Raw genomic sequence first — 57,671 nt, forward strand, 5'->3', positions numbered from 1 at the left:
TTTTGATTTTGATTGAGAAAAATATTTTGTAGGTAAATCAAAAAGTTCAAAGTAAATGATGTATCAGCCTTCATTAATAATGAATTATCCAATTTTCTCTCTCCTTTTGATACTGTCACTTTTTTAATTATAGAGATAATCAATTAATCCTTCTTCAACTAAACTGCCCCGTTAGTTCAATAAGAAAAAAGAGCTGCTTATGCAACTCAATGTTCTTCGAGTAAAGCACCCGTTACTTTAAGTGCATCATTTACAATCTTATCGTTATATTAAATAACCAATTTAATAATATAATTTCTTTTTTATTTTAAATTGAGGACTGGTGATTAGTTTTGCTTTTGCAATTCCTTTTTTAAATCTTACATTGTTTAACCAGTCAATAATTGCATTAGCATCGTAATTTGGAATTCTTTCTCCATAATCTAATGCCCAATATTTTGTATTCTTTTTCTCGTCAAAAATCCAATTTAGAAAGTCCTCCTGAATGCTGTTCATCTTCCTACCGACTTTTGTTGAACAAGAAATGTATTGAATAAAATCATTACCAAAGTCAATCTTTAAAATCATAAGAGTTTAACACCTTAAAATAGTTTTGAAATTAGGGCTATTATAGCATTTTTTATTGAACTAAACTGCCCCTTTAGTTGAATAGCAACAATCTTTTAGATAGGCTGTTTTCGTTTGCTGGATGCTTGGTTGATAATTTCCCATCAACTAGAGTGTTAGAAAAGCTAAAGAGAAATAAAATTTAGTAGTAGATCATATGTTAAAACAACAATTAGAAAAGTGAATTTTTATACAAATAATCAAACCCGTACCAATAAGAGAATTAAGAGGTGTTGAAATGCTGTTAAAAAGCAAATATTTTAGGCAGTTTATCTTTTCATTTATAGCAATTATAGTAATTGCTATATACAATCCTTCATATCTTAATAGAGTGTTGCAGGTTATTTTAGTAGCTTTTCTATTTTCCATAATTTCTGATCTTTCTTTTCAAAATAAAAAATTTCGAGACTTTTCATTACTACAGAAAATTTCCCTTTTTACAATGGCTGTGGGCATATTTATATTAGTTTTCAGTTCCGTTAATTACAGCCATTAGATCTTTCTTCGGTCAAGAAAGCAACAATCTTTAAGAAAGGCTGTTTTCGTAAAGATTGTTGTTCTTCAACTAGCGGGGCAGGTTAGTTGAAGAGTGTGTTTAACCTGTATTCAACAATCGGGCCATTTTCTTGTGTAACACATTTGAAGAAAATCTTTATGGGGCGAAGAAATTGTGAAGATTTTCATTTAAACTAAAGACGCAAGCTAGTTATACAATATTTATTGATTTAAATAAAATCACTTGCACGAAGCAACTTGTGAGCCTATCGAAGCAGTGATAATGGAGGTATAGGATGAAGAAAAAACAAATTCGAGCAATAGCTATTTGTGTATTTAGGAAAGGCGATTCGATACTTGTCGCTGAAGGCATTGATGAAGTAAAGTGTGATCATTTCTATCGACCAATTGGCGGAGGGATTGAATACGGGGAGACAAGTTCTGAAGCATTAAAGAGAGAAGTACTTGAAGAAATCGAGGCAAATATAAATAACTTAAACTATTTAGGTACAATTGAAAACATATTTACATTTAACGGTGACCTTGGACACGAAGTAGTTTTTGTATATGATGCTGAATTTGTTGAAAAGTCCTTTTATGAAAAGACTTCTTTTCTTGGGCAAGAAGATAATGGTGCAACCTTCAAATTGCTTTGGAAGCCAATTAGCGATTTTACAAATAATAAATTAAGATTAGTTCCAGAAGGATTATTCGATTTGCTTTAGATCGCTTTAAGAACTTTCTTACTTGTATAAATTGAGCAGCATTCTCTTAAAACTAAAATTGTGAAGCAATACACTAAAGCTATCGAGTGCTTTAGTTAAAGAAGATAGTTAAACGAGAAGCAACAATCTTTGAGAAAACAGCCTTAAGAAAAGAGCCTTTAGAAAACAACCTATATCTTTTATTACTTAGAAGTTTAAGAAATAGGCTTTAATGTACAATTAATAATTAATATAAGCACCTTTTAAATTACTGCAACATTAGATTAATTTAATTGTTGTAGTAAATAGAGTTATCTGTGGTAAAAAAAGAGGATAGATAGAGCGAATTTAATTAAGCTCTTCTATCCTTTTAATTTCTATACATATAATGTGTGACATTAAATAAGAATTCACTATTTAAAATAGTTTCAGCTTATAACTTGACTTTTAATAAAACTATGGCTGATTGGCACTTTTTTCAAAGCGTAAAAGATAGATTAAGGTGTTGAGAAAAACATAAAAGAATGATAGACTTTTGAAAGAAAATTATAGTAAATACTTACCACACAAAGAAAGTTGATTGATAAAAATACAACAACAAACTTCGGGAAAAAGCTATGTAGCAATGATTTTACTATGTTTCTTTTTAGGTGGTCTAGGAATACATCGCAAATTTATACAATATATACATACATATTTTTACTAACGGATACGCTAGTGAAAGAAAAAATACTTTTTGTTATATATTTAAAAGGGGTACAATTATGAAATTCAAAAGCAAATTTTTAATGTTAAGTGGCTTAGGAGCTGCATTACTTGTAGGATGTTCAGATACCGAAACAAAAGATGGGAAAGAGTTAACCGATACACAATCCGAACTTTCTCAGGAAACAGTTACAAATCAAGAAGTTGTGGAATTAAATAATATAAGAAACGGTTTGCTTGAATTTGTTTGGGATTACAATGGATACGGGAGTTACAATTTTGAAGACACAACAGTCGTTGTAAATGCTAAATTATCAACAGAAGAAGATCGTACACAAAAAATGAAACGAATTTATCAACACTTAAGCAATCTAAGAGTGATTGATGAAGAAAAACTGCAAAATTATCAGGCTTCTTTAAAGGACGCTGCGATTCAATTAAACGAGAAGAAATTAGAACTAATTGATTTAGAACCTAAAGTTTTTAAAGATGGCGGATACGGTCTTATGCTTAAAGCAGAACCTTCAGAAAAAGATTTAACTCGTTACAAAGAATTGTTAAATGAACTCATCAAAATAATTGATGCTGAAAAAGAAAATATTTTACGATTGGAAATTGCTATCGTGAATACTTTTGATATTTCCGAAGAAGATGTGAAGGATTTCATAGAATATAAAAAAATGATTCCGAAACAATTAAAAGACAAATACTCTCTTCATTCAGAAGATTTATGGAGTATAACTCATAAACCAATGTTACCGCCTGAGAAATATACCGATTTATTGGCATATACAAGTGATGTTAAAGCAATTTTAGAAGATAAATTAGAAAATAAATATGCTAAAAGAGATTATGAATTCATCAGTCAATTGAAAACTATTGAAGAATATGAAAATATACTTTCAGAGTATAAAAACAATTTAAACGAAGAGACTTTTAAAGATTATTATCAAGCTTCTTTATCGATTCATAATTATTTAGTCGCAAAAGATTCTTTCCTTTTAACTGATTTAGACTTAACAACGTACTATGAATTTACTAATTATGAAGGACAATTCTACAGTTTGAGATTATTCTAAGAAAATTAGCACTTCAGTAAACAATAATTACCCCCGCTGTTCTTCTTCAACTCCCATGAAAGAACGAAATAATCTTTCATTCTCTGTGGTGTATCACTGGTTTTAGCGCTACATGGATGGCTAACGGGTGCTTTCGTATTATAAGGTCAACCAGTTACCCGTCACTCCTTTCTTTTTTTGATTATTTACAATATACAATATAAACATATGTTCTATAAAGAAAAAAGCACTTCATTCCTCCCACCTCTGAAGAAGTGGGTTTCCTGAAGCTCAATTCTGTGATTTATAATGGTCCTTACAATTGGACCTATGGGAAATTTATTGTCTCTTTAAAGTCCCGGAAAAATTCGTCCCTTCATCATGCTCCTTACGACAATCTACCTCGGTAATTTTAAGCGCATTATTAAGACGTTCAAATTCTAATACACAACGATTGCCGTTTGAGGATTTATTCATTACAGCCTTTGTGTTAGAGGTAATCGTCGCTGTCCCATCGACACTGCCTGCTGATGTCCCATCATTGGCAGTAATGAAAATAGTAAAGCTTTTGCTTGTTGCGTTTGAAATATAGGCATCACGGCGATTAAAATCAGTAGAGCCTTTACCCCATTTATAGTAATACGAATAGGTGCCATTCCAAGCACTATTAGAAGGTGTTGTCAGCTGCATTGTTTTATCTAGCTGATTTTGGCCATTTTTTGCTCGTGTATTTAATGAAGCATTGCTCGTATTTTCGTGGATTTTTTGTGCGTCCTCTGAAATCTCATAAAAATTTCTTTCATCCATACGGTAAAGCATTGTAACGACTTGAGCTCGCGTCATATTGTTTGTCACGCCAAAAAACTTCTGTAAGTTACGGTTTTCATACTGTAAGTTTTGACCAGTGGAAATGTAATAATCGAGTAAAAACTGTATGGATTGATCTAATCCACTTTTACCATTAGCTAAATGTGTAATAGCCTGTGCCACAACCCCGCGCTTCACATTAGCTGCTCGAATAGTGTTATCGAAATATCCGTTTAATGGAACACCATAGCTAGCAAGACGATTGTAAAATTCATCAGACCAGTTTGCTGGAGGGGTTTGTTTTTTTAGCTCATCATAAGGTGATTCGAGCTCATAAAAATTAGCAAGTAGTTTTGCGAATTGTTGCTCCGTAATTGTTGCATTGGGCTTAAATGTACCATCTGCATAGCCATTAACGATATCATATTCCTCTGCCCACAAGATGGCTTCATACGCATAGTGATCTTCTGGTACATCTTTAAAACCAGCAGCTTGCGCAGTGTATCCACTTGCCATAACAAGAATGGGAAGCAATAAAGCGTACACTAATTTTTTCATTTGTCTCTGTCATCCTTTCTTTCTAGTACTATTAATAGTTTGAAGGATATGGATAAAAACTGCAAATATTTCTAGTTTAACTTCTTTCAGCAAATGTCTTTTGTAGCTGCCGCTTCGCTTTCGCTACAGAAAATAATTGAAAGGAGTTAAAGTCTCCGGCGGATGTCACGGAATCGGTAAGGAGTTAATAAAGGATGTTAGCCTAAAATCATCGCATCCATGCGATAACGGCTAACTGATCTGCATCATGTTGTTGCTGCCGCTACGCTTTCGCACAGACAAAACACGTTGTTGCTGCCGCTACGCTTTCGCACAGACAAAACACGTTGTTGCTGCCGCTACGCTTTCGCACAGACAAAACACGTTGTTGCTGCCGCTACGCTTTCGCACAGACAAAACACGTTGTTGCTGCCGCTACGTTAGCACTGCACTTTCGCACAAAAAACTCTGCTGTTGCCGCTACAAAAAACATCTGCAGGCCTAAACACAAAGCCGATTCCGGACGCAATTATGCCGAGGCATAATTGATTTTACTATAAATAGGATGGAGAAAACTGTTCTTTTAAGAAAGAAGGAAAAAAAGAGATGTTGAATAGTTTAAATAAATACCTCCAAAAATGGATGCCTATTTTAACGCCGCTTAGCTTAGTTGTTGGTGTATTGTTTGAGAACGTGGGGCATCAGCTATTATTTTTAGTGCCGTGGCTGTTTGCTTTTATGACATTTGCAGGTAGTTTAAGCATGAATTTTGAAGGAATAAAAAGTCTTAAAAAATACTCAACAGTTATATTAGTTGTTATCGCATTTTTACACCTACTCATGCCAATTTGGGCTTATTTTGTATCAAACTTCATCTTTAACGATCATCTACTAACAATTGGATTTGTTTTAGCAGTCGCTGTGCCAACAGGAGTAACGAGCTTTATTTGGGTCAGTATTTGTAGGGGGCATCTCGCATTATGTCTTGCAATTATTTTAATCGATACACTCATTTCACCCATTGTTATTCCTGCATTACTTCATATTGTTGTAGGGCAAACGATCGAAATTGATACTGTTGGTCTCATTCTAGATTTACTTTGGATGATTGTTGTGCCTTCTCTTATAGGTGTAGCATTAAATGAGTTTACTAAAGGTAAAATTGAGCTGACACTAGGAAAGAAATTAGCCCCTTTTTCAAAACTTAGCTTATTTAGTATTGTAATGATAAATAGTAGTGCAATTGCCCCGTATATTAAAAATATTAACGTGGAGCTTGTTAGTGTTATTTTAGTCGTATTTATACTAGCTGTATCAGGGTATGCTTTTTGTTTAGTATTAGGGCATATCCTTTGGAAGGATATAAGTATTATTACAATGTTCGTTTTTACAGGAGGGATGCGCAATATTGCTGTAGGGGTTGTTATAGCGACTACATACTTTCCTGCAAAAACAGTTATGCCTGTAGTGTTTGGCATGCTATTTCAGCAAGTTCTAGCGTCGTTCTTTAACCGAGTAATGGAAAAGTATCAGCTGAAATATGCGGAAGGTTAAATATGTTCGCGATTTTTTGATGGAAGTGAATTTTTTTTAAAAGACTTATTGTGCTGCTGCTATCGATTGTTATTAAAACGCTACATCAATTGTGGTGGTGAAGCTGTTACTAAAAGAAGGAGAGGCACTAAAAATTTTGATGCAATATCATCAAGTGAAAACAGCACAATATGAGGTTTCCATTAGACTACCTTCAGAATATGATGAAGATAAGCAATATAATGTAGGAAGGGAGGAGATTTTGCATATTAAAAATTATACAAAAATATAAATTTGAGAGTAAACACCAGCACTTTTTATACTAGAAATGCTGGTGTTTTGTGCTATTGGAAATATTTTGAGTAATAATTTTTCTGGAAAAAGAGCACTTTTTCTAATTAAAGTTTACAAAAGAGTTGAAATTTTTCAAGTTTGAGCTTATAGTTTCCTTGAGGAAAGAAAATGTCATTCAAGAAAGAAGGTCGAACGAATGAAAGAGTTAGATGATTTGAAGCTGACGATTCTTCCTTTAATTATTTTGCTGATCCTTATACTTTTGTGGAAACTGACTGAGTCAGTTGGGGCAGGGATGATGGTAATTATTTTCTGGATAGGCTGGCGCCGCCTTGTAAGAAAATTAATATAAATTAAGGCTGTGTTGTTATTAAATAAATTTTGACAAGAGCCATTTGAGCGGGCATAACAAACAGAAGATTCCTAATAAGAGGTTACGAGGAACCGGTCGTTATGGCCCGCGCAAAAAATGCCCTTTTGTCGAGTACTGATATTAAAATCAACAAAAAACCATGCCTTAAATATAAAGAAAGAAGAGGTATTTAAACATGAAACATTTTATTGGTGTACTTGTTTTATCATTATCACTCTTGTTAATCGGTTGTTCTGCCGAAACAGGGGGAGAAAAGGAAGGAGTAGTTGTCGCAACAACTGGGCAAATTGCGGATGCCATTAAAGAAATTAGTGGCGATCATTTAAAGGTAACAGCCTTAATGGGGCCGGGAGTAGACCCCCATTTATACAAAGCTACACAAAGTGATCTAACGAAATTGGATAAAGCAGAGGTTATTTTTTATAACGGTTTACATTTAGAGGGACAAATGCTTGATATTTTTGAGCAGATGTCCAAAAACAAAGCAGTGCTCGCCGTTGGAGAAAAGTTAGATAAAAAAGATCTACTTGCTAGTGATGATGAAGCTATGCTACATGATCCGCATATTTGGTTTGATATTGAGCTTTGGAAAGGGGTTGTTCAAGCAATCGGAGACAAGCTTCAGGAAGAATACCCGCAATTTAAAGAGGATTTTGTAGCAAACGAAGAAGCTTACTTGAAAAAGCTAGATGAGTTACAAACATATGCGAAGGCCAGAGTAAATGAAATCCCAGAAAAACAGCGTATTTTAGTAACTGCTCATGATGCATTCAATTATTTTGGTAGAAGCCAAGGTTTTGAAGTGCGTGGCTTACAGGGGCTAAGTACAGATTCCGAATATGGTGTGAAAGATGTACAGGAAATGGTGAATTTTTTAGCGGCAAATAATATTAAAGCTATTTTTATAGAATCGAGCGTCTCTGATAAAGCAATGAAAGCTGTGATTGAAGGAGCGAAAGAAAAAGGTCATGACATAGTGATTGGCGGAGAGCTATTCTCAGATACTATGGGTGCAGAGGGTACAAAAGAAGGTACATATATCGGTATGTATCAACATAACATCGACACAATCGTCGATGCATGGAAGTAGGTGAGAATTATGAATGCATTAACAGTTGAAAATTTATCTGTTGCATATGATAAGAAAATAGTATTAGAAAACGCATGTGTAACGGTTCCTACGGGCCATCTCTCAGCAATTATAGGTCCAAATGGCGCTGGAAAATCTACTTTTTTAAAGGCCATTTTAAATCAATTACCGAATAAAATAGGGGAAGTTGAAATTCTTGGAAAAGCCTTTGAACCAAAAAGCTTAGTAGTTGGGTATGTTCCTCAGCGCAATGCTGTTGATTGGGATTTTCCTACAAATGCCTTTGACATTGTTTTGATGGGGCGCTACGGACATACTGGATTATTTAAAAGACCGTCTAAAAAGGATAAAGTTATAGCACAACAAGCTCTTGCAAGTGTAGGCATGCAAGACTTTGCAGAACGTTCTATTGGTCAATTATCAGGAGGGCAGCAGCAACGGGTATTCTTAGCAAGAGCCCTAGCCCAAAATGCGGATATTTATTTCTTAGATGAACCTTTTGCAGGGGTGGATGCTGCTACAGAAAAAACAATAATCAATATTTTAAAAGACTTGAAAGCGAAAGGAAAAAGTATTTTTGTCGTCCATCATGACTTACAAACAGTAAAAGAATATTTTGATTATACAATTCTTTTAAATAAAACAATTTTAGCATCAGGCCCAACAGAAGATGTTTTTACACCAGAGCAATTACAAAAAACATACGGTGGTAAACTATTCATGATGCAAAACGCCTAAGGAGGGTGAATATGTTAAGTGGTAACTTACTGTGGGTATTAGTCGGTACGATGTTACTCGGGATCGCGGCTGGCATAACTGGCACCTTCTCCTTCTTACAAAAGCAAAGTTTAGTAGGCGACGCAGCGGCACATGCTGCATTACCAGGGATCGCTCTTGCCTTTCTATTAACGGGACAAAAGGAATTACCTATATTAATGCTTGGGGCAGGTATCACATCGGCTTTGTCCGTTTATTGCATACAATGGATTGTCTCTTTTTCGAAATTGAAAGCAGATGCAGCAATTGGATTGGTCTTGACTGTGTTTTTCGGGATAGGTGTTGTATTTTTAACAGTTGTCAACCGTAGCCCATTCGGTAATCAAAGCGGTCTTAACCATTTTATTTTTGGGAAAGCAGCGACGATGACGAAAGCTGATTTAATGTGGTTGTTTATAAGTGCGACGATTATTATTTTAGTAAGTCTGCTTCTTTATAAAGAATGGAAGCTCCTAATCTTTGACCCTGTTTATGCTAAAGGAATTGGCATACCAATTGAAGCTTTAAAAGCTACACTAACGGTTTTAATTGTTATGACTATTGTAACAGGCATTCAGGCAGTGGGTGTTATTTTAATGTCTGCATTACTAATCATCCCAGCTGCAAGTGCTAAATTATGGACAAGTAAATTGAGCTCAATGCTCGTGCTTAGTGCAGCAATCGGTGGTATTTCTGGTCTTATTGGAACCTTTATTAGTTCAATTCGAACTGGATTATCGACAGGTCCAATTATTGTCTTAGTAGCAGCTGCAATATTCTTTATTTCCTATTTTATTAGTCCGGATGGACAAATTAATAAATATCGTAGGAAAATGCAGTTTCGAAAGCAAGGTGAGCTAGGATGATTGAGTTTTGGGTTGTTTTTACAGGCATTTTAGTAGGGGTTACATGCGGAATTGCTGGGGTTTTTCTAATTTTACGTAGAATGTCGATGATTGCAGATGCGATCAGTCATACAGTATTATTTGGTATCGTCATGGCTTATATTATTACTCAAACATTAAATGGCTTTTGGATGTTAATTGGGGCAGCATTCGCAGGAATTCTAACGGCCTACCTTGTGCAATTACTACATTCCTCTGGCATTCAGGAGGACGCTGCCATTGGTGTTGTCTTCACGTCCTTGTTTGCTGCAGGTGTTCTACTCATCACATTATTTGCTGGTAATGTACATTTAGATGTTGAGCATGTATTGATGGGTGAAATTGCATTTGTACCTTGGGATAGATGGACATTACTGTCAATCACAATGCCAAAGGCCGTATGGATGCTATTATTTGTACTGATAGTTAACATTGGGTTCCTTCTATTATTCTTTAAGGAAATGAAGTTAACAACCTTTGACCCAGTTTATGCTGCTTCCATCGGTTTACCAGTAATTTTTCTACATTATGGCTTTATGACAACGATTTCCTTTACTACCGTTGCTTCATTTGATAGTGTCGGTGCGATTTTAGTTGTCGCTATGTTAATAGGACCAGCTGCCACCTCCTATTTAATAAGCAAAACGATTAAACAAATGTTTATGTATAGTATGCTATTTGGGGCTGCAGCATCGGTAATAGGCTATTATTTAGCGAAGCTTTGGGATACGTCCATTGCAGGGATGATGGCCACAACAGTAGGTTTAATATTTATTATTGTATTAGTAGGTCAAAAAGTCGTCGAGCGCCGAAGAAAATCGCTCGTTAGTCAATTAGAAGTTATGTAAGGATGAAACATCGTTTGATCATGTATCAAATGATGTCAGCTTGTCGACAAAAGAATAAATATAAATTAGTGTGTATCAATAAATAGTTGATTTTCACTCCGAGTGACGCTTTCCACGGGCTTGGCTTCAATCTCCACATCAACAGTAAGAGTCGACAAGCTGAAACCAAAATAATATGATGGCTATGCTTTACACTATATAAAACTAGTCTTACCACATAAACTTCTGGAGGAAAATGTGACAGTATCGACGCTCCTCACAAAATGCTAAATGGTAGGTTTGCTGATTAAAATTATCATAAAGTTTTATACAAAAAAAGTAACGTTTATCTACAGTCTGACATCGTTTGATAATAGAATCAAACGATGTTTTTTGTCATTTGCCTGTTGATTATTTCAAACTTTTGCCTGATTTTTACTTTCTACAAAAATAGTATACTGTTTAAAGCAATTCGAAAAGGCAAGAAAACATAATGAAAGGTCTAAACGGAATACATATTTATAGAGTAGAAAATATTTTTTAACATTCATAAAGATACAATTATTGTAAAACGTCTCTGTACGAATATTTGTAATTTTGTGACTATGTAATGATTACTAAATGAAACAACAAGGAGATACGGCATGTGGCATAATCGGAATGTATGGATTATTTTATTGGGGGAATTTGTCGTAGGACTTGGCTTATGGGCTGGGATTATAGGCAATCTAGCTTTTATGCAAGAGGTCGTTCCTTCTGACTTTCACAAATCATTAATTATTTCTTGCGGTATATTGGCGGGTTTAATAGTTGGTCCGTTAGCAGGACGTATTATTGACAACTCGCAGAAAAAAACAGTTATACAGTGGGCTAGTGTAGGGCGAATTATAAGTGTTTTATTTATGTTTATGGCACTTTATACAAATTCGGTTATTTGGATGATTCTTTTTTTAATTACGTTGCAAATAGCAGCCGCTTTTTATATGCCTGCTCTACAATCTATTATTCCAATGATTGTTAAGGATAAGGATTTAATTACATTAAATGCTTGGCAAATGAATGCTCGAACGATTTCAAGAATTATTGGTACTGCTGCAGCGGGATTTATGCTAAGTTTCTTTGAGATAAAATGGTTGTACATCATTTCATTTATTGTCTATATGATGATGTTTGTTATTACGAACTTCCTACAATTAAATGAAATGGCAAATCAATCGTCAGCAACTAATGAAAAGGGCGACTTTAAAGACGTGTTACCGATGGTGAAGGAACATCCTGTTGTTTTAATGACACTTGTCTTAATGCTAATTCCAACATTATTTTTAGGTTCCTTTAATTTAGTTATTATGAAAATTTCTGAGATTCATCATTCAACGACAATATCAGGATTATTGTATACAGTTGAGGGCATTGGTTTCATGCTTGGTGCAGCTGGTTTGAAATTGATTACGGAACGGGTGAAAATTGGGACACTCCTCTTTACTTTAGCGTTTATTATCGGTTCGATGGAGCTCATGCTACTCTTATCGGATATTAAATTTTTTGCATTAGTAGCTTTTGGCGTTTTTGGTTTTTCAGTAGGCTGTTTTTTCCCAACGACAATGGTGATTTTCCAAAAGCAAGTGCCAAAAGATTTTCACGGCCGATTTTTCTCATTCCGTAATATGATTGATTCTGTCATCTTTCAGGTCGTCTTATTGTCAACAGGCATGATGCTAGATTTAGTTGGTTTAAGTGGATTGGGACTTGTTTTTGGTATAATCAGCTTAAGTTTAACCATCACTTTTTTACTATATTCAAAGAAAAAGAATGTTGTAATGCATGCGCATTAAATAAAAAGGAACTGTCAAATCTGTATGCTATTAGCAAAGGATAATTTTGCTGGAACTACTGTTTATTTATACTCAATAAAATGGGCTATTGGGTCCGGGTATCAAAGTATGAATTGGATAACTACTATCCTTATTCCAATTATCAAGAGTATAGTAAATGGAAAAATGAACCATTTCGTGGTATAATAAGTACTTAAATAAAGAGAGATTTAGGTTATACGTCAATTTATAAATAGAAGAGGTGTATAGTGCATACTAAATTTAAATTAATTCTATCATCTTTATTAGCATTAATTTTGTTAATAGTCGCTCCACTAGGTTTTAAGGCTGATGCTTCATCTTTGCCAGCTAAAGAAACCCCGATTTATTTAAAAATGGATAAATATTTTATTCTCTATACACGACCAAGTGCGCCGTTTCTTGATCAGCAAGGACGCCTGTTAGTACCTCTGCGTTCTATACAGGATTTAATGGGTGGTGAGGTTTCTTATAGCCATCAAACAAAAACGGCTACTGTTAAACTTTTAAAACAGACCTTTGAGTTAACCATTAACGCCAAAACAGCCTATGTTAATCAAAAGGAATTAACGATGGATACGGTTCCTGTGTTAAAAGATGGAGCATTGTTTTTACCACTTCGTTTATTTTTAGATTATACAGATATTGAGTACAAATGGAGAAATGATGTGAATTTGCTCCATATAACAGATAAGCGCGTTGTAGTAGGAGAACCATTCGAAAATTTTGCTGGTAATGACTTTACGGCTGGTTATCTTGATGATGCTTTCCACCTAAGTGCGTTTAAAGTCCAGAATTCTAGTATTAGCATTAAGGCACAAAATATGACAGGCAAAACTGTGCCATACGGTAAAACCGATATTCAGCCATTAGTTCAATTTAATACAGGCGGTTTTTCAGTAGACTCATATACACGACCTGGAAATAAAAAGATACCTGAAATTAAAATAGGACAATCCTTTTGGGTTACTAAAAACATAGGTATTCGTGATCCCGCCTATATTATAGCTGTAGGAAGAAAAGCGAATTAAGCTATAAATCCATCTCACTTTAGTATGTGGGCATGAAAGAGTAGATTTACGCCATAAATATTGGTGTGAATCTACTTTTTATATGATAAATAAAAAGAGATTGTCTAAAGTATAGGCAATCTCTTAAAATGAATTTTAAACTCGAGTTTTAACTTCTTTCAGCAGAAGCAATGAAAATCCTAAAATCAAAAGAAATTAACGCATTTCGGATGGAACAGTGCATTAAAGATTGGCTACAATTTGCGAAATAATAAAACTAGAGTTGGAGTTGTCAAATGGGCGGATAACATGGTTAGAATCATTGAGATAAGTAGAAAGAAGCTGTTGAAAGATGGTTGGAAATGCACATGAATCTATAGTGACTTATATAGATTCTCCTGAAAAGCTAAAGAGTTTATATAAGCGAGTGCTAATCGTTGTTAGTCTTTCTCAAGTTTTTGGTGGGGCAGGACTTGCAGCTGGTATTACGGTAGGGGCTCTTTTGGCTCAACAAATGCTAGGGACGGATGCTTATGCAGGGGTACCTTCCGCTTTATTAACTTTAGGGTCGGCGGGTGCAGCTTTAATTGTAGGGAAACTATCACAACGTTATGGGCGTCGTACAGGTTTATCGACAGGTTTTATTGTTGGAGGACTTGGTGCAATTGGTGTAGTAATTGCTGCCGTGATAAATAGTGTCATTTTATTATTCGCCTCACTACTAATCTATGGCGCAGGAACTGCAACAAATTTACAGGCTCGTTATGCAGGGACAGATTTAGCCAATAATAAACAACGAGCAACGGCTATCAGCACAACAATGGTGATGACAACATTCGGAAGAGTTTCAAAGTAATCAATGGCTTTACAAAGTTTAGTTATAAGTGAAATGATACCATTCCTAAAATCCATTTGATTCATAGGGGTGAGATGATTTCTTATTGGATATTTATATTATATTGACTATGAGGATTGTGAAGAAATGCACTTAAACTAACGGGGCAGGTTAATTAAATAAAAAATTGTAACTTTATTCCACTTTTTTCATCTGATTTATTATGAAGTTTGAATGTACCAATATTAAAAAATTCATAGGGGGATAATAGTATGAAAACTTTTTATCATTGTTTAATAATGTGGATACCCTTTGGATTGCTGTTTTCCTTAGCAGGATTAGGACTAGAAGCATTAGAAGGAAATAAAATCAGGACATCAGAATATATGGGAATTCGTGATTTTGGAATTCTTTATTTGTTCTTTATTGGTTCTTTCGCCTTTATGTTATATCCTATTTCATTTTTGCCACTAACATTTATCCTAAGTAAGTTTATAAAATCTTTACTGTTTAAAGTGATTATCTTTACTTTTTTTGGTGGACTAATAGGGGCGTTTACTTTTGAAATAATATATGTGAGTTATATAAAAGAATATAGTTTAAGTATGATTAGTTCCATTATTATTTTTGGTATTGCAGGTTTACTCTATGCTTTGGCGGAATATTCTTTCAAGAGAAATATAAAATTCGCTTAAACTAACAGAGGCAAGAGTTAAACAAGGTGTTGCAGCGGCAGCATCTTTTTTTCTTTATTGTACTAACGGTTTAGTTGAATAACAAATGCTATAATTTGGATATAAAAAGAAATGAGGGAAAGATATGAAAGTTAGAAACTCAGTAAAGGCAATTATTTTGGATGGGGAAAAAATATTATTAACTAAAAACCAAGATGACGAGGGGTATTTTTTTCTTTGTCCTGGTGGAGGGCAAGAACATGGTGAAACATTCCATACCACTTTAAAAAGAGAGTGTATTGAAGAAATTGGACTTAATATAGATATCAAAGAATTATTACATATCAGGGAGTATATAGGAAAAAATCATGAATACGCCGAATTTGATTTTGATGTTCATCAAATAGAATATTATTTTTTATGTCAGCTAAGTAGAACTGAAACTCCAATAAAACCAACAAATCCTGATAATCATCAGGTAGGTGTTGAGTGGATTCGTATTGAGGATTTATTAAATTACAGGCTATACCCAAAGGAGTTAAGAAAATATATAATTGGATATTTAGATGGTGAAAATTCACCAGTTTATCTTGGAGATATAAATTAACTTGTTATTAACAAGGTCTTTAGTAGAAAATCATTAAGTTGTTCAGAGGGGCGTTTATTGAATAAGAAATATAACAACTTATTATTCATTTTTTAAGGGATATATAATTATTGGATGTAAATTGAAACAACTTTAAAGAGCTTTGCTACTTATAAATTGTAGTAAGGCTCTTACCTTTTGATCAAAAATAAATAACTTTATTAATTCTAATCACAAGAGGGTATGATTTATAAAACAGTAGCGAAAGAATTAGAAATTGATCATTCAATAAGACGTGGGGTTTCAGGCAAGAGACTACTAAGTACTACATCAGAAGAATTATTATTCTTTATAATATGTTTACTAAACAACAACACTTGGAAGAGTTTCGGAGTAACCAATAGCTTTAAGGGGATGCTATGTGAATGTAATCAAGCAGGAGCAATTAAAATATTCACTAAGCCTAGTTTACTTGTGGTGATAATCTTTTCAATACAATGTTGTTTTAGTACTTTATATTTAAAAGATTTTGATATGGACCGTTGGAAGGCATACACAGAAAATGGACTAACTTGTCAGCCAAAGACGGTAACAAAACAAATGACCAGGTGTTTCTATTCAACAATTGGGCCATATTGTATTGTTGAACAACACCAGATATCTAGGTTAAAGTTTAGAAAAGATAATGAAATTTTGTACTTAAAGTAACAAGTAGGTTAGATCATAACCTGGTTTATTTTCACTTTTTTGTGGAAGCCCAACGGTAATATTTAAAATTTAATAAATTATAATTGACATATATTATGTCGGGAAGGCGATTGAGATGAAAATGAATTCACAAGAATCAATAACTGTCTTACAATACTTGGCTCTTATCAATCAAGTCTCGTATGTTAATGTATGTAGGGCTGCAGGGATTACTCCACAACAATTTTCCGATTGGGTCAAAAAGCGTCGTCCTGTCCCCAAGGAGAGGCTACAATTTTTAGCTGAGTATTCTAAGATTGAGGCAAATTTATTAATCGATGAGAAAAATTATTTACAAGAACTAACACAAGAAAAGAAGATTGATATTCAAATTCTTTTCCTTAATCAAAAGTTAGATAAAGGCGAGAACGAAGTTGAAGAGTATCGTGAGAAATTAGCTCTTCTTGAAACCGAAAAAGAGAAGTATATCCTAATTAGTAGGTTTGATACCATAGTTAGTCAAAACCATGAACAAATCCGTAGAATTTGCGAAACTTTTTTAGAACTAATGGAAAACGGTAATTATGTTTTACTTGAAAAATTGTTAAATCCAAAGGAGTAAAATACATGAGTACAGCTTTTCAAATCAATCAAAATGGTGAATTTCTTGTTTGTAAGAATCAAGATGTGATCTACGATGGGGTTTATTTATTTACAAACCAAAGAGGTGTTCGAAAGACCGCTTTAATGATGCCACCTACTCAACCAGCTTCTTGGGTCTCTGCTTATGGAAGTTTGACCGTTTCACAGATTGGAAAGGAAAATCCGAATGGCGGTATTAATGAAAAAGGTCTTGTTGTGGAGCAGACCACTCTTTGGCAAACTGAATATCCTGCTTCTGACGTACGTCCTGCGGTAAACGAGTTACAATGGATTCAATATTTGTTAGACACATGTAGTACGGTTCAAGAAGTCCTGGAAGTAGCCCCGTCCATTCGAATTGACCAGAGTACATCTAAATTACACTATCTGATTGCAGACAGAAGTGGAGAACATACAATAATAGAATTTTTAAATGGAGAAATGACCTTCTACAGGGAAAAATCGATATTTCCAATAATGGTAAATTCTCCTTATGAAGAAGCGTTGAAAGAAATCGAGAGTGGAAAAACAAATTGGTCTGATTGTGATGAATATCACGAGAACTCAATGCAACGGCTATTAACAGTTTCAAAAAGATTGCAAGAAAATCTAAATCTTGTCGATGTAATTGATTTTACTTTCGAAGTATTAACCTCTGCAAAGCGTGAGGATACAGTCTATAGTCTTGTGTATGATATTAACCGAATGGAAGTTCATGCTTATACCAACCAAAATCCCGAGAGAAAAACTATAAAAATGGTTGATTTTGATTTTGCCAATGGATCACTTTCTCGATCTGTCGATCTTCAGCGTCTTAGAGCAAAAAATGTTACTGAACAATTTGAAACTTACAATACAGAATTTAATTATAATGCTGTGAATTCATTTTTTAGAAACCCAACATTGACTGCAATATTTAAATGGAAAATTTCAGATGAGATGGTTCAATTTTTAGCTCGCTACCCTGATTCATTTTCTTAGTTAGCTAACGAATACCCCTGTAAAATTATTTCGAGGTCTTCTGGAACTATCGAGGTACGTTAACAATCAGAAATAGAGGTACAAAAAGTAGCATCGGGTCAAGTTGGTTTGATGTACAGTTAGACTCTAAAAGAAGATTAAAAGGCTTAGGAGTTATTCCTAAGCCTTTTTCCCGTATATTAAATTCCACCAAGAAGGAATTAGCGTGGAAGTTGATATTGAAGGCAATGAAACAAAAACAGAAATCAAACCTTATGAAGGGACTGCTTTCGAATTTGAAAGCTTTTGTTTTAGGTTTTAAAGTTAAAAACTTTATTGTCTTTTTACCATCAAGGACATTAAAAAAGTAACTCGCAAATAAAATTTTATGTGAATTTTGAACAAAAAAAAGAGTGAAAAAGAAAGCGTCAACTGAAAAAAATAAATGTAATTTGTACGTCAAGTGACAATGGAAACAGCAGTGTAAAGATAAACGTGAATAGAGAAATTTTTCATCAAAATAACCAGGTGCTCATAATTTTTATATGAGTACCCTGGTTATTATTTTTATAACCTTTTATGCCCTTAAAAGGGATTCTCTCAAACAGACTACCGCAATAGTCTTGACAACTACAGACTACCGCGGTAGTATTAATGTGTGGTAAACTATTGCAATAGTCCACTTAAGAAAAGGAGCATGCGCGTATGCAAGTTAAATTGTTTGATTCGGAATTACAAGTCATGAATATTTTATGGGAAGAAGGCGATTTGACAGCTAAACAGCTCTCACAAATGTTAAACGAACGAATAGGTTGGAATAAAAATACCACCTATACCGTCATAAAGAAATGTATAAAAAAAGAGGCCATCGAAAGAATTGAACCTAACTTTATCTGTCATCCAATCATCAGAAAAGAACAGATACAAGAACAAGAAACGACGGAATTGATTGATAAAATATTTAATGGTTCTAAATCTTTACTATTCGCATCCTTACTAGACAAGAAAAAAATGTCCGCGAGTGAGATTGATAAATTAAAACAAATTGTTAAAGATCTTGAGTGAGGAATTATGATATGAGTATTCTCAACATGAGTGTAGACGCATCTCTCATCCTCATCATTGTGCTATTGATGAGGATGTTAGTAAGAAATAAGGTGCCAAAGCAAACATTTTTAATTCTTTGGGGAATCGTTGCATTTAAACTACTCATCCCCTACTCTTTTTATTCAAAGTTGAGCATACAGCCTATACTGAAAAACGTATTTGTTACGCTCACTCACTCAAATGATTCGGAAAGTATGCACCATTCAATCGAAATCGCACAAACATCAAACACGTTTTCTCATCAGCTTTTGCTTGTGATGACAAGCGATTTCGTCCAGTACCTTTGGGCATGTGGGGGTATCGGGGTTTTGCTATTCTTTATAGTGGCCTATGTTAGATTTTATAAAGAATTTAAAACAGCCATCCCAGTGAAGAATAATGAGTATCTCGATCGATGGCTAAACGATCATAAGTTAAAAAGAACGATTCAAATTGCAGTATCAGATAGAATTAAAACCCCGTTAACATATGGAATCTTTAAACCAGTCATCTTATTGCCGAAATCAACAAATTGGGAAGACGCTGCAAGCATTCAGTTTATTCTCACACATGAATTAATTCATATTAAACGCTTTGACGTTTTGTGGAAAGTAATTTTAACGATTATGGTAGCTTTGCATTGGTTTAATCCCTTAGTTTGGTGTATGTATTTTTTAGTAAACAGAGACATTGAATTGTCTTGCGACGAAAGGGTTATTAGACAGTTTGGAGATAAGGCAAAGTCAGCATATGCACTATCTCTCATCAATATGGCAGATGAAACCTATACGGTTACGCCGCTTTGTAATCATTTTAGTAAAAATGGGATTGAAGAAAGGATTGTGTCCATTATGACCTTAAAGAAAAAGTCGGTTTTAGGAACAGCATTAGCGTGTACATTAGTCATTGGAGGGATGACCGTCTTTGCGGCAACTGGCCAAGAGCCACCAACGCTGAAAGAAGGCAAAGAACAAAATACAGTTATTGTTACTGATGCATCAAATAGTACGACGGAACCACATGTAATCGCAACAAATAAAGGCAAAGAACAAAATACAGTTATTGTTACTGATGCATCAAATAGTACGACGGAACCACATGTAATCGCAACAAATAAAGGCAAAGAACAAAATACAGTTATTGTTACTGATGCATCAAATAGTACGACGGAACCACATATAATCGCAACAAATAAAGGCAAAGAACAAAATGCAGTTATTGTTACTGATGCATCAAATAGTACGACGGAACCACGTGTAATCGCAACAAATAAAGAATAAATAAGTTATTCCAAAGACTAGTCCTGAAATCCGGGACTAGTTTTTCATTTACTCCATCATTTTTTCATAATAAAACTAAATGCCTTCCACTTTGTTGGTGTGGTTTTAAAATAAAGTTTGATAAGAAATCCTATTATATGATACTAAAAATGGTTACTAAAATAGTTTCAAAGTAACCAATGCAATCTTTTTTAAAAAATGCAGTGAAATCAAAAATTTAGAGTGAATTTAAATAAAACTTTATTAAAAAACAACTTAATTTAAGGTTCTTTTGTTGGCATTCGGTACTCCGAAATGTAAATCAAAAGAACCTTTTCTTCTTGATAAAAACCTATGTAATTAGTTATTTGTTTTATCATCTGCTTCTGTTTGATGACATGCCTTAATTACCTCATTAAAGGCTTCTAAAATTTCCTCGATCGTATCTCGCTTCGAGTCATTCAAAACAATAGGAATAAATTTATTATTACCATCTATGATTTTATTACTAGTTATAAAAGCTTGTGTGGGAATTTACTTTGTAATCTTGATTACCATGAAAATATGTCCATAGCATTACCTCGTTATACATTTTATTAATAAAAAACCCCCAGTATTAAATGGGGGAGACGGATTGTCAGGTTAAATAAATATTATCTTTCCGGATAATCTACATGTAATGGCGTGGAACTAACCAACCTTTACTTTTATTAAGATGTAACAATTTTGCGCCAAGTTGTGCTTTACTAACGTGGAATTGAGCGTACGTTAGAGCAATATCATTTCTACAATTATAGGATGTGGTCAAAAATCCCCATCAACCATTTCTATTAACATAATTCCATGAATTTACACTCCAACCAAGTATTGTTCCAACTGTTGGCTAAGAGAATTTAGTGTTATTGAATTGGCTGTCATAAAAAAATAATCCCTATTAGCAATATCCAAAAAGTGTTTACGTATGCATAAACGAATTTTGTGAATCAATGGATTTGTTGCCTAACAGTTGATTTTATCTATTAAAATAAAATATAACTCCATTGGAATTGACGGTAAAATGCATTTTAATAATAGTATAAGGAGTGACAATGATGAGAGAAATAAGTATTGCAAAAGTTATTACAGCAAAAAGAAAAGAAAAAGGTATCACACAAGATAAACTTGCTGAGTATGTCGGTGTATCGAAGGCTTCCGTATCCAAATGGGAGACGGCTCAAAGCTATCCGGATATCACTCTGCTTCCACAATTGGCAAACTATTTTAATATAAGCATTGATGATCTCATTGGCTACCTCCCGCAAATGACAAAAGAAGATATAAAGAAAACATACCAACAGTTGGCTGAGGATTTTAGCAACAAACCTTTTGATGATGTACTTGATCAATGCCGTGCAATTATAAAGAAATATTTCTCTTGTTTTCCTCTGCTACTGCAAATGGCTAAATTATATGCCAATCATTTTGTCCTTGCTACGGAAAGGGGAAAACAAGAAGCACTGTTACAGGAAGCCATTGATTTATGTATCCGGATTAAGAAGGAAAGTGATGATGTATGGATCGCGAAGCAGGCAAATTCATTGGAAGTGTTATGTCATATAATCTTAAATCAACCAATGGAAGCTTTGGAATTACTTGACGAAACAATGAAGCCGCCGATTAGTGATAACTTTTTACTCTCCAAAGTCTATCAAATGACCGGAGATATGGAGAAGGCAAAGGAAGCTTTACAGGTCAGTCTGTATCAACATCTCCACGGCCTTCTTGCACCGGCACAGTCATACTTGCTGTTAGTTGCCAATCGACCTGAAAAATTTGAGCAGGCCCTTGAACGTTTTATCGAAATATCAAAAGTCTTTAAAGTAGAAAAACTGGACCCTAATTTGGTGTCTTTGCTATATTTGGCCGCAGCACAAGGTTATATGATGCAAAATAAACCGGAAAAAGCATTAGAAATGCTCGGAAAATACACATACATTTGTACGAACGCCCTTTTACCGTACGAATTGAAAGGAGATTCCTTTTTTGACAGTATAGAAAACTGGCTGAAGGATTATGATATTGAAGCTCCTAGAGACGAAAAGATAGTAAAAGAAAGTATAGTGCAAAGTGTTATGGAAAATACTGCATTCTTCCCATTGCACAATGAACCGAAATTCAAAAGTATTGTTGAAAAACTAAAAGCACAAATTTGAAAGTGAACTGATAGTGCCTACTAGATGTATTCACTTATCTTTTAGTTGTCAATTTAAGGAGGTAAATATAATGGTTGAAGAAAAAATTGTTTTAGGTGCTAAAACAAAGTATCCACTGAATGGAATATTAACAATTCCTGATGAAACAAAAGGATTATTTCCTGCAGTTGTATTGGTTCAAGGCTCCGGTCCAAGCAACATGGATGAAAAAATCGGAAACATTCATCCTTTTAAGGATATTGCTGATGGTTTGTCTGGAAAAGGAATTGCAGTACTGCGATATGATAAAAGAACATTCGTGTATGGCAAAGAAATGAGAAATGATACGGCATTAACAGTAAAAGAAGAAACCATTGAAGATGCGATCCTTGCTGCAGAGTTTTTGCGAAGAGATGCACGTATAGATTCAAATAAAATATTTATTATCGGTCATAGTTTAGGTGGGATGTTAGCTCCGCGAATTGATGCAGAAGGCGGTAATTTTGCTGGAATCATTATTATGGGTGGGTCTCCACGCAAATTTGAAGAAATTCTAATGGATCAAAATAACGAAGTTTTGCATTCATTGAATAAGCTTTTGAAAGGGATTGCTAGAAAACAAATAGCAGCTTTATCATCAAAGTTTGACAACATCTATAACCTAAGTGATGAAGAAGCAAAATCCACGAAAGTTTTAGGAAGACATGTTAAAGCCTACTACCTAAAAGAAATGGGCGAACATCCATCTGCCAATTATCTCAATGTATTAAATAAGCCCCTTTTCATTCTGCAAGGAGAAAAAGATTTCCATGTATCAGTGGAAAAGGATTTTAATGGTTACAAAAGAATATTGGGAGATAGATCCAATGTTACGTATAAACTTTATCCAAACCTGAATCATGCTTTCATGCCTTTTGTTTATGGAGAGATACGAAAAGCCAAAAAAGAGTATAAGGTTGCACAACATGTCGATCAACAAGTGATCAATGATATTTCCGATTGGATTCATTCGGTATTGTAATAGTCATCAGGAGGTAAATAACAATAGCTAGTTTTATTTATTAACAATAGGCATGTAATAATTTCTTAGGAGGAAACTGGCTCATGAAAAAGATAATCAACTGGAAGCTATTCTTCCTACTTACTGCCGTAAGCGTCGTGACGGGCGTAATGGTTATGCCGTTTACGTACGCGCTTGCGCAACTGCCAGATAACGCGCCTATGCAGATCATCATACCTGCGCAGATAGCACAAACACTGGTGTTGGGTGCGCTGGCAAGCTTTTTCGGATTGCTTTTGGCGCGACATATTGGATTTGGCGCACCGATTTTGGAGGGAATTACAGGCGGTGAAAAGCGAAAGGGCTATTTGAAATCTATACTCGGTTCATCTGTCCTTTGGGGCATTTTGGGCGGTGTGCTTGTCGTTTTACTGTGCATCCCGTTCTGGAATATGTCTGTTGAACTGATGAAGGCAGAAATGGCGGTGCCGGTTTGGAAATCCGCGCTTGCGATTTTCTATGGCGGTACGGCAGAAGAAATATTATTCCGGCTTTTTTTGATGACGCTTTTGGTTTGGATTGCTTCCAAAATCAAAAAGGCGAAAGATGGAGGCCCAACTAAAATCGGCGTGTGGTTGGCAATAATTATAACAGGGGTGATTTTTGGCCTCGGTCATCTCGGAATCACGGGCGCGATGACCGCGATCACCAGTGACGTAATCTTCCGGGCGGTATTGCTTAACGGCTCTCTCAGCGTTATTTATGGTTGGCTCTACTGGAAAAAGGGGCTGGAGTCGGCTATGATTGCTCACTTTTCTACCGACTTTGTGTTGCATATACTCATTCCGCATGTAATAGGGCCATTATTTATCTAATCGGAAATTATGGACATAAACGAAAAAAATAATCATTGGTAGTGGATCAAAAAATGCTTTGAATGGAATTTTGTAAATAGGGGGGTTTCTATTAAAATAACCTTGTGATTTTAGAATTTTTGATAAATGAGTTATAAAAAGATTCTTTTGTTGGCGTTCGGTACTCCGAAAGTGTGCATCAAAAGAATCTTTTTATTTCACTTTTTCATAATAAATCTCATCCCGTTAGATTTAAGAAACAAGAAGATTTAAAAAAACTACAAGATTTAAGTATCGAAACATTCCATGCTACATTTAAAGATCCGAATTCATCTGAAAATATGAAAGTTTATATAGAAAAGGCATTCAATGATAAACAACTGAAAAAGGAATTATCTAACATTTTTTAGGAATCCTATTTCATCTATGACGGCGAAGAAATTGCTGGCTATTTAAAGGTAAATATAAATGGGGCTCAAACTGAACAAATGGGGGATGAGTCACTCGAAATTGAGAGAATTTACATTAGGGTGGGTTATTTTAATACGTCTCATCTTTATATTTTCAAAAGCATGACTGGCGCCGCATGTAAAGGAGTCGAATTTTAAAGTTTACGACTGTCACTAACGAAGCAATTAGTTGAAATATTATTTACAGAATCGTATCTTATTATTTAGGTTGTTTATTTAGTCTGATCGGAGAGATAATAATGGGTAATACTGATAAGTTTGAAATGATAGCTAATATATATGACACTCCTGAAAGAATCCAAATTGCAAAGGTATCATCAGATGCCATCAGTAATTATTTAATTGACGCTAAAAATAAGAATGCTATTGATTTTGGGTGTGGAACTGGTCTTGTCGGGATGAACTTGTTAAACGAGTTTAATTCTATGCTTTTTCTGGATACATCACAAAACATGGTTAATCAAATAAAGCAAAAAGTAACTAATTTTAATATTCAGAATGTAGATACATTATGCTTTGATATTGAAAAGGAAAGTATAACGGATTTACGTGCCGACTATATTTTTATGGCTCAGGTTCTACTCCATATTCATGATGTTGAATTAGTTTTATCAAGATTATTTGATGTTCTTAATGAAGGAGGACATCTACTGATCGTAGATTTTAATAAAAATGAAAATGTAGTTTCAGATATTGTTCATAACGGATTTAATCCCGAAGAGCTAACCGACATTATGACTAAAATAGGGTATAGGAATATTCAATTCAAAACTTTTTACACAGGAAATAAAATATTCATGGGACAAGATGCGTCGATGTTTATTCTTGATTCAAAAAAGTGACCCTTGTTACTATTTTTATTACAGAAAAGCCGTTTCGCTATAAAGAAACGGCTTTAACATTACCTCTCGTAGCGTATAGAATACTGAAAAATGTAAATACAGTCTGTGAGCAAATACTAACTGTTGAAAAAGCTGAATTTTACTGCAAATATGTGTAAAAGGGGGATTAGTCGGCTAAAATTTGGTTGACTTTGAAAAATTGAAGGCAATTCTTTATAAAAAGGAGACCGTGCATGGAGATCTTAATATCGATATTAATGCTACTTGTATTATTATTAGTGACAAATGTTCTGGCACATTATATTTCCTTCATTCCGATTGCTCTCATTCAAATTGCAGTTGGAATTATAGTTGCTTTAGTAGCAAAGAATTTTACCATTGAGATTGAATCAGAATGGTTTTTGCTATTGTTTATTGCACCGTTACTTTATTATGATGGGGCACATTTTCCTCGTGAACAATTATGGAAAATGCGATTACCGATTTTAGGCAACGCTATTATCTTAGTATTATTAACGACCATTGTTGGTGGCCTTTTTGTGCACTGGATGATTCCATCGATTCCTTTAGCGGCTGCCTTTGCTTTAATGGCTATTTTATCGCCTACTGACCCAGTGGCCGTAAATGGTATCGCCAAACGAGTTCGTATTCCAGATCGTATTATGAATATAGTTCGCGGGGAATCTTTAATCAATGATGCATCCGGGTTAATCGCGTTTAAATATGCAGTAGCGGCGATTGTAACAGGTTATTTTTCGTTGAATTCAGCAACAAATGACTTTATTTATATGTTTTTTATAGGTGCATTTATTGGGGTATTTGGTGCATTAGTATTATTTTGGATACGTCTTCGTATTCGTCGTATAGGAATTGTGGATATAACATTTTACGTCTTGCTACAAGTTCTAACACCCTTTCTTTTATTTTTCATATCAGAAGAATTATTTCATGCATCAGGTGTCATTGCAGTCGTAGCAGGAGGAATTGTTGCAACAATTATTAAAGAAAAGACAGAAAGTATCATTGCACAGGAACAAGTGGTAACGCAAAATGTTTGGTCTATTGTTATTTTTACATTAAATGGGATTATCTTTATTTTACTTGGATTGATGCTACCTTCTGCCACAAATTCTATACTCGCAAGTGAGGAAATGCACAATAGCGTACTTATTTTATATGTACTAGCTATTGGATTGATGGTATTAATGATCCGTTTTATTTGGACGATGTTCTTTAATATACTGGATAAGAAAATATTTAAAAGCGAAGAAATAACAACAATCAAGGATCATATTGTTACAACACTTGTTGGAGTACGTGGAACTATCACAATGGTAGGGATATTATCATTACCGATATTAACAAATAGCGGGGAATTATTTCCTGAACGATCATTGCTCATCTTTTTAGCTGCAGGTGTTATTTTATTCACCTTAGTAATGGCTACTATATTTTTACCTTTATTAAACACTCAAGAAATAGCCCAACAGTCCAATTTAATTGATGAAAAACGAAAAATGATCAGACATGCCATTCATAGTATTCAACTTGAAACGGTTGAAGAGAATGCTCCTGTAGCGCTAAGGTTAATGAATCAATATAACGCGATGTTATTGAATATTGAGCGAGAACAGTCTGAAGAAGCACTTCAAGCATACAAGCAAAAAATACTGGAAGCTCGAAAAATTGGGTTGGAATTAGAAATAATTTATACGAATCAGTATATGGTTGATCATGGATTAAATGGATCAATTCAACATGAAATCGAGTATAGATTTAAAGAAAGAAAAGATTCGTTAAATAACCGAACATTTACTTTGCTAAAACGTCGTTTACGTTATTTTATACGTGAACGGAAGATGAGCAAACTACCTGCCGATGTTGTAGAACAAATTAATACTGTAAAAAAAGATTTAACAAATTATGTATCATCATCAATTATAAAGCATGTTCAAGAAACGGATGAATTTTCTTTAGATATTGCGCAAAAAGTGGAGATGTATTATCGTCACTTACAATATTCATCTTATAAAATGGATACTTCAATACAGGAAGAACAAAAAGAATACTTAGCTTTAATAGCAATTGAAGCACAAAGAAATCTTATAAATGAATGGTATCAAGCTGGTGAAATAAATAATGAATTAGCAAAAGAATTAAGAAGGTTTGTAAATAATTTAGAAAGTGTTATTTTACTTGAAGAGGAAGAATAAATGGTGACGGCCTAGCATAATTTGCTGGGCTTTTTATTTGCTTCGGTGGACTGGTTATTTACAACGATAGGTGATTGCGATGAATCAACTAATTTTACTTAGATGTAGCGCTAAAATTACAAAATAATGATATTGCCTTCTCCAAGGAAAATGCGAATAAATTTACGTTCGTTTGGAAGAAATCCATCGAAAAAATTTCATGGTAGCTTGATAGAGAAATCGAACCAACTATACAACGAGCTGTTTGAAAAAGAGATACTACCAGATACTACCTGAAATTGAACGAGAAAGCGAAGAAGAATTAACTCTAGAAGAGCTAGCTCAAATAGTAGAAAAAGTAGATGAAACGATTCACAAATTATATTGTTCAAAACAGAAATACTCCTACGCTTCGCTTTCGCACAAAAAACATCCGCTGGCCTAAGCACAAAACCGATTCCGGACACAATGCGAGGCATAAAAACTTACAAAATTATAAGGTACGTGTCATCAAAATTAATTGTTAAAACTAAGATTATGTTTTAGAATTACTATTGTTGAAAAACTCAATCAGAGGTCACTCGGCCTAAAGTGCAACACAGGTAATAGTAAACTAAAACAATTATATTTTGCATCTGAAGATTGCCATCCATAAATGAAAACTGAGAAATACTGCTATCGCAACGTCTCTTTTATTTCCGAATTATATGAAAGTAGGAAATATGAATAAACAATTCAATGAGTAATGAGGTATTACAATGGTTTAAATACTCCGTAAATGAAATACGAACATAAGCGGGGGATTTTTATGGAACGCGTTTGCAATAATGGAAAGAAATGTACGTATTGTTTTATAGCTTGACAGAAGTCTAAATGGGGAGTAAGCTACACTAGCTGCGAAAAAAACTATTGTGAAGTAACAATTTTTAAAATGAAATACTTATAAACTAAGTTAATATATATCTAGATTTAAATTTAACTTCTTTCAGCGGGTGTCCAAACGCCCGCTGAAAGAAGTTAAAGCCTCCGGCGGATGTCACGGAATCGGAAAGGAGTGCTTAAAAGGATGTTAGCCTAAAATCATCGCATCCATGCGATAACGGCTAACTGACCTGCATCACGCAGGCCTAAGCACAAAGCCGATTCCGGACGCAATTATGCCGAGGCATAATTGATTAAGTTAAAGAGGTGCAAAATGAAAAATTTAATAAGTAAAAAAGATAACCTATTAAACAACTTTTTAGGGATATATGTATTAGCTGTTTTAATGTTATGGATTAAAACATACATCGCTCAAACAGCACAATTTAAACTAGGAGTAGAAGGATTCCTTCAACATTTCCTTTTACTAATAAATCCACTAGGTTCAGCAATGCTATTTCTAGGAATTGCCTTTTTATTTAGAGGAAAGAGAAAATATACATCACTAGTTGTAGTTTATACTCTGATGTCTATTGTTTTATATGCCAATATTGTTTATTACCGATTTTTTAGTGATTTCATTACATTGCCTACAGTTACACAAACACAGAACTTCGGAGATTTAGGTGGTAGTGTTCTTTCTTTACTAAAGCCTTATGATTTCTTGTTCTTTGTGGATGTATTTGTAATGTTTTACCTACGATTCTCAAGAAAAATACAAAAAGATAGCAATCGTTTTGGATATAAAAAAGCAACGGCAATCATTACTTTTGCATTAGCAATATCAATCCTAAATTTAGGACTAGCTGAATCTGACCGTCCGCAACTATTAAGTCGAGGTTTTGATAGAAACTATATTGTGAAATATTTAGGAATGTATAACTATACAATTTATGATTCAGTAGAAACGATGAAAGCATCTTCACAGAGAGCTTTGGCGGATAGTAGTGATATTACAGAAGTGATGAACTATACAAAATCCAACTACGCCAAACCTAATGCAGAATATTTTGGTAAAGCAAAAGGAATGAACGTTATCTATTTACATTTAGAATCATTCCAAAACTTCCTGATCAACTATAAATTAAACGGTGAAGAAGTTACACCATTTTTAAATTCATTAACAAAAGATAAGAATACAATGTATTTTGATAATTTCTTCCATCAAACAGGTCAAGGTAAAACTTCCGATGCAGAATTTATGCTGGAAAATTCTTTATTTGGGTTACCACAAGGGTCTGCTTATATTACAAAAGCACAAAATACGTATCAAGCAGCTCCTAGTATTTTAAAAGATTATGGTTATACATCTGCTGTATTCCATGGTAATAACGGAAGCTTCTGGAATCGAAATGAGATTTATAAATCATTTGGATTCGATCACTTCTTTGATGCTAGTTATTATGACACGAACTCTTCAGAAAACATGGCTGAATATGGTTTGTTAGATAAACCATTCTTTAACCAATCTGAAAGTATGTTAAGTTCGTTACCACAACCTTTTTATACGAAATTAATTACGGTAGGGAACCACTTTCCATATAAAATGGATCAAAACTTAGTAACAATTAATAAAGCTGATACTGGAGATGCAAGTGTAGATAATTATTTCCAAACAGCACGTTATGCAGATGAAGCAATCGAACAAGCCTTCAATCAATTAAAAGAATTAGGCTTATATGATAATTCGATGATTGTTCTTTATGGTGACCATTACGGTATTTCAGATAATCATAATAATGCGATGGAACAAGTCATAGGAAAAGAAATTACACCATACGAAAGTGCTAATTTACAACGCGTACCATTATTTATACATGTTCCAGGAATGCAAGGTGGAACGGACCATACTTATGGTGGCCAAACAGACCTTCTCCCAACGTTATTACATTTACTAGGAATTGATACGCAAAAATTTGTTCAATTTGGTTCAGACTTATTATCAAAAGAGCATGATGAAGTTGTACCATTTAGAAATGGCGGTTTTGTCAGTCCAACGATTAATTCAATTAATGGGAAATTTTATGATAATAAAACAGGTTTACTACTAGATGATAGTCAATTAGAGTTTGCGAAAACTATCAAAAATGAAGTAGATCGTAAATTGGAATTATCTGATAAAGTCGTGAATGGTGACTTATTGAGATTCTATACGCCAACAGATTATACGCCAGTTGATCGTTCTAAGTATAATTACTCCAAAGATGCGAATGAAGAATCTAATTAATTGCTGCAATTTGCTAGGCAGTTCAAGAATATGTATTTGATATTTGAGTATATTTTCAAAGAAAAATCGGAAAATTTCACATCAGAAAAGCGCGGGAAATCAATGTTTCTAAAATTGATTTCTCGCGCTTTTTAAGGATTTTCCTACTCATCATCTAAAAGATAGAAAAATGTAATTAGTTGTTTTTTTTCAATTATATTAGAGTAGTCCAACAACAGGTATCAATTCATTTTAGAACGCATCAAATTAAATTATGATTTTAATATGCATCAATGCAATGTAGGATTTACAAAATCGATTTCAAAATTAATTTTACCGTTAGATAGCCTTGCTTGAACTGAATATCCTAATTGTTCAGTAAGGCTTTTAACTGTGGCAAGTCCAAGCCCAGTACCTGAAAAGTTCTTGTCACGAGAACTTTCGCCAACATAAAAAGGCTGCCATATTCTAGAAATATCTGTAAGCGTGGTATCATTACTAATTTTAAATACACTGTCTTGACCAAAGCAAATCTGAATTTCATTTCCAGAAGCATATTTGATTGCATTACTAATCATATTTTCAAATATGAAATGTACTTTATCTTGTTCAGCCGTCAGTATAAATTCAGTAACTTCAGTTTTAAAATAAATTTGTTTTTCTCCTTGTATATGTCGATAGTTATTCAGTATGTCATTAATCAACATAATTAAATCAAAGTTTGTTTTATTAGAATTGTTTTCTTCTGTTTTGGCGAAATAAAGCATATCTGTAATTAATTTTTCCATTCTATCAACTTGCTTGTTAATGGTTGTAAGATAAGTTCCATCATCCATACCATCTTCAATTCCACTGGAATATGCTCTAACTAATGCTAAAGGAGTTTTAAGCTCATGGGTTAAACCTATCATAAATTGCTTTAAGTCAATGTTCCGTTTAGATAAATCTTGTTGCGCCTTTTCAAGTGCCTTACTCATTTTATTTATACTTTTTGCAAGGTCCTCGATTTCATCTCCGGTCCGAATTTCAGCCTGTTTAAATTCCAACTCGCCAATTTCTTTTGCAACTTTTTTGAGTTCATTTAACGGTCTTGTTAGATTTCGAGATAGAAAGGCAGTAATAACAATAATCACTAAGATGCTGGCAATCAAAAAGAATATGTTAAAACGATTAATAAAATAAGCTATATCAATAAAATTAGCCATAGAGGCTCCAATCATAATTAGCTGATTATCATCTTTTGAATAATGTGCGATAAAACTGGACTTTTGTTTTCCTTGATTATAAACTTTGCCTACAATTTTATCCTCATTAACTTTTTGTAATACTTCTTCGGAAACCCAAAATTTATTAAGTGCAATATGTTCTCTTGCAAGTTGCTGTTTTAAATTTTCATTCAGGACATTAATATTATCTTTTAGCGATACTGAAAGAATAGTTACATCAAATTGATGCTCCACCAAACTCTTATCTTCAAATTCCTGATATACTGAAAAAGCATTTGTTACTTTTTGGTTCAATTGATGAAGATAATATTTTGGTAGAAAAAAATGACTTATCGCAAGTGAGATGCTAAATGTAATGATAACAACAAGAGTTATATAAATAGTTAATTTTGTTCCAATTTTTCGTTTCATTCCCTTGTGCTATATCCAACACCACGATGCGTTTGGATAATATCCTCTCCAATTTTTTCACGTAGACGCCGAATATGTGTATCTACCGTCCTTGGATCACCCTCGTAGTCCATTCCCCATATTAAATCAAGTAGTTGATCTCTCGTTAATATTTGTCTTCTATTTTGGCTAAATATACGTAAAACCTCGAATTCAGTCTTTGTTAAAATCAATTCTTTTCCAGATCTCCATACACGTTTGCTTGAAATATCAAATGAAACATCGTTTATTCGTTGAATGGATTCCATTTGTAACAATTTTTTCGCCCTCATTAATAAAACTTTTGGATAAAATGGTTTATTTACATAATCATCAGCGCCATCAGATAAGGCAATAAATTCATCTTCTCCAGTATCTCTAGCCGTTAGTATTAATACTTTAATTTTTTGAGTCTTCTTCATTTCGCGGCAAACTGTAATCCCATCTTTTTCTGGCATCATCCAATCCAAAATGGCCAAATCAATTTTTTGATTATAGAAAATATCAAGTGCCTCTGAACCATTTGTAGCCGTAAATACCGTAAATCCTTCCTTTTTGAAATAACTTTGTAAAATCTTTAACATATCTAGTTCATCATCAGCGATAAGAACATTCATTATATTTATCTCCTAATTGTCATATTTCCCTAAATTATACTGTTCTATAATAGCAATTATTTTTTCAGGATACATAGGATCTGTGGAATAGTGATTTTTTTTCAAAGCATGGGCTGCTTCCTGATAATTCGCTGCAGCAAGAACATCATAATATTGATGCTCATTCCAACTCGTTCCTTCTAAAATTAATTTAGTATGGTCAATAAACGCACTTTTCAAATCTGGATAAGCTCTAAATTCAGTTTCAATTGTATAACTTTTATTATTTTTATATTCCATAGTTGGCATTGTTACTGAATTGCCTTTATAGCTACCTTTTATCCCAAATAAATTATTTGCTTTTATAGCCAATTCACTTTTGCCATAATTCGATTCTAATATAGCCTGTGCAATTGTTATACTCGGAAATACTCCTCCTGTTTGTTGCTTTAATTCTACAGCTATAGGAGCAATTTCATCTATAAAATGATTTTCTCTATTTTCTTTTTGAAATAGTCTTATAAAAAAAACAGAAAGTAAAGCTAAACAAACTACTAGTATAATTATTGACACTTTGCATTTTCTATATTTGCAGATTCTTTTCATAATATAACCTCTTTTTAAATGAATTTATTACTTGTATTTTAAAAGAGGAATGTTACAGTCATTTGACAAAAGAATAATATTAGATGAAAAACCTTTAACTTATTTCAGCGGGTGTCCAAACATCTGCAGGCCTAAGCAAAAAGCCGATTCCCGACGCAATTATGCCAATGCATAATTGATTTCGATTAATGAATACTTTGTTCACTTATTTCTATAAAAAAGTAGTACAAACTTTGGTTTGTACTACTGATAAAATAATATTTTCTATATCTATGCGTAAAAGGACAAGGTTATTTGTTCAGTCCTTTTTTCAAGGCAGCCCAAATCGAATTTTCAACTTCTATATCTTTTCTATCCGGTAGTTCGCCATTTTCCTTAGCTTCCCAATATGCCCACTTGACTGGCTGATTTCCTAATTCAAAATCCATACCTTCCCACGTATCTTCACGAAATGCATAAAATGCCCAGTGCCAACCGTAATCATCGAAAATATCGATTAAATCCTGTATATATTGATCGGCTCCGCCAACCATTCGGTTAATTCCAAACTCTTCAGCAATAATCCGGTTGTTTGATATATTGTGTTGCTCTGTCCATTGTGCAACTGGTTCTAAAAACTCTTTCAATGCAGCTTTATCGAACATTTTTTCTTCTTGATCTTCACCAACCTTCACCTTGCCAGGATAAGTGAATGTGAATCCTTTTTTCCGATTTTGGCTTGTCATTTCATAAGGTTCATACATATGGAATGCATATAACACATTATCGTCATCTATTGGTTTTAAATAGTTAATTGCCCATGGAGTGGCAAATAAACCTGAATCTAATATAATCGGTGTGTCAGAATCTACTGTTCGTATAGAATCTACAATTGTTCCATAAAGCAGGTTTAAATCTGCAGGAGTATTTTCCAATTTGTTGTACCATTTGTCATAATCCTCTGTCCAAAAATCATTATATCCCGTAGCTGTTTCAGGATGTGGCTCATTAATTACGTTATATCCAACCACTGCAGGATGATCTTTCAAACGGAAGGCAAGATCTTTCCAAAAAAGCGCTGCTTGCTCATGATATTTAAAGTCTTTCCAAATACGGTCGTCATTTTCATAGTTATTAAACTGCCTCCAACGATTTCCTGGAAGACTTAGAACAGTTAGTACAACTTTTGACCCTCTTGCATATGCTGCATCCAAATCCTCTTTTAACTTTATAAAATCTTCTTCAACAATTCCCTCATATTGATCTGCATTACCAATTAGGAAATCCTTATTAGGATTAGGGTCAGGTTCGTCATTAAATAAGAAATCTTTATCTTTTGCCCATTTATCAGGTGCTAAACGGATAAATTCAATATTGAATTTATTCGCCTCTTCATAATTTTCCGGTAAAGAAGTAGAATTCATAAAATTTGTTCCTTTTCTTTGCCCATCCCAAAAATCTTTTTTTATTTCCTTTACTTCTTTTATTTCCTGTGTCTTTCCTTGCTCTAAAGAACTACAACCAGCAGCAAGTGCTACTGTCAAAGCGCACCCAAGGGAGGCTATCATTTTGAATTTATTTTTCAGCCATTTCCTTTGATTTATTCCTCTCATATTATCCACCTCGTGATATATACTACTGAACCTATGTTACGTGAATGTGACAAATTAAGCGGATGTGTGTATGTTATCTGAAATCAATTTAAGGAACTTTTAAAAGTAGCTAATGAGGAATATTCGGTAGGGGAGAGAAAGCAAATTTAGTTTAATTAAATTTCTAGTCGAGAAATGACAGAAGTTCTTTTTTGATAAAATCGGACGAACAGCAACGAGTATTGCTTCTGGAGTGACTTTGTTATGTGCAAGTTTATTAGCAGCATTCGTACCAAGCGATTTTTATGATTCTAGGGGGACTATTTATCCAGTCGTTTGGTCTAGAAAAGCTTGAGTATTATGATAAGTTTCACTACAAGACACTAATTCGAGTAGTTTGATAGAGGAAGCCCATTAGACCTTGTTCTAGAGTTAATGGGCTTCCTCGATTAAAATTTATACAATATCTAAATAACGAAGACAAGAAACTTTGTGTTCAATAAGTCTCTTCGGGAGTGAAATGGCCGATGCCCTTTAATTCAAAGTCAAAAAATTTAAGAATTAGTTCATTTTCAGTTTCAATACAGTAAGATTGATCAATATCGGCTTTTCCTCCTTGTAGAATATTTGCCAGTATCGGAGAGAAAAGCGGTAAATCGGTCAAGCTTAAATGTTTTGCCCCTTTAAAATGAGTAGTATATGCATCTTTGAAGTGTTCATTATTAGGTTTGTTCGCTATATAAATGGAGTTGTTTTCAAGCTGTCCCCAAACATCGTCAGAATAAATGTTAAGAAGCGGGGTCGTAAAGTCTTTGCTGCTAGCTACAAAATCATCCATTTCTTTCTTATAAACAAGCTCACTAAAGAATGGCGCATCAATATTTACAACTGCACTTATATCATTACGCTCTCTATCTAGCCAAACACTCGCTGCACCGCCCATAGAATGCCCGAACACACCAATTTTCTCTGTATTGATATGTTGATAAAGGAGGTTTTTATCATTTTTCGACTTTTTAAGGATCGTATCAATGACAAAATTCATATCGTCTGTTCGCAGTTTCATCCATTTTTGAATGATATTGTACCGTTCTTCATTTGAGTAAACGCCTTTATTCATATTTTTTTCGAATTCATCGCGAAAATCTGGACTGATCATAGCTACTGTTCCATCCTCTGAACGAGTATAGAAGGAGTGATAGGGATGGTCGATTGAAACGACTACATAACCGTGACTTGCCAGCTCTGTATAGGTAGATCTGTTGCTTGTCTTGATACCATATGCGCCATGGGAGAACACCAATAGAGGGTATGTTCCATCTGCGTTTTTTGGATACCAAAATTCTACATTAACAAATCTGTTGTCCCCCTTGTTGGTGAATTCTTCAATACGATTCTTGTCAACATATGTGTCAGTAGTAGTTGCGACTTCATATTCTCCTGTCACTTTTGGTAATGGGTGCTGTGGGAAAATAATGATAGGTGAAAATACAAATACAAATATCAATATCATCATAATGGACTTCCACACAATGTTAGAAGTTTTGTATGGTTTAATATTCGTTTTCTTAAGGATAAGAGATACTGTCCCATTTACGGCTAATAAGAAAAGTAGTATAGCAAGCATTACCCAGCGAAAACTCCAGACAATCACCGATGAAGCAGTAAGTATTACAAATACAATAAATACAGCAATCCTAATCCAATTCTTTATTTTTTTATGGTTTTGCTTATTTGTCATGCAGTAGATTGCAAAAACAATCTCGAAAATCAAAGCCATTAATAATAGTAAAATTCCCATAGTCGTTCCTCCACCTCATTGGAAAAATTTTTATGAAATTATCATAATAAACGGATGGAAGGATGTATATGGAAAAACGGTAAGTTGTATTCACAAGCAAATAAGATGCAAAAAAACGGTAAGCTCTAATGCTCACCGTAAAATAATTTGTTGCAGATAACTAACGCTTATTGATTACCTTGACTACTCACCAAAGTCTTTCTTAATTAATTTTAGTTTTTCATTGATTTTTTTTGCATCTTTTTTATCATTTTGCCATGACAGTAGACGAACAATGATATAAATTATCGCAATTTGCAGTCCAAGAAAAATTACACCTAATGGATCAGTTACAAGATTAATAGCGCTGCCAAGGACAATCAATAAAATCTCCAAAGTGAAGAAATGAATAATAATCCTTATACGCATTTTCTTCTCACTTAGATCATTAGGAGAATATAAAATAAATCCCGTCATTGCACTTAAAAATGAAAATGCCATAATGATATAAATCGACTTCAAATCAAATGCCATGTCAGGATAAAACATTTGTCGCAACAAAGTAATCATCATGATTATGGATGCGAAGATGATAAAGAAATTTCTAATTATCTTTTGTACAAATTCAAAAAAATTCATTGGTATCCCTCTTTACAAACCAAGCATATTTTTAAGGACAGGCACATACCGCCTCGATATAAAAGTACGTTCTCCGTTATCCAGCACCGCTTCGAATCGACCACTTATAGTCGGATAAACAGATGAAATTTTGGTGGTGTTCAAAATTGTTGATTTCGATGCCCGAAAACAGTTTTTTCCTTTGCATAATTCCTCTAACTCGTATAGTTTTTGTTTTACCTCAAAAACGTTGTCCCTGCAGTACATAAACACTTTTCCCTCGACTGCCTCGAAATAATAAATATCACTAAGCTTAATGCGGTGAATACTATCATTTTGATGTCCGAGTAAAATGAGGTTTTCAGTTTTCAGCTTGTTTATAATTTCATATATTTCGTCATCAACCTCATGACACCTAATAATAATCTCTTCTTCTAATTCTTGGCTTATTTCTTCTAGTGAAATTTTCATATTATCACCCACGAAAATTCAAATTATTTCAGTTTCACTTGAATTCTGTATAAACCTGCAAATGAAACATGGCTAAAAAGGTTTGTTTATCCAAATGATAACATCTCCATGTACCGATACTTTTTTTACATTTTATACCGTTTGGATTTTATTTTATAATAGTATCCAGAATCTTCTAAGTCAAGTGTAGGGGAAAGGGCGGGTTACAGGTAAAGTAGAAGGGAAATCACGATTCAGCGTAATGATTAATATCATCCGAGAATGTATTAAAAGAGGTGGCAAAAAGTTTTACAGATTTATATAAAGTGAGTGTACCCATTATTTTGCTCTGTAGTTTAGTCGCTTTTCTGTTTCGTAATAGAAAATTTGAAATTGATTATGGAAAAATATGGAATTTATACAAGTGTTTGACAAAATATTTCCGCCGTTACAACGATAACAAAATGCAAGTTACGACAGAAACTTTGTTCAATATGTCTCTTTGGGAGTGAAATCGCCGACTCCCTTACAAAATACTTTTTATAATATAGCAAAAGGCTGAAAATGAGGCTCAGCCTCTTGCTAGAGAATTAATAAGTAATAGCTCATAAAACAAAAAGGATTAACGGCTTTTATCCTATAAAGGGGAATATCCGAGTCTACTAAGGGCTAATGCCATTTGATAGTATCCTCTACAATTAGGATGAACTCCTCTTGACGATAATAAACATTTTTCATTCCCCTTAAATACACTATAAATATCCGCTACTTTAACATTCAATTCCCGACCAAAACCGTTAATCAATGAATTAAACGCTCTAATCGCTTCATCTGCTATAGGAATATTGATAAAGGGATTGTATAAATTCTGTAGCCGTAAAATATAGTTATCTTGTTTGTCGAGATGGTGAATTTTTTCTACTATTTTTGAGATGTTTTTCCCTGATAGTTTAATAGCTTGAGCTATACTTTCTTCGTTTTTATTTATGATAAATTCTTTCGCAGCGTTAATTAAATCATCCCCTCCAGCTGTTATCGTGATGATATTTGCACAATTTACAGCTTCCGTAACAACCGGGGCATTGAGCATAGTTAAAACATCCTCTGTCGTTGCTCCAGACCTTGCATGTTTTTGATAAGAAATACGCTTTTTTAAAATTTGCTGGCTTAGACATCTGTAATACTCAACAAATCCAGGATCCAAAAACGGAGTACCGATACCAACAGTAAGGGAATCGCCTATTGCAAGATAACGTAAATGATTGAAATCCATATTTCACCTCAACTAATTAATGTATTTCTATAATATTCAGTAAAAGATGAATGGAGAAGCATAACAAAGAATGGGGAAACGATACCTAGACAAAGATAGCAATTGTCGTTACAAAGAATCAATAAAATAATAATTACCTCTTAACTAATTTAAGCGGAAATCCACCTTATATTTCTGCTTTTTTAAACATCATAAAAAACCTCACTTATGATAAGGTTCTCCGCATTGTTAAAGATTGTCAGGAACCGTTCTTTTTGTGGGATAGCCCATAAAATCATAAGTATTAAACAAATGGCCGATGCGAGCCAGAACAGATTGGAAAGTCCAATTTGTTGTTCCAGACTATAGAAGAATAAATAGTTAGATAATAGTCATTAACCTGTAAAGGATAACTCGTCTATAACTCAGACATTAAGGTGTAAAAGGGGCAACCAAATAAAAAAAGTTATAGGTTTAGTTTCAACTTCTTTCAGCAACTAAAAAGCTCTATAACTTTATGGTAGCATCCAACACCCTTAAATTGGATTTTTTTGAAAAACGATGAAACTGTGGTGATAAATTCACGTCTAATAACCAAATCATAATTTTAGGAGGTGGATATGTGGATTGTAATGAATTCAAATAACTTTGGTATTTTACGGATTAATCAATGACAAAGCTGCTCCTCGTGGTTTGAAAATGAAACATAATGGGTTTTCTTACCGCAAAGGATAAGGATTACGATATGCCTGAATTAATGGGCTTAAATAACAAAAAGTTACAGTTGATTAAGGATAGGAAAAGAAAATAAAGGGAGCCAATGCCATGAAAAAAATACTTTTCACCTTCATGCTTTTAAGTTTTAGTATATTAAGTGCTTGCACTGATAAAGAAGAACCCGTGCCGAACAAGCCGCAAGAAGAACAACAACCAAATGTGCCAAACAAGCCACAAGATGAAGAACGTCAATCACAAGAAAATCAGCAGAAACCGCCCAAAACAAATACGGGAGACACAGTAGCATCTAATACACAGGCTGGGGCACTAAAAAATATGAAGGACCAGCTTAAAACTAATTTACCTATCATTTTACCAAAAGGGCTTCCGATAACAAAAGGTACATTTTTATCTGCAACAACAAAGGCAGAAGCTAACCAAGTTGAAGTACTATTTTATGAAAGCAAAGAGTATTTACCAATCAATGATAGGAAGCTTAAAAATTCACAGACAGCTACGATTATTGCTAGACTAGTAGTAAAGCAATATCCGAATGCTAAAGAAGCAAATGAGCAAATTTCATTTGTGAACTATAGTCAAAATGGTGGTCAGAAGGTTGATCTTGGCTATAATATTAAAGGTTATCAGGATGCTGGGGTTGGTTCGTTATGGACTGGTTGGAATGAGGGAAGATGGGCATTAGCGACACATACACGAACAGACAATCCAGAAGCAGGCTTGAAGCTTGCTAAACAGGCAGTCCAATTTTTAGAAACACATATGCTTCCTATTCCAAAACAAAATGGTTTCGCGCGCTTAGATGTTTATAATTCAGGAAATATAATTGTTTGGCAGGACGAAAAACTTGTCTATACGCTTGATTCAATCAAAGAGCCGCTAAAAGCACTTGAAATTGCCGCAGCTTTTTATCATTAATAGAATTCTAAATTTGATTCTAGATAAATTCGCAAAGACGGATGCCATGTAAGGGGTGGGAGTCTCAATAATGAGTTAAGTTGTATGGAAAATCATATTAGCTCCTAGCGTCATTGCAGTAGTGGGTATTGCATGATCAAGTTTAGATTTCGCCACATCAGAACGTATGCTACAACACATGCTAATCCAATATATATAAAACATGAAGTGGTTTATTAACGAATGTGTATGTAAGGAATAAAGCCCCCATTAGCCATCCATGAAGCGCAAAAATAAGCACTTCACCACAGAAAAAGTTCTTTCATTGGAGTTTAAGTGTAATAATTCACAATCTTAATATTTATTTCTTCTATATGCATATCTTCTTTAGTTTTATTTATTACAGGAATGCTGCCCCTTCGTTCTGGAAGAATTTTCAACTATAATCGAAATCGCATACATTTTTAGTTCACATAACAACAGACATGGTAATGAATACTTGGTTCTAGATGCCAATTGGAGAGTAGTTATATAGGTAGCGATTTGCGGAACACTCCAAAATCATTACATGCAAACCATGCAAAGATCTCAAATATGGGTCTTAGTCTAAGCCTCTTCATTAATTAAACATATCCTTTACTAAATCCTCAGAATGGAGGTGAAAAGTGTTAAATCCAATGCATTTTAGTATAGGACATCAAATGTTTCCCGGTTTTCATAGATACAAAGGAATAGGAGGATCCCGTGACGGTTAAACAATTCTGATAGATGCTATGTAATACACAACGATAACAATTCATCCCGAAGAATATACATAAAAGAAAAGATCAGACGGAACCCACCCCAGCTGTCCTTTTCACTTTTCTTTCAACCTTGGACTTCGATAGGAATAACATATAAAAAGTTAACTAGTAAAAACTAGTTAACTTTTTATACAGACGACTCAATAGTCCATTGAATAACATTAAGTGTCATACTCTTCAGATAGCGGAAAATCACCTGAAGTTTTTAAAAAAATAAGTCATTCCAAAAGGAGTTTCTGCTCGTGCGTCGTTGGTTTCGCGAAGTACGACGTAATCTGCTCGTGCGTCGTTGGTTTCGTGAAGTACGACGTAATCTGCTCGTGCGTCGTAGGTTTCGCGAAGTACGACGTAATCTGCTCGTGCGTCGTTGGTTTCGTGAAGTACGACGTAATCTGCTCGTGCGTCGTAGGTTTCGCGAAGTACGACGTAATCTGCTCGTGTGTCGTTGGTTTCGCGAAGTACGACGTAATCTGCTCGTGCGTCGTTGGTTTCGTGAAGTACGACGTAATCTGCTCGTGCGCCGTAGGTTTCGCGAAGTACGACGTAATCTGCTCGTGCGTCGTAGGTTTCGCGAAGTACGACGTAATCTGCTTGTGCGTCGTAGGTTTCGCGAAGTACGACGTACCCTGCTCGTGCGTCGTTGGATTCGCGAAGTACGACGTAATCTGCTTGTGCGCCGTTGTTTTCGTGAAGTACGACGTCTCCTGCTCGTGCATCGTTCGTTACTAATTGGATCCTGGTGCATGAAGTGACCTAACCCTGAGTTGTTAGCCAATGCTACTGCATTCTGTATAAGAAGTGACATATTCCAAACCTCCTTTCATCTTTATTAGAGAAAGAAGGTAGATTCCTTTTTCAAAAAGAATCAAACCCATGCCTCTGCACATTTCTTTCCCTAATCGTAATATATGAGGTTGCACTAAAGATGTTAGAGTCAATCACATAGTTTTCGAAAGGAGAAAATAAACTCTATATATTTTTGTGGAATCTTACATTTTGTTTTAATACGAATAATTTAAAAATGAAAGGAAAGAATTCGCGTGGATAACGGCATAATAATACCTGAATATCATCTTTTTATTCATTCTTTAGATTTAATTGAACTTCGGAAAGATATATGGTGTGACGATCCTATCGCTGCCAAGTTAACGATTAACAAAAGAAAGTATGATATTGATATCGCCTATCGTGGCTCCCATATCCGGGATTTTCGAAAAAAGTCGTATCATATTTCGTTTAATAAGCCAAGTACGTATAGAAATACCAAAGAAATTCATATCAACGCAGAATATAAAGATCCTTCTCTATTAAGAAATAAACTATCGCTCGATTTTTTCAATGAAATAGGGTGCTTATCGCCAAAGTCCCAATTTGTAAATATGAAATTGAATGGGAAAAATGAGGGGCTTTATTTGGAATTAGAATCAGTGGATGAGTATTTCCTTAAGAATCGACAACTACCGCAAGGACCAATATTCTATGCGGTTGATGGCGATGCTAACTTTTCGTTGATGAGTGATCTTGATAAAGGAATAAAGAAATCACTTAAAGCTGGCTATGAACTAAAATATGGGACAGAACAAGATGAATTGCATTTACAAAAAATGATTATTGAAATTAATACCATTTCAAAGGCAGAATTTGAAAATAAAATTGTGAAATACCTCAATGTAAATCAGTATCTTAGCTGGTTGGCTGGCGCTGTTTTCACCCAAAATTTTGATGGTTTTGTTCATAATTACGCATTATACCAAAATAGCGAAACTAGGCAATTCGAAGTCATCCCGTGGGATTACGATGCAACATGGGGAAGGGATGTAAACGGGAAAGTGATGGAGGAAGACTATTTACGAATCGAAGGATTTAATACGCTTACCGCAAGAATTCTCGATGTAAAAACATTTCGAAGTCAATACAAAAACTTGCTAAAAATTATTTTAAACAACCAATTTAATGTAGACTATTTGAAACCGAAAATACAAGGTATGCATAATTTAATAAGACCTTATATTCAAAAAGATCCTTATAAAAAAGACGATATCCATTTATTTGATAAGGAACCAGAGTATATATTGGATTATATTGAAGCACGGGCGAAATATATAAGAGGGAAATTAGATTTATTAGATTAAGTTGTTGCATCATCTTACAAAACCCACTTTCCTTGTGATAAGGGGGGTGTCCCTTATTAGCACGCAATTATCTGTACTGTAAATATAAAGCACTGAATCCGCTTAAAAAGCATCTAATAAATGGTGCTCTTTATCTTTTCTTAATGCTTCAACAGTGAAATAGTTAGATTTTTGACAAGCTGAAATAAACATTTGCTCTACCCGATTTTCAAATGCCAAGTTTTATGTAACTCAAGTTAACGATACCAGTAGAGGTAATTATCCAAATAATACGTACCAACGCTTTGAAATCGTTCCATCCATCCGTTCAAACGGCGATGGAAGTTATTAACGTGTTGTATGTGGAATATCCCTTTTTTTACTCGTTGATTTTGATTAAGATTAACTATTTCGTGTTTGAAGTTTTTTGCTGCTGCAAATTTTTTATAATTGGTAGCTGTATCCGTACATAACAAAGAAGAATGGGCTATATAATCCCCGATAACCACATCATCAATTTCTTCTGCTTTTACACGACCTCTACCCGCCAACTTGAATTGAAAATAAAGTCGTACCGTTTATAAAAATTTAATAAAACTCCATTTTGACTCAATTTTTTTCAAAATGGAGTTTTTTGCATTTGCCTTAAATAAAGGATGAAGGAAACTCTTTATCGAATAAAACGATACGAACTATGCCTTTTATGTTTGGATATTATTATACTTTTTAGTGGCTTAAGGATGTTAGTATCTACAAAAGCTCTTTCAATCTTAATTCCTCCTGCAAAATCTTACTAAAGAGTAAGAAAAGAGAATAAATAGTTAGACAACAGTTATTCAAATATAAAGAATATCTAGTCTATAATTTAGACATCAAGTAAATACGAGGAGAAATAAAATGAAAAAAATTATAGGCTTAGTTTTAGTTATCGCCATTTTTATCGGTATAGGATTTGGAGTAAAACGTTTTATTGAAGGTCCACCACAAACAGTTAATGGAATTTTAGTGATCGGCACAGAAAAGGATGTCAATAAAGTTAAGCAGTTGTATAAAAATAAAACTAAACAAACAGTTGACTACAAAATGAAGCTCCTAGTAACAAAAAAAGGTGAATTAAATTTAAAGTATGCAGTTATTAACAAAACGACTGCTGAACAATTTGTTAAGAAAGGAATTTTTAGAGCAAGAAAAGATCCAGACAGTTTGTCTATCATTTCAGAACCAGTTCATGAAATTAAAGAATTATCCGGGTCACTGGATTTGCTCTATTCTTTAGATGATAAAAATATGGTGAATAACGAAATCGAATTGAATGGACAAATGATACCTGTACATTATGTTAAACATCAAGCATGGATCGGATATATTCCTATGGATCTTGTTATTCTAAATGACCAAACTTATGATGAATTAGCTGATTCAGAGTCTATCATCACATTGTTTCAGTTAAATAGTGGTAGTAAATTTGATTATAAAAATAAAGAAAAAACTAACCAAGTATTCAAAGAAATAGAGAGCGTTTATCCAGATAGCGAAGACAAAGTAAATTTTGTAGACATAGAAGATTGAGTTTTAACTTCTTTCAGCACATGTCTTTTGTACCGAAAGCAAAGCGACAGCGGCAATTATGCCGAGGCATAATTGATTGAGGAGAGGAAGGGTCATATGGAAGTTGTACGTATGGAAAATGTAGTGAAAAGTTATGGTGAAGGTAATAACAGGGTAGATGCATTAAAAGGGATTGATCTTTCAATTCAGCAGGGTGAGTTTGTCTCAATAGTTGGTGCTTCTGGTTCTGGGAAAAGTACACTGCTACATATTTTAGGTGGATTGGATCACCCTAGTTCAGGAAAGGTATTCATTGGGGACAGTGATATTTATAAATATACAGATAATGAGCTTTCCATATTTAGAAGAAGAAAAGTCGGATTTATTTTTCAATTCTTTAATTTGATACCAGTATTAAATGTTCAGGAAAATATTGCGTTGCCTACGTTATTAGATAGTGAATCTATAGATATGGAGTATCTAAATGAAATTATTAACATCCTTGGGCTTCAAGAACGCATGAATCACTTGCCTTCCGAACTATCTGGAGGGCAACAGCAACGGGTTTCAATTGGTAGGGCGCTTATTAATCGTCCGCATTTGATTCTTGCAGATGAGCCAACTGGTAATTTGGATACTCGAAATACGAAAGAAGTTATGGATTTATTAAGATTCACGGCAAAAAAATACAATCAAACCATTGTCATGATTACTCACGATTTAACGATAGCATCGGCTTCGGATCGGATCATCACAATACAAGACGGTAAAATCATTTCTGATCAGCGACTGACTGAGAAAAAGTTACAGACTGGAGGACAATGATTTTGATTCATAGTTATCAACAATTAGGTACCAGGTATTTAAAGAAGAATATGAAACGAACCATTTTGACCTTGGTTGGCATCATACTCTCTGTAGCGTTAATTTCAACGATTGGCCTCTTTATGAAAGGATCACAACTTACCCAAATTGAGAATGCCAAGAAGTTAAGCGGAGTTTCTTTTCATGTTGGTATTTCAGATTATGATGAAGAGCTATTAAATAAAGTCAAATTTAATCCCCAAATGGAATCGTTTGGTTTAATGTCTCAGGGAGACATCGTTCCTGTTGGAGATGTTTCTGTGAAAATGAATTTCGCGGATCATCACGCCTTGAAATTTTTAACCTATAGCCTTCTTGATGGCAAATTACCAACCAATGACCATGAGGCAGCTGTAGATTCCTGGGTACTTCCTTATATAAAAAAAGATCTTCAAATCGGTGATTCATTTGAACTGGATGGAAAAACATATCAACTGGTTGGTTTACTGAATAATAGTGAGTTTACACAGAAAAGTAAAGAGGGCCGATTATTAACATATAAAAGTGAGTTTGCTATTGGAAAAGGAAGGATATTAATTGAAATTAACGAGAAAGCTGACTTTAACGAGGTTTTAGACGAACTAAAATCAATGACTGAAGACAATAACATTGATATTAATACTCAATTGATTAAAGCTTTGAAACCGGAATCGGATCAATCACTGCTAGCCATTCTTGTAATTGTTGTCAGTATAGTTGTCATTTCTACAATTGTTGTCATTTATAACGCTTTTCAAATCAGTGTCGTAGAGCGGATGAAGCAGTTTGGCTTGTTGAGAAGCATCGGCGCTACGCGAAAGCAAATTAGACAAATTGTTATGAAAGAAGCTGTTGTGCTGGCTATTATCGCTATACCGATTGGGGTTGTATGCAGTTTATTGGCGCTTGCTATTCTCCAAACCACTTTTTTGATTGTATTAGAAGATGGTCAGGATATTTCGATATTCAATGTCGATTGGAAGATCATATTAATCAGTTCTCTTCTTACCCTGATAGCTGTTTTAGCGTCTAGTTATTACCCTGCTTTTTTTGCAGGCAAAATATCTCCATTGCTGGCAATCAGCAGCAGACTGTCAATAAAAAAAGAGGTAATCAAAAATCAAAAGAATACCGTTCTGAAAAAGCCTTTATCTTTCCCCTTAAACATGGCCTTGAAAAATGTAAAAAGAAATAAAAACCGTTATACGGTTACCATTTTATCAATTATTATAAGCAGTGTCTTGTTTATTTCTTTTTCATCGTTGATGGATATCGCATTTTCATCCAAATTTATAAACGATCCTTCCACTAAATCGGATCTTACAATCTATCTGCCAAATGACAATCAAGCATCTTCTGAGAACCTGCAAATTATGGATCAGTTAAAGTTAATTCAAAATGTATCCGAAGTTTACGATCAGGACTTAAGTTTTAAAATTGTATTGAAAGATACAGCTCAATCTCTCGCGACTGTTGAGGACATCCAGAAGACTATTGGAAATAAACACTCCATTACAGTGGTTAATCACTTTAAAGAGAATAAAGACAAGAAGGAAACCGTTCTCGTGACCAAAATTCTTGTTTATGCTTTTATTGTGGTCATTGCTTTAATTGGCAGTTTAAATATCCTCAATACGATTACTATAAGTATCATGATTAGACGAAAAGAACTGGCTGCACTAAAATCCATAGGCATGTCTCAAAGGGATTTGAAAAAAATGATTATCTTTGAAGCACTGATTTACGGTTTTTCTGGAAGCTTGCAAGGCATTTTCTTCGGATGCATACTTTCATATATTATTTATTTGGCTGCCTCCGGTGTCTTGAAGGTTGCATGGACGATTCCCTATGAGGCTTGTTTCATTACGTTTGCTGCCGCTTTGTTCATTAGTTATGTATCTGTTTTGCTACCGCTCCGAAGAATCCAGCAGGATAATATTATAGATACGATAAGGGAAGAATAATATGAAAGGCCTGGCTATTTATAGTCAGGCTATTCTGATTTGGCGGTAACTGCTAATATGGAGTTAGAGGAAGGAGATGGTATATTTGAATAAAATATTACTGGTTGAAGATGATGAGGCTCTTGGTTTAGCCATCGAGTTTTCATTAAGAAACGAAGGGTATGAGGTGATTAGAGCCTCTAGTGTAAAAGAAGCGAGAAACCAGTTTGATCATACTATTTTTAAGTTGGCTATATTAGATATCAACCTTCCAGATGGAAATGGCTATGATCTATGCATGCACTTTAAAAAACAAAACGATGCCATGTCTATTATTTTCTTAACCGCCCTTGATGAAGAAGCGAATGTAGTAATGGGATTAGATATTGGTGGAGACGATTATATAACAAAACCTTTTCGAGTTAGAGAACTTATGTCGAGAGTAAGAGTGCAATTACGTAAACAAACTAAGTTAGAAGAAGCTTCATTAATTTTAACATCTGAGAATATAAAAATTGATATGAATCAAGTCAAGGTTTATAAAAATCAAGAAATTGTCTCAGTAACGAATTTAGAATATAAGCTTCTGTTAACTTTTATGAAGAATGCTTACAAAGTATTAAAAAGAGATGAAATTCTTCTGGAAATTACGGAAGGTGATGAAGTATTTTTTGATGAAAATACGTTATCTGTATATATTATGCGTTTAAGAGACAAAATCGAAGATAATCCAAAAAATCCACAGTTTATCATCACCCAACGAGGATTAGGATATCGTTGGGATAAGGATGTGTGCAGACAGTAACATGATAAAAAATACTGAGATAAAAGGCTATATGATCGTAATGTTCGCTTTATTTTTTCTATTTATTATCTATCAGTATATGACACATCAACTATTTTACGATCATTTAAAAAGTGATTCAATTACAACCTGGGGGGAAATTACCGCCAGATTGGTTGAACAAAATCCTGAGAATGAAGCAGAAATTATGAAAGTCTTAACAAGCAATTCTTCTGATTCCAATGAGTATCAGGAAAAAGGAAGAGAAATCTTTAAACAATATGGATTATATGAAGATTTGGAGACAGAGCTTTTTCCACTTTTAAATAACAATATTTTTAGCCATAATCAATCAATTTTTTGGGGGTTGATTATTTTCGGATGTCTATTGTTTTTGGCAAATTACATACAATACACTATGTTCTTCAATAAAATCAAACAACTTACTTCGACTGCCAAAAAAATAATCGAAGGGGATTACTCGGTTACAATAAATGAAAATAAAGAAGGCGATATTGCCAAACTAGTAATTTCTTTGCGTTCCATGAAAGATATTATTAGAAAAAGCATGAGTGATTTGCTTGAAGAAAAGAAGTTTTTAGGTCAAGTATTACAAGACATATCCCATCAATTAAAAACACCACTTTCGACGATATCCATATACAATGAATTGTTATTGAATGAAGACTTGCCCCGTCAGCAGCAAGTTCAATTATTGCAAAATAATGAAGTTCAAATCAGCAGAATGAATGTCTTGATTCAAAACTTGTTAAAAGTCGCGAAAATTGATGCCAGAGCTATTTCATTTGATAAAGAATCGTTAAACTTGGTGGAAACGATTCATGAAGTTTTGAATCATTTGGAAAGTATGATCAATGAAAGAGATTTGTTAATTGACTGGGATGAGCCGGAAGAAATAGTAGTTTTCCACGATAAATTATGGATGCAAGAAGCTTTGGTGAACTTGTTAAAGAATGCGATTGAGCATTCCAAACATGGTGATAAAATCACACTTCAACTCAAAGATACACCCATTTATACGGAACTTGTGATTCAAGACTTTGGAGAGGGGATTGCAGTTGAGGAATTACCGCATATCTTTAATCGATTCTACAAAGCAAGTAGTTCTAAAAAACATGATTCGACGGGGATTGGCTTGGCGTTAACAAAAGCAATTATTGAAGCGCATCAAGCCTTGATAAAAGTTGAAAGTGAGAAAAATGCCTATACAAAATTTACAATTACCTTCATAAAATTTTAGAATGAATGAGTATACTTACAATAATCTCATGGGTTGTTTTCGTTTTTAGTGCTATAGCTGGTATCTATGCTATTTATGCTATAATCAAAAACAATCATACTAAGAAATATTTCTTATGGATTGCTATATTGTAGGCAGTCATAATTTACTTATACTTTTTCTAGAAAGTGCGAAAATTAAAAAAGAATTAAGGGGAGTATGACGATGCTTGAAAATAAATTAGGTATCACAAACCAGCTTGAATTGAATCGAACAGAAGAACGGCTTTCAAAGAAGAAAGCTAAAGAGTTATTCGATTCAGGGAAAATAAATAGCTTAGAAGTAGGCACTTTCAAGGGTCTTTCTGAAATTCATCGCTATCTATTTGAGGATATTTATTTCTTTGCTGGAAAGGTTCGAGAGGTCAATATAGCAAAAGGGAATTTCCGATTTGCTCCAATCATGTATCTTAGAGCATCTTTAGAGCATATCGATACGATGCCACAAACAACTTTTGATGAAATCGTTGAAAAGTATGTTGAAATAAATATCGCTCACCCTTTCAGAGAGGGGAACGGTAGAGCTACTAGAATTTGGCTAGATTTAATCTTTAAAAAAGAACTTCACAGGGTTGTTGAATGGAATAAGATTGATAAGGAAGATTACTTGTTGGCGATGGAACGTAGTCCGATTAGAGACGTTGAAATTAAGCAATTGCTCCAACAAGCATTATTAGATGAAATTAATAGCCGTGAAGTTTTCATGAAGGGTATTGATATTAGCTACTATTATGAGGGATGTACTGAATATGATATAGAAGATTTATAATAGAAAGGGCTGAAATTCAGTCCTTTTTTACTTTTTAATAGGGGCAAAAAAGGAGCTAACTAAATAGCTCCTTTTATTTATGATTAAAACTAAGATGTTAGGTATCTTTGATTGAAATGTGCGCGAAATCAAAAGAATAGTTTTGGTTATTCCGAAAAGACACTGGCTTCTTTAACACAGGAACAACCTTGTATTTATTTTTCTTCACTTTCTTAAACACACTTTTAAACGTATCCGACCTCACTCTCATCCCACACCTGAAGGAGTAGGCTTTCCCGTTTGGAAAATCAAGTTTTACAATTTAGTAAGATTAAAAGTCATATTGTAAGGGAACAGTCATTCATTTATCAAAAGATAACGTTTATGTTTAAAGTATTAAAAATAAGGAGCTGGCAAAATGAAAAAAACAGTAGCTTTTTTATGTATTAATGCTAAAAAATATAGTTTTCTATTAGGAGATTCTGAATGAATAAATTAAATACGTATGAAAGAATAGACACTATGGATTACTTACGAGGGTTTGCCTTGCTGGGGGTACTTCTTGTGAATAGCTTTCAGGTTATGGATTCGTCCAACTATAATGAATTACACGGAGTATTATATTCTATATTCAACAGGGAATTTTACCCTATTTTATTCTTCTTATTTGGATTTGGGTGTTATCTTTTTATGAATCGATCCAAACAAAAAATAAACAATAGATACCTTTTGTATTTCCGCAGAATCGGTTTTTTATTTGTACTAGGACTGATTCATACATTATATGCACCGCCAGGGATTACCGATGTATTAATGGTGTATGCAGTACTTGGCCTGTTTATGGCAATATTTTTTAAAAGAAGTAAATGGAACAACTTAATAATAACGATTTCACTAATAGCCTTATCTATTGTTACAGCTTTTTATCAACCGTATTATGGTGAGAGAATAGTATGGCTAGATTTACTATCCAACATAAGTAAATGGTTTGCACCGATGATGCTAGGTTTTACGATGGGGCAATTTAATTTTTTTGAAAATATGCATGGGAAATTAAAGTATATTTCGGTTTTTTTAATAGTTAATATTTGTACTTATGTATCTTTATTTTATATAAAGCTGTCAATTGACATTACTCCTGCAGGAACAGAAATGCTAGAAGATTATATGGTTCCTTTTATGATGATGAGCAGTTTCCTTATTATTTTACAAGGGGATAGAGCAAAAATGATATTATCTCCATTAAAATTTTATGGACAAATGTCTTTAACAAATTATCTTGCGCAAAGTGCCTTACTAATTGTATTTAGCTTCCTAATTGGTATGACACCTATTCATTCATTAATAGTGTGTTTCTTAATCCACGCTATTTTAATTACTTTTAGTATAGTATGGTTAAAGTATTTTAAAATGGGGCCCGTTGAATTGTTATTACGATGCTTTACTTATTGGGCGAAAGTTCCGAATAAGAAAAAAATCATTAAAGAAAGTTTTAATGAAGCTTGATTTACCCAATAAATGGAAAATTCAATTTTACTTGGCTACCAACGAAATATATTCAATAGATTTACTGACACACTTATTGAACGCACTATCTACTTATTTCAGTTCGATTACGAGATTCTTTAAGATGATAGTATTAAAGGGTCACTAGATAAATGTGACCCTAAAGATTTAGTCTTTTGTTCTATTTGTATGAACCAATGCATCCTTTTTAAAAATTTCTTATCTGTTTTAGTAAGGCATTAAGTTCATTCGCCTCTTTTTTAGTCTTAATAAGTGTTATGATCCAAGCAAACAAATAGAGTAATAAAAAACCATCAAGAAAATCTGCACTTAGAAAATAATCTGACCACTTGTTATATAAAGATATAGAAAAGACTACTAGAAACATCATGATACAAGGTATCCTTGTAACCTATCATAATATTAGTCAGCATTCGAAACAGTTTGACACTCAAGGGAAAGGGATTCATTCCAATACAATAAAGCGTAATGATGAATTGTATACCTATTACAAAAAGCATAGCAAAACATATAAAGTAAATAGGGTTCGTAAAAAGCTCGCAGCTCCACCTAAATTAGATGAATCAAGTTTAAGAAAGATTTCGCCTAACGTAATATAGATGTTGTTAAAAAGAAGTATATGAAGCTATCAAAGGAAGAATTAGTGAACAAGCTAATTGCTGCGGAGCAATATATAGCAGAGAATCAAAAGCGTTGGGTTGCTAATCATTTTGAGCAGTTTAAATGATAATTAAAAATAGCCTTGTTAAAAATGCTTACAAGGCTATTTTGACTATATTAGTTGAACTAAAGCTCCCCGATAGTTTAAGTGTATCATTTCACAAACTAGTTGGTTTTTCATAATTAATCAGTTCATCAGTGCTATAAATCAAGGAAGCAACCAGAAGCAGCTCAATGATTGTTCTGTTATGTCAGGAAAGTTGACCTCCCTATATTGATGTTGACGCTCAATCTCCTCATGCACATGGAGTATTAAAAGGACTAGAAGGATTACCGTCAACACCCGGTGTAAAAACATCCAGCGCTTCTTTAACTTTTTACGAAGTATATAGGTAAGCGCCAGAAGCAAGGAGGCAAAGAGGCAGAAAGTACCCAAATTAAGAGTAAATAGTTTAGGCATTAATTGCATATCAAAAAGGTTAGTAGTTTTCTCGTTTCCAGCCAAAACACCATGCAGAAGGCCAGTGGTAATCATCAATATTCCAAAGTGCTTATGAGATTTCCTAAAAAGGCGGTTTAACTGACGATTTTTGCTAATGCGTGCAATGTATTTCAGTGCTAACAATACGGTAAATATCACTGCAAACCAAGCGATAATTTCACTAATAATCATGTTCTACTTTAAACCTCCTGTAAATCTTTTTTCTTCATATTTATCCATATCAAAAAAGAATTCTAAATAATGATTATCTGGGTCTAAACAATAAACTGCGATATTACCACCAATCTCACCATCACCATCACGGCTATGTTTTACTGGACCGTAGCTAATAAATACATTTTTCTCTCTTAAACGTTGAGCAAATTCAAAGGATGTACGATGCTCCTCTATTTCAAAAGCTATATGAAAATATCCATTAGTAGACGGACGGATTTTTTTACCATTAGCATCTCTTCTCTCTACTAAAACAAGAGCATTCCTTTGATTCTTCGTATTTAAAAGAGCACAACGGATTGTTTGATTCGGTAATGCCTCAACCTTTATTGGATCTGTAATACTTTCTAAAGTGAAGCCTAACTTTTCTATATACCAATTTATGGAATTCTCTAAATCAGACACGTATATAGCAACTCGTTCGATATGCGAAATTAGTGACGGTTTAGTTACAGGGTATTCTTCCGTTTTATTTAATTGTTTCCTACCAGAAAGCGTTGAAGGTAACAATATTAACTCACGTACAAATTTACTCTTTAACAAAGGGCTTATATATGTTTGTAATTTACTCATTTGTTTTGCCATAAATCTCTCGTCCTTTCTATTTAACTACTTCAATTACATGCCCGTTTGGATCCTTAAAATGAATTACATTTTCTTTCTCATTCGATAATATTGGTAACATTCTGCCTTCGAAATAAGGCACTTGAGAGGATTCTAATCGCCTCTTTATTTCATCCAAGCTAACTCCGTTTGCTAATTTAAGCGTATAATGATTCCATTGTTCATGATCTACAGTCACTTTTTGGTTTTGTACAAAACAAATATCATGATGATAATATCCAAAGCTATAAAATTTCATTGTATTTCCTACAATTCGCATTGCTGCGCTACTATCTGGATGAGCCGAGGCTGAACATTGTACATCAAAAATCATTTCATAAAAACGTTGTGATGCCTGCAAATCATTCACATAAAAAACTACATGTTGCAGCTTGTCTAATTCAGGATATTTTTCATGTTTCGATTTATTTTTCATTGTATTCACCTCTCGATTTAGAGTAATTATTTATAAATCTTTTTAACGCGAATATAATAAAGCCTATTTTGGAAGTTGAAATTTGATTGATTGGATCAAGGCTCTTTTCAGACCAAGTAGTTACTCTTTTATTATCTGTCCTTGATGCATAATAATTTTTCATTGTCTCATCGTACTGAATAAGCATATTTTTTTGTACTTCCTCATCTTGAATGTATTCATTTTGAAAATACACCGCATGTAATGGTAAACGAGGTTTTTGTATTGGTGTACTATTTGGTACACCAATACAAAGACCAAATAAAGGTACAACATTTTTCGGTAGTTTTAAGATCTTTTTGACAGCTTTCTTATGTTCAGCTATTGCGCCACTATATACAACACCAAACCCCATAGATTCGGCAGTAAGAGTAGCATTTTGAGCTGCTATAGATGTATTAATAGTGGAAAATTTTTTGAAAGGACCAAATTTATGAGCTAATTTTAGTTTCTTTTTTTGTTCATCACTGGCTAAAATGGATATTCGATGTAAATCTGAACAGAAGATAAGAAGTAACCCATTCTCTTTCACCCAATGACCTTTTGTTAATTGATAAAATTGTTCTTTTATTTTTTGATCCGAAACACCTATAATGGCATAATCTTGCATAAAAAGGGATGATGGTGCCATTTGTGCAGCTTTTATAATTGTAGTGATTTGTTCATTAGTTAATTTAATATCTTTAAACTTTCTTATCGATTTATGATTCATGATTGTTTCTAATACTTTATTCATAATGAGTCTCCTCTTTATCGCTTTTTGTTTCCTGGAAACAATCATAAATTAACATAGTTAAAATGTCAAATTTGTTTACTGGAAACATTATAGGTTATAATAATCAATATTCGGTTATGAAGGGATATGAAAAATTGGATAAAATTAAAAAAAATATATTAGATGGATATATAAAATTAATCGAGAAAAACAATGAAGAGGATAAAGAAAAAACTTGGTTAATTCAAAATTGTAAAAACGAAGAGTTATTAATTATTTTACAGGATATTACTATATTAATGTTACACGTATTAGATTGCATTCAGAAACATCAACCAGTAAAAGGGATTACTATTGCTACAGAATTAAACATGCAAAGAGGCACTATAACTAAAATATCTAGAAAATTAGTGGAAAAGAAATTAATCACGAAAGAATATCTCCCAAATAATAACAAAGAAATCTATTTTAAAACTACTGATTTGGGGAATGAACTATGTAATGTACATCGAATGCTCCACGAAGAAATAAATAAAAATTATGTAAAGTTTATAAATAAATACAGTAACCAAGAGTTGATTTTCTTAAATAAAATATTGAATGATTTGTCGAATACTTCCTTTGTTAACATTGATAAAATTTAAATTGAATTAATTAAAATTAGAGGACAGTGGGGAGATGGGTGAAACCATTGTTACAAATTTAAAAGAAAATGCACCCGATACGGTGAAGTTTATTGAGTATGATTCAGCAATGAAGGATGGCATGAAAGAGCGTGAAACATATGGTGGGATTGTCATTTCAAAGGATTTTTCTAATCAAATTGCTTCCTTACAATCAGAAGCTGCGAGTCCTACCGATCTTGAGTTATATGTCAATGAAGGTGTGAATACAAATGTTGCCACTTCAATGGAAAATGTTTTAAAGCAAATCACTAGGCAAATTAGTAGTAATGTAAGTGCGCAAATGCTAGCGAGCAAGTAGATGCGCAAATGCGTGATTTGTCATCGTTGATTTCTCCAGTTCAACCTGATAAAGTACCACTTCTTGCTAATCCGATAGAAGCGAGCGTGAAAAGTTAAATCCAGTAGGGGATTTAGCAACTGTTCCAACTGCACTATTTGTACCATTATGGATTGCAAGTTTAATGGGAGCTGTGATGTTCTATCTTTCAGGTACAAAACGCCCATTCTCGAGTCGTACAGCGATGACAAAATTTCAGCTTTTTCAATCACGGATGCCGATAGTCTATGGACTGTTTACAGGCTATTTAGTTGCATGGTATTCAACGTGGGTATTAGGCTATGTGTTTGAATCATTTAATACAGTAGCGATCTTTATTTCTATTGCTGTGACAGCCTTTGTATATATGATTCTTTCTGTTGTATCGTGGTTGAGATTGCCCGTATTAGCATTTTTCGCATTGTTTATTTTCTTTGGTTTACCGTTAATTCAGCTTGTACCAGAAATGATTCCAAGTTTCTACGGAGATTATATCCTACCTTGGCTGCCGATTCGTTTCTTAATTGATGGTATCAAAGAAGTTTTATTCTTTGGTGAAGGTGCTATGAACCATTATACAAATATTTTACTAGGCATTGCGATTGGTGGTTTTGTTTTACTATGGTTAGGTGATATAGAAAAGAAGTCAGATGAAAATGATGTCTATTTCATCTGACTTTCTTTTTACTTCTGTAATAAGAAGTTAATAATGATTATTAATCCTCAAGTTTTTCATACATCTATATTTTTTTATTTAGTAAATCTTTACCCCAAACTTGCATTGCTTCCAATACAGGTATAAACTTTTGCCCCTGCTCTGT

The 57,671-nt window shown here is 33.8% G+C and carries 54 protein-coding genes and 5 pseudogenes (1 of these 59 cut by a window edge); 40 read left to right on the top strand and 19 right to left on the bottom strand.

All coding sequences use genetic code 11. The features are described from left to right. Positions 1–282 precede the first annotated feature (282 nt). Positions 283–567: a hypothetical protein gene (locus ACFCYJ_RS04085; RefSeq protein ID WP_376071014.1), complete on the bottom strand. Its 285-nt coding sequence runs from the start codon at positions 565–567 to the stop codon at positions 283–285. Between the two features lie 830 nt (positions 568–1,397). On the opposite strand from ACFCYJ_RS04085, the gene ACFCYJ_RS04090 reads away from it, so the two are divergent. From ACFCYJ_RS04090 to ACFCYJ_RS04100, 3 genes are all read left to right on the top strand, one after another. Further along, positions 1,398–1,826, top strand: coding sequence for an NUDIX hydrolase (locus tag ACFCYJ_RS04090; RefSeq protein WP_376071017.1), 429 nt, complete (start codon positions 1,398–1,400; stop codon positions 1,824–1,826). 559 nt (positions 1,827–2,385) lie between these two features. Continuing rightward, positions 2,386–2,511 (top strand): NINE protein, encoded by a 126-nt coding sequence (locus ACFCYJ_RS04095; RefSeq protein ID WP_376071020.1) that lies wholly within the window; start codon positions 2,386–2,388, stop codon positions 2,509–2,511. Positions 2,512–2,569: 58 nt separating this feature from the next. Next, entirely contained in the window at positions 2,570–3,589 is a 1,020-nt protein-coding gene (locus ACFCYJ_RS04100; protein WP_376071023.1) for a hypothetical protein, read from the top strand. 318 nt (positions 3,590–3,907) lie between these two features. Here ACFCYJ_RS04100 and ACFCYJ_RS04105 read toward each other — a convergent pair whose 3' ends face one another. Beyond that, a complete protein-coding gene (locus ACFCYJ_RS04105) occupies positions 3,908–4,933 on the bottom strand; it encodes an S-layer homology domain-containing protein (RefSeq protein ID WP_376071026.1) in 1,026 nt (341 codons plus the stop codon). A gap of 585 nt (positions 4,934–5,518) precedes the next feature. On the opposite strand from ACFCYJ_RS04105, the gene ACFCYJ_RS04110 reads away from it, so the two are divergent. The 25 genes and pseudogenes from ACFCYJ_RS04110 to ltaS all read left to right on the top strand — a co-directional run bounded on the left by ACFCYJ_RS04110 (position 5,519) and on the right by ltaS (position 30,935). Continuing rightward, the gene (locus ACFCYJ_RS04110) at positions 5,519–6,466 is read left to right on the top strand and encodes a bile acid:sodium symporter family protein (RefSeq protein WP_376071029.1); all 948 of its coding nucleotides are present in this window, start codon (positions 5,519–5,521) and stop codon (positions 6,464–6,466) included. A gap of 97 nt (positions 6,467–6,563) precedes the next feature. Continuing rightward, positions 6,564–6,737 (top strand): hypothetical protein, encoded by a 174-nt coding sequence (locus ACFCYJ_RS04115; protein WP_376071032.1) that lies wholly within the window; start codon positions 6,564–6,566, stop codon positions 6,735–6,737. Between the two features lie 198 nt (positions 6,738–6,935). Next, complete coding sequence (locus ACFCYJ_RS04120) at positions 6,936–7,091, top strand: hypothetical protein (RefSeq protein WP_376071034.1); 156 nt, start codon at positions 6,936–6,938, stop codon at positions 7,089–7,091. A 196-nt stretch (positions 7,092–7,287) separates the two neighbouring features. Beyond that, the gene (locus ACFCYJ_RS04125; RefSeq protein ID WP_376071037.1) at positions 7,288–8,202 is read left to right on the top strand and encodes a metal ABC transporter solute-binding protein, Zn/Mn family; all 915 of its coding nucleotides are present in this window, start codon (positions 7,288–7,290) and stop codon (positions 8,200–8,202) included. 9 nt (positions 8,203–8,211) lie between these two features. Further along, entirely contained in the window at positions 8,212–8,940 is a 729-nt protein-coding gene (locus ACFCYJ_RS04130; RefSeq protein WP_376071040.1) for a metal ABC transporter ATP-binding protein, read from the top strand. Between the two features lie 11 nt (positions 8,941–8,951). After that, entirely contained in the window at positions 8,952–9,824 is an 873-nt protein-coding gene (locus ACFCYJ_RS04135) for a metal ABC transporter permease (protein ID WP_376071043.1), read from the top strand. Next, positions 9,821–10,690, top strand: coding sequence for a metal ABC transporter permease (locus tag ACFCYJ_RS04140; RefSeq protein ID WP_376071045.1), 870 nt, complete (start codon positions 9,821–9,823; stop codon positions 10,688–10,690). Before ACFCYJ_RS04135 ends, ACFCYJ_RS04140 begins: the two co-directional genes overlap by 4 nt. Positions 10,691–11,313: 623 nt before the next feature. After that, positions 11,314–12,501: an MFS transporter gene (locus ACFCYJ_RS04145; RefSeq protein ID WP_376071048.1), complete on the top strand. Its 1,188-nt coding sequence runs from the start codon at positions 11,314–11,316 to the stop codon at positions 12,499–12,501. A gap of 248 nt (positions 12,502–12,749) precedes the next feature. Next, positions 12,750–13,550 carry a copper amine oxidase N-terminal domain-containing protein gene (locus ACFCYJ_RS04150; RefSeq protein WP_376071050.1) on the top strand — a complete coding sequence of 267 codons (801 nt, stop codon included), beginning with the start codon at positions 12,750–12,752 and terminating at the stop codon, positions 13,548–13,550. Between the two features lie 331 nt (positions 13,551–13,881). Continuing rightward, positions 13,882–14,379 (top strand): annotated as a pseudogene (locus tag ACFCYJ_RS04155) (MFS transporter); the annotation flags it as partial. A gap of 257 nt (positions 14,380–14,636) precedes the next feature. After that, a complete protein-coding gene (locus tag ACFCYJ_RS04160; protein ID WP_376071053.1) occupies positions 14,637–15,059 on the top strand; it encodes a hypothetical protein in 423 nt (140 codons plus the stop codon). Positions 15,060–15,183: 124 nt separating this feature from the next. Further along, the gene (locus tag ACFCYJ_RS04165; protein WP_376071055.1) at positions 15,184–15,645 is read left to right on the top strand and encodes an NUDIX domain-containing protein; all 462 of its coding nucleotides are present in this window, start codon (positions 15,184–15,186) and stop codon (positions 15,643–15,645) included. A gap of 222 nt (positions 15,646–15,867) precedes the next feature. Continuing rightward, a complete protein-coding gene (locus ACFCYJ_RS04170; protein ID WP_376071057.1) occupies positions 15,868–16,332 on the top strand; it encodes a hypothetical protein in 465 nt (154 codons plus the stop codon). A 115-nt stretch (positions 16,333–16,447) separates the two neighbouring features. Then, a complete protein-coding gene (locus ACFCYJ_RS04175; RefSeq protein ID WP_376071060.1) occupies positions 16,448–16,933 on the top strand; it encodes a hypothetical protein in 486 nt (161 codons plus the stop codon). Between the two features lie 5 nt (positions 16,934–16,938). Beyond that, positions 16,939–17,934 carry a linear amide C-N hydrolase gene (locus ACFCYJ_RS04180; protein ID WP_376071062.1) on the top strand — a complete coding sequence of 332 codons (996 nt, stop codon included), beginning with the start codon at positions 16,939–16,941 and terminating at the stop codon, positions 17,932–17,934. A gap of 684 nt (positions 17,935–18,618) precedes the next feature. Beyond that, positions 18,619–18,978 (top strand): BlaI/MecI/CopY family transcriptional regulator, encoded by a 360-nt coding sequence (locus ACFCYJ_RS04185; protein ID WP_376071065.1) that lies wholly within the window; start codon positions 18,619–18,621, stop codon positions 18,976–18,978. A gap of 26 nt (positions 18,979–19,004) precedes the next feature. Beyond that, positions 19,005–20,279 (top strand): M56 family metallopeptidase, encoded by a 1,275-nt coding sequence (locus tag ACFCYJ_RS04190; RefSeq protein ID WP_376071229.1) that lies wholly within the window; start codon positions 19,005–19,007, stop codon positions 20,277–20,279. Between the two features lie 1,067 nt (positions 20,280–21,346). After that, on the top strand, positions 21,347–22,450 hold the full coding sequence (locus ACFCYJ_RS04195) for a helix-turn-helix domain-containing protein (RefSeq protein WP_376071068.1): 1,104 nt from the start codon (positions 21,347–21,349) through the stop codon (positions 22,448–22,450). A 70-nt stretch (positions 22,451–22,520) separates the two neighbouring features. Continuing rightward, a complete protein-coding gene (locus tag ACFCYJ_RS04200) occupies positions 22,521–23,450 on the top strand; it encodes an alpha/beta hydrolase family protein (protein WP_376071070.1) in 930 nt (309 codons plus the stop codon). An 83-nt stretch (positions 23,451–23,533) separates the two neighbouring features. Then, positions 23,534–24,304, top strand: coding sequence for a CPBP family intramembrane glutamic endopeptidase (locus tag ACFCYJ_RS04205; RefSeq protein ID WP_376071073.1), 771 nt, complete (start codon positions 23,534–23,536; stop codon positions 24,302–24,304). 194 nt (positions 24,305–24,498) lie between these two features. Then, positions 24,499–24,813 (top strand): annotated as a pseudogene (locus tag ACFCYJ_RS04210) (GNAT family N-acetyltransferase); the annotation flags it as partial. Between the two features lie 179 nt (positions 24,814–24,992). Then, positions 24,993–25,595: a class I SAM-dependent methyltransferase gene (locus ACFCYJ_RS04215; protein WP_376071076.1), complete on the top strand. Its 603-nt coding sequence runs from the start codon at positions 24,993–24,995 to the stop codon at positions 25,593–25,595. 233 nt (positions 25,596–25,828) lie between these two features. Continuing rightward, the gene (locus ACFCYJ_RS04220; RefSeq protein WP_376071079.1) at positions 25,829–27,808 is read left to right on the top strand and encodes a Na+/H+ antiporter; all 1,980 of its coding nucleotides are present in this window, start codon (positions 25,829–25,831) and stop codon (positions 27,806–27,808) included. A gap of 149 nt (positions 27,809–27,957) precedes the next feature. Next, positions 27,958–28,169, top strand: a pseudogene (locus tag ACFCYJ_RS04225) (IS5/IS1182 family transposase); the annotation flags it as partial. A gap of 813 nt (positions 28,170–28,982) precedes the next feature. Further along, a complete protein-coding gene (gene ltaS / locus ACFCYJ_RS04230; RefSeq protein WP_376071082.1) occupies positions 28,983–30,935 on the top strand; it encodes a lipoteichoic acid synthase in 1,953 nt (650 codons plus the stop codon). Between the two features lie 269 nt (positions 30,936–31,204). Here the strand turns inward: ltaS and ACFCYJ_RS04235 are convergent, their stop codons facing one another. The 8 genes from ACFCYJ_RS04235 to ACFCYJ_RS04270 all read right to left on the bottom strand — a co-directional run bounded on the left by ACFCYJ_RS04235 (position 31,205) and on the right by ACFCYJ_RS04270 (position 39,463). Next, entirely contained in the window at positions 31,205–32,551 is a 1,347-nt protein-coding gene (locus tag ACFCYJ_RS04235) for a HAMP domain-containing sensor histidine kinase (protein ID WP_376071085.1), read from the bottom strand. Next, positions 32,548–33,186: a response regulator transcription factor gene (locus tag ACFCYJ_RS04240; protein ID WP_376071088.1), complete on the bottom strand. Its 639-nt coding sequence runs from the start codon at positions 33,184–33,186 to the stop codon at positions 32,548–32,550. Before ACFCYJ_RS04240 ends, ACFCYJ_RS04235 begins: the two co-directional genes overlap by 4 nt. A gap of 12 nt (positions 33,187–33,198) precedes the next feature. After that, the gene (locus ACFCYJ_RS04245) at positions 33,199–33,771 is read right to left on the bottom strand and encodes a glycoside hydrolase family 73 protein (protein ID WP_376071091.1); all 573 of its coding nucleotides are present in this window, start codon (positions 33,769–33,771) and stop codon (positions 33,199–33,201) included. A 290-nt stretch (positions 33,772–34,061) separates the two neighbouring features. Continuing rightward, complete coding sequence (locus tag ACFCYJ_RS04250; RefSeq protein WP_376071094.1) at positions 34,062–35,363, bottom strand: glycoside hydrolase family 5 protein; 1,302 nt, start codon at positions 35,361–35,363, stop codon at positions 34,062–34,064. A 475-nt stretch (positions 35,364–35,838) separates the two neighbouring features. Continuing rightward, on the bottom strand, positions 35,839–37,143 hold the full coding sequence (locus ACFCYJ_RS04255; protein WP_376071097.1) for an alpha/beta hydrolase family protein: 1,305 nt from the start codon (positions 37,141–37,143) through the stop codon (positions 35,839–35,841). 183 nt (positions 37,144–37,326) lie between these two features. Continuing rightward, complete coding sequence (locus ACFCYJ_RS04260; protein ID WP_376071100.1) at positions 37,327–37,761, bottom strand: DUF3021 family protein; 435 nt, start codon at positions 37,759–37,761, stop codon at positions 37,327–37,329. A 12-nt stretch (positions 37,762–37,773) separates the two neighbouring features. Continuing rightward, positions 37,774–38,223: a LytTR family DNA-binding domain-containing protein gene (locus ACFCYJ_RS04265; protein WP_376071103.1), complete on the bottom strand. Its 450-nt coding sequence runs from the start codon at positions 38,221–38,223 to the stop codon at positions 37,774–37,776. A gap of 604 nt (positions 38,224–38,827) precedes the next feature. Continuing rightward, positions 38,828–39,463, bottom strand: coding sequence for a GDSL-type esterase/lipase family protein (locus ACFCYJ_RS04270; protein ID WP_376071106.1), 636 nt, complete (start codon positions 39,461–39,463; stop codon positions 38,828–38,830). Between the two features lie 804 nt (positions 39,464–40,267). Between ACFCYJ_RS04270 and ACFCYJ_RS04275 the strand changes: the two genes are divergently transcribed. Then, entirely contained in the window at positions 40,268–41,095 is an 828-nt protein-coding gene (locus ACFCYJ_RS04275; protein ID WP_376071108.1) for a hypothetical protein, read from the top strand. 987 nt (positions 41,096–42,082) lie between these two features. Here ACFCYJ_RS04275 and ACFCYJ_RS04280 read toward each other — a convergent pair. Beyond that, positions 42,083–42,682 (bottom strand): CotG/ExsB N-terminal domain-containing protein, encoded by a 600-nt coding sequence (locus ACFCYJ_RS04280; protein ID WP_376071111.1) that lies wholly within the window; start codon positions 42,680–42,682, stop codon positions 42,083–42,085. A 235-nt stretch (positions 42,683–42,917) separates the two neighbouring features. Between ACFCYJ_RS04280 and ACFCYJ_RS04285 the strand changes: the two genes are divergently transcribed. Further along, positions 42,918–44,009, top strand: coding sequence for a CotH kinase family protein (locus tag ACFCYJ_RS04285; RefSeq protein ID WP_376071113.1), 1,092 nt, complete (start codon positions 42,918–42,920; stop codon positions 44,007–44,009). Between the two features lie 102 nt (positions 44,010–44,111). Here the strand turns inward: ACFCYJ_RS04285 and ACFCYJ_RS04290 are convergent. Further along, positions 44,112–44,536 (bottom strand): annotated as a pseudogene (locus ACFCYJ_RS04290) (IS1595 family transposase); the annotation flags it as partial. 349 nt (positions 44,537–44,885) lie between these two features. On the opposite strand from ACFCYJ_RS04290, the gene ACFCYJ_RS04295 reads away from it, so the two are divergent. From ACFCYJ_RS04295 to fic, 6 genes are all read left to right on the top strand, one after another. Beyond that, entirely contained in the window at positions 44,886–45,557 is a 672-nt protein-coding gene (locus ACFCYJ_RS04295; protein WP_376071116.1) for a lipoprotein BA_5634 family protein, read from the top strand. Positions 45,558–45,653: 96 nt separating this feature from the next. After that, a complete protein-coding gene (locus ACFCYJ_RS04300; protein ID WP_376071119.1) occupies positions 45,654–46,361 on the top strand; it encodes an ABC transporter ATP-binding protein in 708 nt (235 codons plus the stop codon). Positions 46,362–46,363: 2 nt separating this feature from the next. After that, the gene (locus ACFCYJ_RS04305) at positions 46,364–48,343 is read left to right on the top strand and encodes an ABC transporter permease (RefSeq protein WP_376071232.1); all 1,980 of its coding nucleotides are present in this window, start codon (positions 46,364–46,366) and stop codon (positions 48,341–48,343) included. Between the two features lie 76 nt (positions 48,344–48,419). Beyond that, the gene (locus ACFCYJ_RS04310) at positions 48,420–49,127 is read left to right on the top strand and encodes a response regulator transcription factor (RefSeq protein WP_376071122.1); all 708 of its coding nucleotides are present in this window, start codon (positions 48,420–48,422) and stop codon (positions 49,125–49,127) included. 1 nt (position 49,128) lies between these two features. After that, a complete protein-coding gene (locus tag ACFCYJ_RS04315) occupies positions 49,129–50,367 on the top strand; it encodes a HAMP domain-containing sensor histidine kinase (RefSeq protein ID WP_376071125.1) in 1,239 nt (412 codons plus the stop codon). Positions 50,368–50,571: 204 nt separating this feature from the next. Then, a complete protein-coding gene (gene fic / locus ACFCYJ_RS04320; RefSeq protein ID WP_376071128.1) occupies positions 50,572–51,174 on the top strand; it encodes a protein adenylyltransferase Fic in 603 nt (200 codons plus the stop codon). A gap of 109 nt (positions 51,175–51,283) precedes the next feature. Here the strand turns inward: fic and ACFCYJ_RS04325 are convergent. Beyond that, positions 51,284–51,400: pseudogene (locus tag ACFCYJ_RS04325) on the bottom strand (RNA-guided endonuclease TnpB family protein); the annotation flags it as partial. A gap of 239 nt (positions 51,401–51,639) precedes the next feature. Between ACFCYJ_RS04325 and ACFCYJ_RS04330 the strand changes: the two are divergent. Further along, complete coding sequence (locus ACFCYJ_RS04330) at positions 51,640–52,659, top strand: DUF418 domain-containing protein (RefSeq protein WP_376071131.1); 1,020 nt, start codon at positions 51,640–51,642, stop codon at positions 52,657–52,659. 208 nt (positions 52,660–52,867) lie between these two features. On the opposite strand, the gene ACFCYJ_RS04335 is transcribed toward ACFCYJ_RS04330, so the two are convergent. From ACFCYJ_RS04335 to ACFCYJ_RS04355, 5 genes are all read right to left on the bottom strand, one after another. Then, a complete protein-coding gene (locus ACFCYJ_RS04335; RefSeq protein WP_376071134.1) occupies positions 52,868–53,050 on the bottom strand; it encodes a DUF3021 family protein in 183 nt (60 codons plus the stop codon). Positions 53,051–53,548: 498 nt separating this feature from the next. Beyond that, positions 53,549–54,013 carry a ferric reductase-like transmembrane domain-containing protein gene (locus ACFCYJ_RS04340; protein ID WP_376071136.1) on the bottom strand — a complete coding sequence of 155 codons (465 nt, stop codon included), beginning with the start codon at positions 54,011–54,013 and terminating at the stop codon, positions 53,549–53,551. Between the two features lie 3 nt (positions 54,014–54,016). Next, positions 54,017–54,640, bottom strand: a complete 624-nt coding sequence (locus ACFCYJ_RS04345; protein WP_376071139.1) for a VOC family protein — start codon at positions 54,638–54,640, stop codon at positions 54,017–54,019. Between the two features lie 16 nt (positions 54,641–54,656). Further along, on the bottom strand, positions 54,657–55,094 hold the full coding sequence (locus ACFCYJ_RS04350) for a VOC family protein (protein WP_376071142.1): 438 nt from the start codon (positions 55,092–55,094) through the stop codon (positions 54,657–54,659). Next, positions 55,084–55,869, bottom strand: coding sequence for an NADPH-dependent oxidoreductase (locus ACFCYJ_RS04355; RefSeq protein ID WP_376071144.1), 786 nt, complete (start codon positions 55,867–55,869; stop codon positions 55,084–55,086). Before ACFCYJ_RS04355 ends, ACFCYJ_RS04350 begins: the two co-directional genes overlap by 11 nt. Before the next feature lie 62 nt (positions 55,870–55,931). Between ACFCYJ_RS04355 and ACFCYJ_RS04360 the strand changes: the two genes are divergently transcribed. From ACFCYJ_RS04360 to ACFCYJ_RS04370, 3 genes are all read left to right on the top strand, one after another. Further along, complete coding sequence (locus tag ACFCYJ_RS04360) at positions 55,932–56,492, top strand: MarR family transcriptional regulator (RefSeq protein WP_376071147.1); 561 nt, start codon at positions 55,932–55,934, stop codon at positions 56,490–56,492. A 34-nt stretch (positions 56,493–56,526) separates the two neighbouring features. Then, positions 56,527–56,832: a YhgE/Pip domain-containing protein gene (locus tag ACFCYJ_RS04365; RefSeq protein WP_376071150.1), complete on the top strand. Its 306-nt coding sequence runs from the start codon at positions 56,527–56,529 to the stop codon at positions 56,830–56,832. Between the two features lie 175 nt (positions 56,833–57,007). After that, complete coding sequence (locus ACFCYJ_RS04370; protein WP_376071152.1) at positions 57,008–57,526, top strand: hypothetical protein; 519 nt, start codon at positions 57,008–57,010, stop codon at positions 57,524–57,526. A 64-nt stretch (positions 57,527–57,590) separates the two neighbouring features. Here ACFCYJ_RS04370 and ACFCYJ_RS04375 read toward each other — a convergent pair whose 3' ends face one another. Further along, a protein-coding gene (locus ACFCYJ_RS04375; protein WP_376071155.1) for a winged helix-turn-helix transcriptional regulator crosses the window boundary here: on the bottom strand, positions 57,591–57,671 show its 3' portion. Its footprint extends 279 nt past the window's final position; 81 of the gene's 360 nt are visible here — the last part of the coding sequence; its start codon lies beyond the right edge, outside the window; it ends in the stop codon at positions 57,591–57,593.

This window comes from Lysinibacillus sp. NPDC056232 (genome assembly GCF_042267565.1).
Classification (GTDB): Bacteria; Bacillota; Bacilli; order Bacillales_A; family Planococcaceae; genus Lysinibacillus.

Coding starts and splice junctions, on each gene's coding strand:
- ACFCYJ_RS04130 (WP_376071040.1), top strand. CDS start 8,212: ATGAATGCATTAACAGTTGAAAATTTATCTGTTGCATATGATAAGAAA.
- ACFCYJ_RS04145 (WP_376071048.1), top strand. CDS start 11,314: ATGTGGCATAATCGGAATGTATGGATTATTTTATTGGGGGAATTTGTC.
- ACFCYJ_RS04355 (WP_376071144.1), bottom strand. CDS start 55,869: ATGAATAAAGTATTAGAAACAATCATGAATCATAAATCGATAAGAAAG.
- ACFCYJ_RS04140 (WP_376071045.1), top strand. CDS start 9,821: ATGATTGAGTTTTGGGTTGTTTTTACAGGCATTTTAGTAGGGGTTACA.
- ACFCYJ_RS04215 (WP_376071076.1), top strand. CDS start 24,993: ATGGGTAATACTGATAAGTTTGAAATGATAGCTAATATATATGACACT.
- ACFCYJ_RS04275 (WP_376071108.1), top strand. CDS start 40,268: ATGAAAAAAATACTTTTCACCTTCATGCTTTTAAGTTTTAGTATATTA.
- ACFCYJ_RS04280 (WP_376071111.1), bottom strand. CDS start 42,682: ATGTCACTTCTTATACAGAATGCAGTAGCATTGGCTAACAACTCAGGG.
- ACFCYJ_RS04160 (WP_376071053.1), top strand. CDS start 14,637: ATGAAAACTTTTTATCATTGTTTAATAATGTGGATACCCTTTGGATTG.
- ACFCYJ_RS04240 (WP_376071088.1), bottom strand. CDS start 33,186: ATGAATGTTCTTATCGCTGATGATGAACTAGATATGTTAAAGATTTTA.
- ACFCYJ_RS04235 (WP_376071085.1), bottom strand. CDS start 32,551: ATGAAACGAAAAATTGGAACAAAATTAACTATTTATATAACTCTTGTT.
- ACFCYJ_RS04250 (WP_376071094.1), bottom strand. CDS start 35,363: ATGAGAGGAATAAATCAAAGGAAATGGCTGAAAAATAAATTCAAAATG.
- ACFCYJ_RS04300 (WP_376071119.1), top strand. CDS start 45,654: ATGGAAGTTGTACGTATGGAAAATGTAGTGAAAAGTTATGGTGAAGGT.
- ACFCYJ_RS04085 (WP_376071014.1), bottom strand. CDS start 567: ATGATTTTAAAGATTGACTTTGGTAATGATTTTATTCAATACATTTCT.
- ACFCYJ_RS04165 (WP_376071055.1), top strand. CDS start 15,184: ATGAAAGTTAGAAACTCAGTAAAGGCAATTATTTTGGATGGGGAAAAA.
- ACFCYJ_RS04205 (WP_376071073.1), top strand. CDS start 23,534: ATGAAAAAGATAATCAACTGGAAGCTATTCTTCCTACTTACTGCCGTA.
- ACFCYJ_RS04270 (WP_376071106.1), bottom strand. CDS start 39,463: ATGGATTTCAATCATTTACGTTATCTTGCAATAGGCGATTCCCTTACT.
- ACFCYJ_RS04100 (WP_376071023.1), top strand. CDS start 2,570: ATGAAATTCAAAAGCAAATTTTTAATGTTAAGTGGCTTAGGAGCTGCA.
- ACFCYJ_RS04110 (WP_376071029.1), top strand. CDS start 5,519: ATGTTGAATAGTTTAAATAAATACCTCCAAAAATGGATGCCTATTTTA.
- ACFCYJ_RS04340 (WP_376071136.1), bottom strand. CDS start 54,013: ATGATTATTAGTGAAATTATCGCTTGGTTTGCAGTGATATTTACCGTA.
- ACFCYJ_RS04220 (WP_376071079.1), top strand. CDS start 25,829: ATGGAGATCTTAATATCGATATTAATGCTACTTGTATTATTATTAGTG.
- ACFCYJ_RS04090 (WP_376071017.1), top strand. CDS start 1,398: ATGAAGAAAAAACAAATTCGAGCAATAGCTATTTGTGTATTTAGGAAA.
- ACFCYJ_RS04365 (WP_376071150.1), top strand. CDS start 56,527: ATGGGTGAAACCATTGTTACAAATTTAAAAGAAAATGCACCCGATACG.
- ACFCYJ_RS04315 (WP_376071125.1), top strand. CDS start 49,129: ATGATAAAAAATACTGAGATAAAAGGCTATATGATCGTAATGTTCGCT.
- ACFCYJ_RS04310 (WP_376071122.1), top strand. CDS start 48,420: ATGGTATATTTGAATAAAATATTACTGGTTGAAGATGATGAGGCTCTT.
- ACFCYJ_RS04200 (WP_376071070.1), top strand. CDS start 22,521: ATGGTTGAAGAAAAAATTGTTTTAGGTGCTAAAACAAAGTATCCACTG.
- ACFCYJ_RS04190 (WP_376071229.1), top strand. CDS start 19,005: ATGAGTGTAGACGCATCTCTCATCCTCATCATTGTGCTATTGATGAGG.
- ACFCYJ_RS04175 (WP_376071060.1), top strand. CDS start 16,448: ATGAAAATGAATTCACAAGAATCAATAACTGTCTTACAATACTTGGCT.
- ACFCYJ_RS04125 (WP_376071037.1), top strand. CDS start 7,288: ATGAAACATTTTATTGGTGTACTTGTTTTATCATTATCACTCTTGTTA.
- ltaS (WP_376071082.1), top strand. CDS start 28,983: ATGAAAAATTTAATAAGTAAAAAAGATAACCTATTAAACAACTTTTTA.
- ACFCYJ_RS04370 (WP_376071152.1), top strand. CDS start 57,008: ATGTTCTATCTTTCAGGTACAAAACGCCCATTCTCGAGTCGTACAGCG.
- ACFCYJ_RS04335 (WP_376071134.1), bottom strand. CDS start 53,050: ATGATGTTTCTAGTAGTCTTTTCTATATCTTTATATAACAAGTGGTCA.
- ACFCYJ_RS04170 (WP_376071057.1), top strand. CDS start 15,868: ATGATTTATAAAACAGTAGCGAAAGAATTAGAAATTGATCATTCAATA.
- ACFCYJ_RS04195 (WP_376071068.1), top strand. CDS start 21,347: ATGATGAGAGAAATAAGTATTGCAAAAGTTATTACAGCAAAAAGAAAA.
- ACFCYJ_RS04105 (WP_376071026.1), bottom strand. CDS start 4,933: ATGAAAAAATTAGTGTACGCTTTATTGCTTCCCATTCTTGTTATGGCA.
- ACFCYJ_RS04180 (WP_376071062.1), top strand. CDS start 16,939: ATGAGTACAGCTTTTCAAATCAATCAAAATGGTGAATTTCTTGTTTGT.
- ACFCYJ_RS04345 (WP_376071139.1), bottom strand. CDS start 54,640: ATGGCAAAACAAATGAGTAAATTACAAACATATATAAGCCCTTTGTTA.
- ACFCYJ_RS04135 (WP_376071043.1), top strand. CDS start 8,952: ATGTTAAGTGGTAACTTACTGTGGGTATTAGTCGGTACGATGTTACTC.
- ACFCYJ_RS04245 (WP_376071091.1), bottom strand. CDS start 33,771: ATGAAAAGAATCTGCAAATATAGAAAATGCAAAGTGTCAATAATTATA.
- ACFCYJ_RS04350 (WP_376071142.1), bottom strand. CDS start 55,094: ATGAAAAATAAATCGAAACATGAAAAATATCCTGAATTAGACAAGCTG.
- ACFCYJ_RS04360 (WP_376071147.1), top strand. CDS start 55,932: ATGTCAAATTTGTTTACTGGAAACATTATAGGTTATAATAATCAATAT.
- ACFCYJ_RS04255 (WP_376071097.1), bottom strand. CDS start 37,143: ATGGGAATTTTACTATTATTAATGGCTTTGATTTTCGAGATTGTTTTT.
- fic (WP_376071128.1), top strand. CDS start 50,572: ATGCTTGAAAATAAATTAGGTATCACAAACCAGCTTGAATTGAATCGA.
- ACFCYJ_RS04260 (WP_376071100.1), bottom strand. CDS start 37,761: ATGAATTTTTTTGAATTTGTACAAAAGATAATTAGAAATTTCTTTATC.
- ACFCYJ_RS04330 (WP_376071131.1), top strand. CDS start 51,640: ATGAATAAATTAAATACGTATGAAAGAATAGACACTATGGATTACTTA.
- ACFCYJ_RS04120 (WP_376071034.1), top strand. CDS start 6,936: ATGAAAGAGTTAGATGATTTGAAGCTGACGATTCTTCCTTTAATTATT.
- ACFCYJ_RS04185 (WP_376071065.1), top strand. CDS start 18,619: ATGCAAGTTAAATTGTTTGATTCGGAATTACAAGTCATGAATATTTTA.
- ACFCYJ_RS04295 (WP_376071116.1), top strand. CDS start 44,886: ATGAAAAAAATTATAGGCTTAGTTTTAGTTATCGCCATTTTTATCGGT.